The sequence below is a fragment of the Streptomyces sp. NPDC058279 genome (assembly GCF_042881255.1).
Classification (GTDB): Bacteria; Actinomycetota; Actinomycetes; order Streptomycetales; family Streptomycetaceae; genus Streptomyces.
Map to the genome: position 1 here is coordinate 57672 of NZ_JBHVYA010000012.1, position 54767 is coordinate 112438.

At 71.6% G+C, this 54767-nt stretch carries 56 protein-coding genes, 1 pseudogene and 1 riboswitch (2 of these 58 cut by a window edge); of the genes and pseudogenes, 17 read left to right on the forward strand and 40 right to left on the reverse strand.

Annotation, left to right across the window (positions count from 1 at the left end):
• Positions 1 to 772, reverse strand: the start of a protein-coding gene (locus ACFVXJ_RS22210; RefSeq protein ID WP_389663997.1) for an ATP/GTP-binding protein. The gene continues 1574 nt to the left of window position 1, outside the view; 772 of the gene's 2346 nt are visible here — the first part of the coding sequence; the start codon lies at positions 770 to 772; its stop codon lies beyond the left edge, outside the window.
• Positions 773 to 1011: 239 nt separating this feature from the next.
• Between ACFVXJ_RS22210 and gabT the strand changes: the two genes are divergently transcribed.
• Both gabT and ACFVXJ_RS22220 read left to right on the forward strand, forming a co-directional pair.
• The gene (gene gabT, locus ACFVXJ_RS22215; protein WP_136213462.1) at positions 1012 to 2346 is read left to right on the forward strand and encodes a 4-aminobutyrate--2-oxoglutarate transaminase; all 1335 of its coding nucleotides are present in this window, start codon (positions 1012 to 1014) and stop codon (positions 2344 to 2346) included.
• Between the two features lie 400 nt (positions 2347 to 2746).
• Positions 2747 to 3310, forward strand: a complete 564-nt coding sequence (locus ACFVXJ_RS22220) for a phosphatase PAP2 family protein (RefSeq protein ID WP_389663999.1) — start codon at positions 2747 to 2749, stop codon at positions 3308 to 3310.
• 156 nt (positions 3311 to 3466) lie between these two features.
• On the opposite strand, the pseudogene ACFVXJ_RS22225 reads toward ACFVXJ_RS22220, so the two are convergent.
• From ACFVXJ_RS22225 to ACFVXJ_RS22255, 7 genes and pseudogenes are all read right to left on the reverse strand, one after another.
• Positions 3467 to 3944, reverse strand: a pseudogene (locus tag ACFVXJ_RS22225) (hypothetical protein).
• Positions 3945 to 4097: 153 nt separating this feature from the next.
• On the reverse strand, positions 4098 to 5516 hold the full coding sequence (locus tag ACFVXJ_RS22230) for an NAD(P)/FAD-dependent oxidoreductase (protein WP_389664001.1): 1419 nt from the start codon (positions 5514 to 5516) through the stop codon (positions 4098 to 4100).
• A gap of 21 nt (positions 5517 to 5537) precedes the next feature.
• Positions 5538 to 6344: an ABC transporter permease gene (locus tag ACFVXJ_RS22235; protein WP_389664003.1), complete on the reverse strand. Its 807-nt coding sequence runs from the start codon at positions 6342 to 6344 to the stop codon at positions 5538 to 5540.
• On the reverse strand, positions 6344 to 7273 hold the full coding sequence (locus ACFVXJ_RS22240) for an ABC transporter permease (RefSeq protein ID WP_389664005.1): 930 nt from the start codon (positions 7271 to 7273) through the stop codon (positions 6344 to 6346). Before ACFVXJ_RS22240 ends, ACFVXJ_RS22235 begins: the two co-directional genes overlap by 1 nt.
• A complete protein-coding gene (locus ACFVXJ_RS22245; RefSeq protein ID WP_389664007.1) occupies positions 7270 to 8439 on the reverse strand; it encodes an ABC transporter ATP-binding protein in 1170 nt (389 codons plus the stop codon). Before ACFVXJ_RS22245 ends, ACFVXJ_RS22240 begins: the two co-directional genes overlap by 4 nt.
• Positions 8440 to 8510: 71 nt before the next feature.
• Positions 8511 to 9761: a spermidine/putrescine ABC transporter substrate-binding protein gene (locus ACFVXJ_RS22250; protein ID WP_389664009.1), complete on the reverse strand. Its 1251-nt coding sequence runs from the start codon at positions 9759 to 9761 to the stop codon at positions 8511 to 8513.
• A gap of 49 nt (positions 9762 to 9810) precedes the next feature.
• Positions 9811 to 11325: a gamma-aminobutyraldehyde dehydrogenase gene (locus ACFVXJ_RS22255; protein ID WP_389664141.1), complete on the reverse strand. Its 1515-nt coding sequence runs from the start codon at positions 11323 to 11325 to the stop codon at positions 9811 to 9813.
• 193 nt (positions 11326 to 11518) lie between these two features.
• On the opposite strand from ACFVXJ_RS22255, the gene ACFVXJ_RS22260 reads away from it, so the two are divergent.
• Positions 11519 to 12076 carry an NADAR family protein gene (locus ACFVXJ_RS22260; RefSeq protein ID WP_389664011.1) on the forward strand — a complete coding sequence of 186 codons (558 nt, stop codon included), beginning with the start codon at positions 11519 to 11521 and terminating at the stop codon, positions 12074 to 12076.
• An 11-nt stretch (positions 12077 to 12087) separates the two neighbouring features.
• Positions 12088 to 12516 (forward strand): NUDIX hydrolase, encoded by a 429-nt coding sequence (locus ACFVXJ_RS22265; protein WP_389664013.1) that lies wholly within the window; start codon positions 12088 to 12090, stop codon positions 12514 to 12516.
• Between the two features lie 21 nt (positions 12517 to 12537).
• On the opposite strand, the gene ACFVXJ_RS22270 is transcribed toward ACFVXJ_RS22265, so the two are convergent.
• A complete protein-coding gene (locus tag ACFVXJ_RS22270; protein WP_389664014.1) occupies positions 12538 to 13401 on the reverse strand; it encodes a helix-turn-helix transcriptional regulator in 864 nt (287 codons plus the stop codon).
• 314 nt (positions 13402 to 13715) lie between these two features.
• Between ACFVXJ_RS22270 and ACFVXJ_RS22275 the strand changes: the two genes are divergently transcribed.
• Positions 13716 to 14477 carry an SDR family oxidoreductase gene (locus ACFVXJ_RS22275; RefSeq protein ID WP_389664015.1) on the forward strand — a complete coding sequence of 254 codons (762 nt, stop codon included), beginning with the start codon at positions 13716 to 13718 and terminating at the stop codon, positions 14475 to 14477.
• 31 nt (positions 14478 to 14508) lie between these two features.
• Here the strand turns inward: ACFVXJ_RS22275 and ACFVXJ_RS22280 are convergent, their stop codons facing one another.
• Entirely contained in the window at positions 14509 to 15234 is a 726-nt protein-coding gene (locus tag ACFVXJ_RS22280) for a DUF4190 domain-containing protein (protein ID WP_389664017.1), read from the reverse strand.
• Positions 15235 to 15341: 107 nt separating this feature from the next.
• Between ACFVXJ_RS22280 and ACFVXJ_RS22285 the strand changes: the two genes are divergently transcribed.
• The 5 genes from ACFVXJ_RS22285 (at position 15342) to ACFVXJ_RS22305 (ending at position 20291) form a co-directional block, all read left to right on the forward strand.
• Complete coding sequence (locus ACFVXJ_RS22285) at positions 15342 to 16367, forward strand: adenosine deaminase (RefSeq protein ID WP_389664019.1); 1026 nt, start codon at positions 15342 to 15344, stop codon at positions 16365 to 16367.
• A 20-nt stretch (positions 16368 to 16387) separates the two neighbouring features.
• Positions 16388 to 17077, forward strand: a complete 690-nt coding sequence (locus ACFVXJ_RS22290) for a glycerophosphodiester phosphodiesterase (protein ID WP_389664020.1) — start codon at positions 16388 to 16390, stop codon at positions 17075 to 17077.
• On the forward strand, positions 17074 to 18240 hold the full coding sequence (locus ACFVXJ_RS22295; protein WP_389664022.1) for a sensor histidine kinase: 1167 nt from the start codon (positions 17074 to 17076) through the stop codon (positions 18238 to 18240). Before ACFVXJ_RS22290 ends, ACFVXJ_RS22295 begins: the two co-directional genes overlap by 4 nt.
• Complete coding sequence (locus ACFVXJ_RS22300; RefSeq protein WP_389664024.1) at positions 18237 to 18941, forward strand: response regulator; 705 nt, start codon at positions 18237 to 18239, stop codon at positions 18939 to 18941. The genes ACFVXJ_RS22295 and ACFVXJ_RS22300 overlap by 4 nt, the downstream gene beginning before the upstream one ends.
• A gap of 144 nt (positions 18942 to 19085) precedes the next feature.
• Entirely contained in the window at positions 19086 to 20291 is a 1206-nt protein-coding gene (locus tag ACFVXJ_RS22305) for a serine hydrolase domain-containing protein (RefSeq protein WP_389664026.1), read from the forward strand.
• Here the strand turns inward: ACFVXJ_RS22305 and ACFVXJ_RS22310 are convergent.
• The 3 genes from ACFVXJ_RS22310 to ACFVXJ_RS22320 form a co-directional block, all read right to left on the reverse strand.
• Positions 20288 to 20752, reverse strand: coding sequence for a hypothetical protein (locus tag ACFVXJ_RS22310; RefSeq protein ID WP_389664028.1), 465 nt, complete (start codon positions 20750 to 20752; stop codon positions 20288 to 20290). The genes ACFVXJ_RS22305 and ACFVXJ_RS22310 overlap by 4 nt on opposite strands.
• An 82-nt stretch (positions 20753 to 20834) precedes the next feature.
• Positions 20835 to 22013: a spermidine/putrescine ABC transporter substrate-binding protein gene (locus ACFVXJ_RS22315; RefSeq protein WP_389664030.1), complete on the reverse strand. Its 1179-nt coding sequence runs from the start codon at positions 22011 to 22013 to the stop codon at positions 20835 to 20837.
• Positions 22014 to 22128: 115 nt separating this feature from the next.
• Complete coding sequence (locus ACFVXJ_RS22320; protein WP_389664032.1) at positions 22129 to 23568, reverse strand: gamma-aminobutyraldehyde dehydrogenase; 1440 nt, start codon at positions 23566 to 23568, stop codon at positions 22129 to 22131.
• A gap of 168 nt (positions 23569 to 23736) precedes the next feature.
• On the opposite strand from ACFVXJ_RS22320, the gene ACFVXJ_RS22325 reads away from it, so the two are divergent.
• The 6 genes from ACFVXJ_RS22325 (at position 23737) to ACFVXJ_RS22350 (ending at position 29736) form a co-directional block, all read left to right on the forward strand.
• Complete coding sequence (locus ACFVXJ_RS22325) at positions 23737 to 24240, forward strand: Lrp/AsnC family transcriptional regulator (RefSeq protein WP_361308863.1); 504 nt, start codon at positions 23737 to 23739, stop codon at positions 24238 to 24240.
• A gap of 3 nt (positions 24241 to 24243) precedes the next feature.
• Positions 24244 to 25605: an aspartate aminotransferase family protein gene (locus tag ACFVXJ_RS22330; RefSeq protein ID WP_329198717.1), complete on the forward strand. Its 1362-nt coding sequence runs from the start codon at positions 24244 to 24246 to the stop codon at positions 25603 to 25605.
• A 191-nt stretch (positions 25606 to 25796) separates the two neighbouring features.
• Entirely contained in the window at positions 25797 to 26555 is a 759-nt protein-coding gene (locus ACFVXJ_RS22335; RefSeq protein WP_389664034.1) for an ABC transporter ATP-binding protein, read from the forward strand.
• Complete coding sequence (locus ACFVXJ_RS22340; protein WP_389664036.1) at positions 26537 to 27619, forward strand: hypothetical protein; 1083 nt, start codon at positions 26537 to 26539, stop codon at positions 27617 to 27619. Before ACFVXJ_RS22335 ends, ACFVXJ_RS22340 begins: the two co-directional genes overlap by 19 nt.
• Before the next feature lie 26 nt (positions 27620 to 27645).
• A complete protein-coding gene (locus ACFVXJ_RS22345; RefSeq protein ID WP_389664038.1) occupies positions 27646 to 28737 on the forward strand; it encodes an LOG family protein in 1092 nt (363 codons plus the stop codon).
• Between the two features lie 87 nt (positions 28738 to 28824).
• Positions 28825 to 29736: a hypothetical protein gene (locus ACFVXJ_RS22350; RefSeq protein WP_389664040.1), complete on the forward strand. Its 912-nt coding sequence runs from the start codon at positions 28825 to 28827 to the stop codon at positions 29734 to 29736.
• 16 nt (positions 29737 to 29752) lie between these two features.
• Here the strand turns inward: ACFVXJ_RS22350 and ACFVXJ_RS22355 are convergent, their stop codons facing one another.
• From ACFVXJ_RS22355 to rpsB, 9 genes are all read right to left on the reverse strand, one after another.
• Positions 29753 to 30784: an ABC transporter ATP-binding protein gene (locus ACFVXJ_RS22355; protein ID WP_389664041.1), complete on the reverse strand. Its 1032-nt coding sequence runs from the start codon at positions 30782 to 30784 to the stop codon at positions 29753 to 29755.
• On the reverse strand, positions 30784 to 32394 hold the full coding sequence (locus ACFVXJ_RS22360) for an ABC transporter permease (protein ID WP_389664043.1): 1611 nt from the start codon (positions 32392 to 32394) through the stop codon (positions 30784 to 30786). The genes ACFVXJ_RS22355 and ACFVXJ_RS22360 overlap by 1 nt, the downstream gene beginning before the upstream one ends.
• Positions 32395 to 32477: 83 nt before the next feature.
• On the reverse strand, positions 32478 to 33575 hold the full coding sequence (locus tag ACFVXJ_RS22365; protein ID WP_389664045.1) for a thiamine ABC transporter substrate binding subunit: 1098 nt from the start codon (positions 33573 to 33575) through the stop codon (positions 32478 to 32480).
• Positions 33576 to 33661: 86 nt separating this feature from the next.
• A riboswitch (TPP riboswitch) is annotated at positions 33662 to 33771 on the reverse strand.
• A 77-nt stretch (positions 33772 to 33848) separates the two neighbouring features.
• Entirely contained in the window at positions 33849 to 34961 is a 1113-nt protein-coding gene (gene rlmN / locus ACFVXJ_RS22370; RefSeq protein ID WP_389664047.1) for a 23S rRNA (adenine(2503)-C(2))-methyltransferase RlmN, read from the reverse strand.
• A gap of 160 nt (positions 34962 to 35121) precedes the next feature.
• Positions 35122 to 36195, reverse strand: a complete 1074-nt coding sequence (locus ACFVXJ_RS22375; protein ID WP_389664049.1) for a phosphatidate cytidylyltransferase — start codon at positions 36193 to 36195, stop codon at positions 35122 to 35124.
• The gene (gene frr, locus ACFVXJ_RS22380; RefSeq protein ID WP_190186850.1) at positions 36195 to 36752 is read right to left on the reverse strand and encodes a ribosome recycling factor; all 558 of its coding nucleotides are present in this window, start codon (positions 36750 to 36752) and stop codon (positions 36195 to 36197) included. Before frr ends, ACFVXJ_RS22375 begins: the two co-directional genes overlap by 1 nt.
• A gap of 91 nt (positions 36753 to 36843) precedes the next feature.
• Positions 36844 to 37623 carry a UMP kinase gene (gene pyrH / locus ACFVXJ_RS22385; RefSeq protein WP_389664051.1) on the reverse strand — a complete coding sequence of 260 codons (780 nt, stop codon included), beginning with the start codon at positions 37621 to 37623 and terminating at the stop codon, positions 36844 to 36846.
• A 161-nt stretch (positions 37624 to 37784) separates the two neighbouring features.
• Positions 37785 to 38621 (reverse strand): translation elongation factor Ts, encoded by an 837-nt coding sequence (gene tsf, locus ACFVXJ_RS22390; protein ID WP_361308883.1) that lies wholly within the window; start codon positions 38619 to 38621, stop codon positions 37785 to 37787.
• Between the two features lie 133 nt (positions 38622 to 38754).
• Positions 38755 to 39651 (reverse strand): 30S ribosomal protein S2, encoded by an 897-nt coding sequence (gene rpsB, locus ACFVXJ_RS22395; protein WP_389664053.1) that lies wholly within the window; start codon positions 39649 to 39651, stop codon positions 38755 to 38757.
• A 251-nt stretch (positions 39652 to 39902) separates the two neighbouring features.
• Here rpsB and ACFVXJ_RS22400 point away from each other — a divergent pair, with 251 nt between their 5' ends.
• Entirely contained in the window at positions 39903 to 40412 is a 510-nt protein-coding gene (locus ACFVXJ_RS22400; RefSeq protein ID WP_389664055.1) for a murein hydrolase activator EnvC family protein, read from the forward strand.
• A 45-nt stretch (positions 40413 to 40457) separates the two neighbouring features.
• On the opposite strand, the gene ACFVXJ_RS22405 is transcribed toward ACFVXJ_RS22400, so the two are convergent.
• The 18 genes from ACFVXJ_RS22405 to proS all read right to left on the reverse strand — a co-directional run.
• Positions 40458 to 40997, reverse strand: a complete 540-nt coding sequence (locus tag ACFVXJ_RS22405) for a TetR/AcrR family transcriptional regulator (RefSeq protein WP_389664143.1) — start codon at positions 40995 to 40997, stop codon at positions 40458 to 40460.
• Between the two features lie 116 nt (positions 40998 to 41113).
• Complete coding sequence (whiG, locus tag ACFVXJ_RS22410) at positions 41114 to 41953, reverse strand: RNA polymerase sigma factor WhiG (protein WP_361308889.1); 840 nt, start codon at positions 41951 to 41953, stop codon at positions 41114 to 41116.
• Between the two features lie 209 nt (positions 41954 to 42162).
• Positions 42163 to 43563 (reverse strand): DNA-processing protein DprA, encoded by a 1401-nt coding sequence (dprA, locus tag ACFVXJ_RS22415; RefSeq protein ID WP_389664057.1) that lies wholly within the window; start codon positions 43561 to 43563, stop codon positions 42163 to 42165.
• A complete protein-coding gene (locus tag ACFVXJ_RS22420; protein ID WP_389664059.1) occupies positions 43560 to 45194 on the reverse strand; it encodes a YifB family Mg chelatase-like AAA ATPase in 1635 nt (544 codons plus the stop codon). Before ACFVXJ_RS22420 ends, dprA begins: the two co-directional genes overlap by 4 nt.
• Positions 45194 to 45580 (reverse strand): YraN family protein, encoded by a 387-nt coding sequence (locus tag ACFVXJ_RS22425; RefSeq protein ID WP_389664060.1) that lies wholly within the window; start codon positions 45578 to 45580, stop codon positions 45194 to 45196. Before ACFVXJ_RS22425 ends, ACFVXJ_RS22420 begins: the two co-directional genes overlap by 1 nt.
• A gap of 134 nt (positions 45581 to 45714) precedes the next feature.
• A complete protein-coding gene (locus ACFVXJ_RS22430) occupies positions 45715 to 46023 on the reverse strand; it encodes a DUF2469 domain-containing protein (RefSeq protein ID WP_006139554.1) in 309 nt (102 codons plus the stop codon).
• Positions 46024 to 46078: 55 nt separating this feature from the next.
• Positions 46079 to 46591: an NUDIX hydrolase gene (locus ACFVXJ_RS22435; protein WP_389664062.1), complete on the reverse strand. Its 513-nt coding sequence runs from the start codon at positions 46589 to 46591 to the stop codon at positions 46079 to 46081.
• A complete protein-coding gene (gene lepB / locus ACFVXJ_RS22440) occupies positions 46581 to 47381 on the reverse strand; it encodes a signal peptidase I (RefSeq protein ID WP_389664064.1) in 801 nt (266 codons plus the stop codon). The genes ACFVXJ_RS22435 and lepB (ACFVXJ_RS22440) overlap by 11 nt, the downstream gene beginning before the upstream one ends.
• A 43-nt stretch (positions 47382 to 47424) precedes the next feature.
• Entirely contained in the window at positions 47425 to 48321 is an 897-nt protein-coding gene (gene lepB / locus ACFVXJ_RS22445; protein ID WP_389664145.1) for a signal peptidase I, read from the reverse strand.
• Between the two features lie 113 nt (positions 48322 to 48434).
• Positions 48435 to 49322, reverse strand: a complete 888-nt coding sequence (gene lepB, locus ACFVXJ_RS22450; protein ID WP_389664065.1) for a signal peptidase I — start codon at positions 49320 to 49322, stop codon at positions 48435 to 48437.
• On the reverse strand, positions 49315 to 50037 hold the full coding sequence (gene lepB, locus ACFVXJ_RS22455) for a signal peptidase I (protein ID WP_389664067.1): 723 nt from the start codon (positions 50035 to 50037) through the stop codon (positions 49315 to 49317). Before lepB (ACFVXJ_RS22455) ends, lepB (ACFVXJ_RS22450) begins: the two co-directional genes overlap by 8 nt.
• Before the next feature lie 43 nt (positions 50038 to 50080).
• Entirely contained in the window at positions 50081 to 50431 is a 351-nt protein-coding gene (rplS, locus tag ACFVXJ_RS22460; protein ID WP_136213356.1) for a 50S ribosomal protein L19, read from the reverse strand.
• A 133-nt stretch (positions 50432 to 50564) separates the two neighbouring features.
• Positions 50565 to 51386, reverse strand: coding sequence for a tRNA (guanosine(37)-N1)-methyltransferase TrmD (gene trmD, locus ACFVXJ_RS22465; RefSeq protein WP_389664069.1), 822 nt, complete (start codon positions 51384 to 51386; stop codon positions 50565 to 50567).
• On the reverse strand, positions 51386 to 51985 hold the full coding sequence (gene rimM / locus ACFVXJ_RS22470) for a ribosome maturation factor RimM (RefSeq protein ID WP_389664071.1): 600 nt from the start codon (positions 51983 to 51985) through the stop codon (positions 51386 to 51388). Before rimM ends, trmD begins: the two co-directional genes overlap by 1 nt.
• An 81-nt stretch (positions 51986 to 52066) precedes the next feature.
• Positions 52067 to 52306 (reverse strand): RNA-binding protein, encoded by a 240-nt coding sequence (locus ACFVXJ_RS22475; protein ID WP_007266827.1) that lies wholly within the window; start codon positions 52304 to 52306, stop codon positions 52067 to 52069.
• Positions 52307 to 52308: 2 nt separating this feature from the next.
• Positions 52309 to 52749 (reverse strand): 30S ribosomal protein S16, encoded by a 441-nt coding sequence (rpsP, locus tag ACFVXJ_RS22480; RefSeq protein WP_136213353.1) that lies wholly within the window; start codon positions 52747 to 52749, stop codon positions 52309 to 52311.
• Between the two features lie 308 nt (positions 52750 to 53057).
• Positions 53058 to 53657, reverse strand: a complete 600-nt coding sequence (locus tag ACFVXJ_RS22485; RefSeq protein WP_389664074.1) for a hypothetical protein — start codon at positions 53655 to 53657, stop codon at positions 53058 to 53060.
• Between the two features lie 203 nt (positions 53658 to 53860).
• Positions 53861 to 54767 carry the 3' portion of a proline--tRNA ligase gene (gene proS, locus ACFVXJ_RS22490; protein ID WP_389664075.1) on the reverse strand. 506 nt of this gene lie beyond the right edge of the window, so the window shows 907 of its 1413 coding nt (coding positions 507-1413); its start codon lies beyond the right edge, outside the window; it ends in the stop codon at positions 53861 to 53863.

The window sequence follows — 54767 nt, forward strand, 5'->3', positions numbered from 1 at the left end:
CCGGGGGCGCGGAAGCGGGGTCGGGCACCGTCGGCCCGCTTTTCGGCCCGCCCGTGCGCCGGGCCAGCCGGACGAAGAACACCACGACGGGCAGCGTGGTGACCCCGTAGACGAGGTAGGTGACGAGGGTCTGCGTGCCCGTGTTCATGTCCTCGTATGGCAGATGGTCGCCGACGAGCCCGAGCAGCGTCAGCGTCCTCGTCCAGATGAGCATCAGGACGAACAGTGCCCCGACCGTCGCGCCCACCGCCCGCGCCGCGGGACCACGCGCCGCGACGAGCCGGTCGAAGGCGAGGCTCCATGAGCCGAGGCGGCTGAACCACACCACCAGCGCGCCGGTGATCAACAGCGCGTACGCCTGGAGGGCGGCGATGCCCCTGCCGTCGACCGGGTCGTCGCCCAGCCGCCACCAACTCTGGGGCGTGAGCGCCTTCACGGGCACGTCGACCTTCGGGATGTACCCGTTCGTCAGCAGGGACCACAGCAGCACGCAGGCGAGGAACGAGATCACGGCGCCGCTCAGCAACGCCCGGTCCTGGGCGGGCTCCGCCTCCGCCGTGGGGCGCGGCCGGTACCCGAACCGCCAGGTGCCCGGTTCGGCCTTCGGCCGGGGGACGCGCAGCCACTGCGCGAACGCGGAGGCGGGACCCGGCGCGTAGCCCGGCTTCGGCGGGGCGGTCGGAGGGGCGCCGGGCATGGGCGGCGGGCCGGCGGGCTTCGGCACGCGCCCGCCTCCCACCCGCTGCTCCTGGTACGCGCCGTCGGTGTCCATGAACCCTGCCCCCTGCCCGTTCACTGCGCTGCGCTCGCGCTCAATCTAGTGGCCACCGGCGTTCCGCCGCCCGTACCCGGTCATGATCCACAAGACACGCGACCACCGCTTCCTATGGCCGTCGCGGACAAGGACACGCGGGGACCACTCCCGAACGGAGCATGCGGTCCCCCCGCCCTCGGGCCTAGCCTGCGGACAAAGACACAAGTGCGTCCGAAAACACCCCCCAGGAGCCCCCTATGACCGCTGTCCCGCAGGAGCGCCGCATCGTCACCGCGATCCCCGGCCCCAAGTCGCAGGAGCTGCAGGCCCGCCGCCTCGAGACGGTGGCCGGCGGCGTGGGCTCCGTGCTTCCGGTCTTCACCGCCCGCGCGGGCGGCGGCATCATCGAGGACGTCGACGGCAACCGCCTGATCGACTTCGGTTCCGGCATCGCCGTGACCTCCGTCGGCGCCTCCGCCGAGGCCGTCGTGCGCCGCGCCTCCGCGCAGCTCGCCGACTTCACCCACACCTGCTTCATGGTCACCCCCTACGAGGGCTACGTGGAGGTCTGCGAGGCGCTCGCCGAGCTGACCCCGGGCGACCACGCCAAGAAGTCGGCGCTGTTCAACTCCGGCGCCGAGGCCGTCGAGAACGCCGTCAAGATCGCCCGTGCGTACACCAAGCGCCAGGCCGTCGTCGTCTTCGACCACGGCTACCACGGCCGTACCAACCTGACGATGGCGCTGACCTCGAAGAACATGCCGTACAAGAACGGCTTCGGGCCGTTCGCCCCCGAGGTCTACCGCGTCCCGGTCGCCTACGGCTACCGCTGGCCCACCGGCGCCGAGAACTGCGGCCCCGAGGCCGCCGCCCAGGCGATCGACCAGATCACCAAGCAGATCGGCGCCGACAACGTCGCCGCGATCATCATCGAGCCGGTCCTCGGCGAGGGCGGCTTCATCGAGCCGGCCAAGGGCTTCCTGCCGGAGATCGTGAAGTTCGCCAACGACAACGGCATCGTGTTCGTCGCGGACGAGATCCAGTCCGGCTTCTGCCGCACCGGCCAGTGGTTCGCGTGTGAGGACGAGGGCATCGTCCCCGACCTCATCACCACCGCCAAGGGCATCGCGGGCGGTCTGCCGCTCGCCGCCGTGACCGGCCGCGCCGAGATCATGGACGCCGCGCACGCGGGCGGCCTGGGCGGTACCTACGGCGGCAACCCGGTGGCCTGCGCCGGTGCGCTCGGCTCCATCGAGACCATGAAGGAGCTCGACCTCAACGCCGCGGCGAAGAAGATCGAGACCGTCATGAAGGCCCGTCTGACGGCCATGCAGGAGAAGTACGAGATCATCGGCGACATCCGCGGCCGCGGCGCCATGATCGCGATCGAGCTCGTCAAGGACCCGGCGTCCAAGACCCCCTTCCCGGAGGCGGCCGGCGCCCTCGCCAAGGCGTGCCACGCCGAGGGCCTGCTCGTCCTCACCTGCGGCACCTACGGCAACGTGCTCCGCTTCCTGCCGCCGATCGTCATCGGCGAGGACCTCCTGAACGAGGGTCTGGACATCATCGAGGCGGCTTTCGCGGGCATCTGAGCGAACGTCCGAACACAGGGACCCACCGGTACCGCCGGTAACGGTCGGGCGCTGTGAAGAAGATGTGGGGGGCCGATGGCAGGAGCGCGTTCCTGCTGTCGGTCCCCTTTTCGCTGCCGTACGGTTTCTGCAGATGAGTGAGACACCCCGCTCCCGGCCTCACGGGGGCGACACCAGTACCGGGCTTCCCCAGCGCCGCACTGGGCATGCGTTCGCGCACACTCCTCACCGATCGGACGGCCGTACGCCCCAAACCCCCCGGGGCGCACGGCAACCCGATCCGGGCGGCCGTCCCGGAACCACCCCCCCTGTTCCGGGACGGCCGGCCATTTTCCCGGGTGTCCTCCCGGCTGTTCTCCCGGCCGTCGTCCGTGCCGTCCTCCCGGCCGCCTTGTGCGCGTTGTTCTTCGCCCTCCTCACCTGGCAGGTCCTCGTGTCGGGGCCGCTGCTGACCCCGGACGCCGCCCTGAGCCGCGCACTGGTACGTACCGTCCCCGACGCGGTCACCGAACGCCTCGCCGACCTCGGCAACGTCCCCGTGGCCCTGCCCGTCCTGCTCCTCGCCCTCGGCTGCGCCCTGTGGCGCGGCGACCGGCTCGGCCCCGCCGCCGCGGCGGTGGCCATGGCCGTGGTGCCGGCGCTGATCGTCCCGCTCAAGGAGTGGACGGGCCGGCCGGGCCCGCTGGAGCCGTGGGCCGCCGGCTACTACCCCTCGGGGCACACGGCGACGGCCTTCGTCGCGTACACGGGCGCGGCCCTGCTGGTCCGCCCGTACACCCGCGTCCCCTGGCCCACGGCGCTCGCCGCCCTCCTCACCGCACTGACGGCGGCGGGCCTGGTGCTGCGCGGCTTCCACTGGCCGCTGGACGTGCTGGCGAGCCTGCTGCTGTGCGCGCCGCTGCTGATCGGCGTGCGGTGGGCGGTGGGCCGGGCCCCGATCCGCCGGACCCCCGGCATCTCTTAGTGCTGTGGCCGGGAAGGTTTGCCGGGTCGCGGTGGTCGGCGCGGTGCATCGCAAGGCGGAGGGCCGGGCTCGTACTGGACGTACTTCCGTGGTCCGACAACGCAGGGAGGTGCCGTGCCGGGCGCCGCGACCCGGTGGACCTTCCCGGTCACAGCACTAGCACTCGCGCGCCGTCGACCGGGCCGCCGCCTCGTGCAGGGCGAGTTCCAGTACCACCGGGTCGGTGAGGGTGCCCCGGCCGTCCGGCGGCACCAGCCGGCGCACGCCGCCCGTCGCCCGGCCCGGGTACGGGACCGCGATCCACGTTCCGCGCCCTGCTCCGCGTACCCCGGTGGACCCAGCGGGAGGCCGTGCCCGGGGGCACGAAGAAGCCGAGCCGCGCCGTCGCCGGGTGCCCCCGCCGGCCGGCGGGGAAGTCGGCGAGCACCGGACCGGGCCGCTCCACGAGCAGTGTCAGGACGTCGAGGGCGGCCCGGCCCAGCTCGCCGGGCACGATCAGCACGTCCCAGCGGCGGCCGGCCGGCAGCAGGGCGATCCCGAGGGGGTTGCGCTCCCACTCCCACCGGCAGGCGGCGGGATCCGGCGCCGCCGATACCAGCCAGTCCACTGCGCTCTTGTCCCCGGGAACAGTCATCGCACGGCCTCCGTTCGCTCCGGCTCGGTGAAGTGTTCTCCACTGGAGAGAGCGGGGCCGTACCCGGCCATGACGCGGGTTCTGGTACATCGTGGTGGTGAAATCGGGTCGTCCGGCCGGGGGCGGCGCACATCGCGCGCCCCCGGCGGTCGCTCAGCTGTCGAAGCCCAGTCCGAAGCGGTCCAGCGCCTTGAGCCAGAGGTTGCGGCGCCCGCCCCGGGCGTCGGCGCGGGCCAGCGACCACTTGGTGAGGGCGATGCCGGTCCAGGCGAAGGGTTCGGGCGGGAACGGCATCGGCTTGGACTTCACCATCTCCAGTTCGGTCCGCTCGGTGCGCGCGCCGTCCAGCAGGTCGAGCATCACGTCCGCGCCGAAGCGGGTGGCGCCGACGCCGAGGCCGGTGAACCCGGCCGCGTACGCCACCTTGCCGGCGTGCGCGGTACCGAAGAAGGCGGAGAACCGGGAGCAGGTGTCGATGGCGCCGCCCCAGGCGTGGCTGAACCGGATGCCCTCCAGCTGCGGGAACGCGGTGAAGAAGTGCTGCGCGAGCTTGAGGTACGTCTCGGGGCGGTGGTCGTACTCGGAGTCCAGCTTGCCCCGGTAGGGGTAGATGGCGTCGTACCCGCCCCACAGGATGCGGTTCTCCGGGGTGATGCGGAAGTAGTGGAACTGGTTGGCGCTGTCGCCCAGGCCCTGGCGGTTGCCCCAGCCGATGGCCTTGAGCTGCTCGGCGGTGAGCGGCTCGGTCATCAGCGCGTAGTCGTAGACCGGGACGGTGAAGGGGCGGATCCGCTTGACCAGGGAGGGGAAGATGTTGGTCCCCAGCGCGACCCGGCGGGCGAAGATCCGCCCGTACGGGGTGCGGACGGCCATGCCTGCGCCGGAGGCGGCCAGGGAGAGCCCGCGGGTGTTCTCGTAGATCCGCACCCCGAGTCCGAGGCAGGCCCGCTTGAGGCCCCAGGCGAGTTTGGCGGGGTTGAGCATGGCGACGCCGTCGGTGTCCCACAGCCCGGCGAGGAAGGTGGGGGAGTCGACCTCGGCCCGGACCTCGTCGCGGTCCAGCCAGCGCATGCCGTCGGCGAGGCCGAGCCCCCGGGCCTCTTCGTACAGTTCGCGCAGCTCCTCGACCTGGTGGGGTTCGGTCGCCACGTCGATCTCGCCGGTGCGTTCGAAGTCGCAGTCGATGTCGTAGCGGGCGATGGCGGCCTCGATCTCGTCGAGGTTGCGGGCGCCCAGCTCCTCCAGCTTGGCCAGTTCGCCGGGCCAGCGGGCCAGGCCGTTGGAGAAGCCGTGGGTGAGGGAGGCGGCGCAGAATCCGCCGTTGCGGCCGGAGGCGGCCCAGCCCGCCTCCTTGCCCTCGATCAGGACGACGTCCCGGGCGGGGTCGCGCTCCTTGGCGATGAGCGCGGTCCACAGGCCGCTGTAGCCGCCGCCGATGACCAGCAGGTCGCACGCCTCGTCGGAGGTCAGCGCCGGCTCGGCGGCGGGCTTGCCGGGGTCGTCCAGCCAGTACGAGACCGGCAGTGCTTCGGAAAGGGATTGCGCAACGCTTCGCATGGCGACTGGGGCCATGTCTTCCAACTCCCTACAGAGCTACTTGGGCTGTGCCTTCTTGCGGCGGTTGCCGATCGTCTGACCGGCGAGGACCACCAGCACCGCGATGACGAACATCGCCGTGCCGATGACGTTGATCTGGACGGGCGTACCGCGCTGGGCCGATCCCCACACGAACATGGGGAAGGTGACGGTGTTGCCCGAGTTGAAGTTGGTGATGATGAAGTCGTCGAAGGAGAGCGCGAAGGAGAGCAGCGCGCCCGCCGCGATACCGGGGGCCGCGATGGGCAGGGTGACGCGCAGGAAGGTCTGCGCCGGTCCCGCGTAGAGGTCCCGGGCGGCCTCCTCCAGCCGCGGGTCCATGGACAGGACGCGTGCCTTGACCGCGGCGACGACGAAGCTGAGGCAGAACATGACGTGGGCGATCAGGATCGTCCAGAAGCCCAGCCGGATGCCCATGTTGAGGAAGAGGGCCAGCAGCGAGGCGGCCATCACGATCTCGGGCATCGCCATCGGCAGGAAGATCAGCGAGTTGACCGCGCCGCGCCCCCGGAACCGATAGCGCACCATCGCGAAGGCGATCGCGGTGCCGAGGACGGTGGCGCCGATGGTGGCCCACAGGGCGATCTGGAGCGAGAGGGAGAGGGAGCCGCACAGGTCGGCGACCCCGCAGGGGTCCTTCCAGGCGTCGAGCGAGAACTCCTGCCAGGCGTAGTTGAAGCGCCCGGTGGGGTTGTTGAAGGAGAACACCGTCACGACGACGTTCGGCAGGATCAGGTAGGCGAGGGTGCCCAGACCCGCGATCACGACGAGGTTGCGGCGAAGCCAGGTGATCGGCGTGCTCATCAGACCAGGTCCTCCGTCCCCGCTCGGCGGATGTAGATGGTGACCATGATCAGCACGATGGCCATGAGGATGAAGGACAGCGCGGCCGCTGTCGGGTAGTCGAGGATGCGCAGGTACTGCGACTGGATGACGTTGCCGATCATCCGGGTGTCCGTGGAGCCGAGCAGCTCGGCGTTGACGTAGTCGCCGCTCGCCGGGATGAAGGTCAGCAGGGTCCCGGAGACCACGCCGGGCATCGAGAGCGGGAAGGTCACCTTGCGGAAGACCGTGGCGGGACGGGCGTACAGGTCCCCGGCCGCCTCGTGGAGGCGGGTGTCGATGCGCTCCAGCGAGGTGTAGAGCGGAAGGATCATGAACGGGAGGAAGTTGTACGTCAGACCGCATACGACCGCGAGGGGCGTGGCCAGGACCCGGCTGCCCTCGGTGATGCCGAGCCAGCTCGTGACGTCGAGGAAGCCGACCTTGTCGAGGACGCCGACGACGGGGCCGCCGTCGGCCAGGATCGTCTTCCAGGCCAGCGTGCGGATCAGGAAGCTGGTGAAGAAGGGGGCGATGACCAGCACCAGCAGAACGTTCCGCCAACGACCCGCCTTGAAGGCGATGAGATACGCGAGCGGGTAGCCGAGCAGCAGGCACAGCGCGGTGGCGGTGCCGGCGTACGCGAGCGAGCGCAGGAACTGCGGGACGTAGCCGGTGAAGGCGTCCCAGTACGTCTGGAAGTGCCAGGTGACCTTGAAGCCCTCTTCGAGGGAACCGGTCTGCACCGAGGTGGACGCCTGGTAGACCATCGGCAGGACGAAGAACACCAGCAGCCACAGGATGCCGGGCAGCAGCAGCCAGTACGGGACCAGTCGCTTGCGCATCGACGGCTTGTGGACCGGGGGTTCGGCCGGGGGGGCCGCCTGGGGCGGCGCTGCGGTGGCGGTCACGCGGACTCCTCGACCGTCTCGATGCCCGCGTCGCCCATCGTCCCTGCAAGCATGGACTGCGCCGCGTCGAGCCCGAAGGTGTGGTCCGGGTTCCAGTGCAGGACCACCCGGGCGCCGGGGGTCAGGCGGGCGTCGCGCTCGATGTTCTGGACGTACACCTCCAGCTCCGGGCAGACCGGGCTGTCGATGACGAACTGGGTGGAGACGCCGATGAAGGAGGAGTCGGCGATCGTGCCGGTGATCTTGTTCCGGCCGGCCGCGATGGTGTCCTCCTCGTCCGCGTGGACCAGGGATATCTTTTCCGGACGCACCCCGACCAGCAGCTTCCCGCCGGCCCGGGGTGTGGTCGAACATCGCGCGACGGGCAGCCGGAGCTTCGTGCCGGCGCTGGAGACGACGACCTCGGCGGAACCGGCTTCCAGCACCTCGGCCTCGATCAGGTTGGAGGTGCCGAGGAAGTTTGCCACGAAGGTGGTCTTCGGGTTCTCGTACAGCTCGGCGGGGGCGCCCAACTGCTCCACCCGGCCGCCGTTCATCACCGCGACGGTGTCGGCCATGGTCATGGCCTCCTCCTGGTCGTGGGTGACGTGGACGAAGGTGATGCCGACCTCGGTCTGGATGCGCTTGAGCTCCAGCTGCATCTGGCGGCGCAGCTTGAGGTCGAGGGCGCCGAGCGGCTCGTCGAGGAGCAGCACCTGGGGGTGGTTGATCAGGGCGCGGGCAACCGCGACGCGCTGCTGCTGGCCACCGGAGAGCTGGTGCGGCTTGCGCTGGGCGAACTGGCCGAGCTGGACCAGCTCCAGCATGTCGTCGACCTGCTTCTTGACGGACTTGATGCCGCGGCGGCGCAGCCCGAAGGCGACGTTCTCGTAGATGTTCAGGTGCGGGAAGAGCGCGTAGCTCTGGAAGACCGTGTTCACCGGGCGCTTGTACGGCGGCAGCTGGGTGACCTCGCGGTCGCCGAGGCTGACCGTGCCGGTGGAGGGCTCCTCCAGGCCGGCGATCATGCGCAGGGTGGTGGTCTTCCCGCAGCCCGAGGCGCCGAGCAGGGCGAAGAAGGAGCCCTGGGGAATGGTGAGATCGAGCGGATGCACGGCGGTGAAGGAGCCGTAGTGCTTGCTGATCCCGGCGAGGCGGACATCGCCGCCCGCGGTCTTGTCAGTCATGGGCCTGGGCCTTCGGTGGTGTCGTCGAAAGGGGGCGGGGAGGGCGGGGCGCGGGTGCCGGTCGGGCCCGATCAGGCGCCGATGAGCTTGGTGAACTTCTCCTCGTACGCGGTCTCTTCCTCGCTGGTGAGCGACCGGAAGGCGCGCGCCTTGGCGGCCATCTCCTTGTCCGGGACGATCAGGACGTTGTCCGCGAGGGCGGGATCGATCTTCGCGAGGTCGTCCTTGACGCCGTCGACGGGACAGACGTAGCTGATGAAGGCGGCGAGTTGGGCGGCGACCGCGGGCTCGTAGTAGTAGTCGATGAGCTTCTCGGCGTTGGCCTTGTGCCGGGCGTGCGCCGGGACCAGCAGATTGTCGCTGGAGGACAGGTAACCGGCGGCCGGGATGGCGTACTTGATGTCCGGGTTGCCGGCCTGGAGCTGGATGACGTCGCCGGCCCAGGCGAGGCAGGCCGCGAGGTCGCCCTTGTCGAGGTCCGCCGTGTAGTCGTTGCCGGTGAAGCGGCGGATCTGCTTGGTGTCGACGCCCTTCTGGAGCCGGCCGATGGCGCCGTCGAAGTCCGCGGTGGTGAAGTTCGCCGGGTCCTTGCCCTGGTCGAGCAGGGTCATGCCGACGGTGTCGCGCATCTCGGTGAGGAAACCGACCCGGCCCTTGAGGGTGGGGTCGTCGAGCAGTTGCGTGACGGAGTCGACCTTCCTGCCCTCGGTGGCCTTGGCGTTGTAGGCGATGACCGTGTCGATGCCGGTCCACGGGTAGCTGTGGGCGCGGCCGGGGTCCCAGTCGGGATTGCGGAACTGGGGGATCAGGTTCGTGTAGGCGTGCGGGAGGTTGGCGGGATCCAGCTTCTGCGCCCAGCCGAGGCGGATGATGCGGGCCGCGAGCCAGTCGGTGACCACGATCAGGTCCCGACCGGTGTCCTGGCCGGCGGCCAGTTGCGGGCGGATCTTGCCGAAGAACTCGACGTTGTCGTTGATGTCCTCGGTGTACTTGACCTGGATCCCGGTGCGCTTGGTGAACGCCTCCAGCGTGGGCCGGGACTTCTCGTCGTCGCTGGTGTCCATGTACTCGGTCCAGTTGGAGAAGTTGATCTCCTTCTCGGAGGCCGAGTGGTCGTCGGAGGCCGTCGTCGCGTCGCCTTCGCGCTTGGCGGGCGGGATGCCGCAGCCGGTCAGCCCGTACAGGCCGCCGACGGTGAGCGCCCCGATGCCGGAGGCGCGCAGCAGCGACCGCCGGGTGAGGGCGCCGCGGCCGCCGGTGAGGCTGCGGCGTATCGCGGCGAGTTGCGGCGGCGAGAGGCTGCCGGGCTCGAACTGCTCCATGCGCTGTTGCCCTTTCGGGTGGGTGTGCCGCTTGGTCGGGCGGTCTCGGCTATCTGTCCCCGAAGATCGTGCGGTGCCAGTCCTTGGCGGCGACCGCGGTGTTGTCGTACATCACGTGCTTGACCTGCGTGTACTCCTCGAAGGAGTAGGCGCTCATGTCCTTTCCGAAGCCGCTCGCCTTGTAGCCGCCGTGGGGCATCTCGCTGATGATCGGGATGTGGTCGTTGACCCAGACGCAGCCGGCCTTGAGCTCGCGGGTGGCGCGGCCCGCCCGGTAGACGTCCCGGCTCCACGCGGAGGCCGCGAGGCCGTACGGGGTGTCGTTGGCCAGCGCGATGCCCTCGTCGTCGGAGTCGAAGGGCAGGACGACGAGGACCGGGCCGAAGATCTCGGCTTGGACGACCTCGCTGTCCTGCGCGGCCCCGGAGATCAGGGTGGGCCGGTAGTACGCCCCCTCCGCCAGGTCGCCGCCGGGGATCTCACCGCCGGTGACCACAGTGGCGTACGCGCGGGCGCGCTCGACGAAGCCGGCGACGCGGTCGCGCTGGGCGTGGGAGACGAGCGGGCCGAGGTCGGTGTCGGGCGCGAAGGGGTCGCCGAGGCGGACGGTCTCCATCAGCTCGGCGACGCGGGCGACGAAGGCGTCGTGCAGGGGCCGCTGGACGTAGGCGCGGGTGGCGGCGGTGCAGTCCTGGCCGGTGTTGATGAGGGAGGCGGCGACGGCGCCGTGTGCGGCGGCCTCCAGGTCCGCGTCGTCGAAGACCAGGAAGGGGGCCTTGCCGCCGAGCTCCAGGTGGAGGCGCTTGACGGTGGCGGTCGCGATCTCGGCGACGCGCTTGCCGACGGCGGTGGAGCCGGTGAAGGAGGTCATCACCACGTCCGGGTGGCCGACGAGGTGTTCGCCCGCGTCCCGGCCCGCGCCGGTCACGATGTTGATCACGCCGTCGGGCAGGCCCGCGTCCTTGGCCGCCTGGGCGAACATCAGGGAGGTGAGCGGTGTGAGCTCGGCGGGCTTGAGGACGATGGTGTTGCCCGCGGCGATCGCCGGGAGGATCTTCCAGGCCGCCATCTGGAGCGGGTAGTTCCAGGGGGCGATCGAGCCGACCACGCCGATGGCCTCGCGGCGTACGTAGGAGGTGTGGTCCCCGGAGTATTCGGCGGCCGCCTGGCCCTGGAGGTGGCGTGCGGCGCCCGCGAAGAAGGCGGTGTTGTCGATGGTGCCCGGTACGTCGAACTCCGTCGACAGCTTGATCGGCTTGCCGCACTGGAGGGATTCCGCGTACGCGAAGTCCTCGGCCTGCTCGCCCAGTACGGCGGCCAGCCGGTGCAGCGCGTCCGAGCGCTCGCCGGGGGTGGCCGCGGACCAGGCGGGGAAGGCCCGCTTGGCGGCGGCGACGGCCTCGTCCACGTCCGCCGTGCCGGCGAGCTCGTAGGTGAGCACCTCGGCGCCGGTGGCGGGATCCACGACGGTGTGTGACCGTCCCGAGGTACCGGGCCGGAGCCGGCCGTCGATGTACTGCGCGCCCTCTGCGAAGCGGTCCTTGAACTGGAAGCGGTTGCCCATCACGCTCTCACGCTCTCCGTAGCTACAGTTCGGGGTAGACCCGAATTGAGTGCCGATCCTGACAGAGGTACACCTCTCGGCCAAGTGATTCCGTTGTTGCCTTTTGATTACGCGACGGAATCGGTCGACCATGTGTCGAGGCACACCCGAAATCCGGTACGAAGTGTCCGTGGCGACTGCCAGACTCGCGTGCATGGAGAAGATCGACGACTTGATCGGCCTGGTCAGCCGGGGTGAGCGGCTGAAGTACCTGCCGTTCTGGGGGCACCGCCCGAGGCCGGACGGCAGCCTCGGACCGAGCTGTCTCAGCCAATGGTGGCCCGCGCCCTTCACTGTGGGTGAGGTCCGCTACGCCACCGCCGAGCACTGGATGATGGCCGGCAAGGCGCGCCTGTTCGCGGACGCCGAGGCGGAGCGGGCGGCGGTGGAGGCGGGGACTCCGGCGGCGGCGAAGAAGGCCGGGCGGCTGGTGCGCGGCTTCGACGAGGCGGTGTGGGAGCGGGAGCGGTACGCGCTGGTCGTGGCGGGCAGCGTGCACAAGTTCGGGTCCGATCCCGCGCTGCGGGCGTACCTGCTGGGCACCGGCGACCGGGTCCTGGTGGAGGCGAGCCCGCTCGACCGGATCTGGGGCGTCGGACTGGCCCCGGACGACGAGCGGGTTGGCGACCCGGCGCGCTGGCGGGGTCTGAACCTGCTGGGCTTCGCCCTGATGGACGCCCGCGAGCGGCTGCGGGCGGCGGACGCGGCGTGACCGGAGGGATCGTGACCGGAGGGATGCCGGACCGCCGCCGGGTCGCGGCGGTCATCGTCCGGGACGGCAGTGTGCTCATGGTCCGTGAGCGCGGCCGCGGGGCCGCGGGGCGGCACGACGGCCCGGAGTACTGGACCCTGCCGGGCGGCGGCCTGGAACCCGGAGAGGACCCGCGGGACGCGGTCCGGCGGGAGGTGGCGGAGGAGACCGGCCTGGTGGCCCTTTCCGTGCGGTACGCGTACGAGGCGCCGTACCCGTCGGGGTGGACGTCCTGCTACCGGGTGGAGGTGGGGACCGGGGAGCCCCGGCCGGGGGTGGACCCGGACCTGGAGTGCGACTGTCCCCGGATGGTGGGGCTGGTCTGGGTCCCGCTCGCGCGCGCCCTGGTCGGGGAGGACGAGGTCATGGTGCCGACCCTGCTCATGCCGGCGTCGGTCTGAACCCGTTGCGGGCTTACGGGCTTACCCCCGCACGGGCTGCGGGAGGGACTCCTGTGGCTTCGGGAGGGGCGCGTCGGGGGCCGCGGTGGCCAGGCGGGCGAGGCGGCGGGCCGTCTCGGAGCCGGGCTGCGGCGTGTAGACGACCACGAGTTGATCGGGTTCGCCGGGCAGGGCGAGCGTCTCGTAGGGAAGCACCAGCCTCCCCACGACGGGGTGGTCGATCAGCTTGACGCCGTGGGTCTTCTCCTTGACGGCATGGTCGGCCCACAGCCGCCGGAACTCCTCGCTCCGGTCGGCCAACTCCTGCGTCAGCGCGGCCAGCAGCGGGTCCCCCGGGTGCTGTCCGGCGTCGAGGCGCAGATAGCCGACGGTCTCCTCGGCGATCCGCGCCCATTGCGGGTACAACTCCCGCGCCACCGGGTCGAGGAAGACGTGACGGGCGATGTTGCGGGAGCCCGCGGGCATGCGGGAGTGGCCGGCGACGGCGTCCGCGAGGGCGTTCCAGGCCAGGATGTCCATGCGGCGGCCGAGGACGAAGGCGGGCGCTGCCCCGCCGACGGCGTCCAACAGGAGCCGGACTCCGGGGCGGATGTCCTGGACCGCTTCGGGCGTCGGGGCGGGACGGGCCAGGGCGCGCAGGTGCGAGTGTTCGGTGGGGTCGAGCCGCAGCACCCGGGCGATCGCGTCGAGCACGGCGTCCGAGACGCTGGGGCCGCGGCCCTGTTCCAGGCGGATGTAGTAGTCGACGCTGACACCGGCGAGCAGCGCCACCTCCTCGCGCCGCAGTCCCGGTACCCGGCGCCGGCCGTGCGAGGCCAGGCCCGTCTCCTCGGGCCGGATGCGGGCGCGGCGCGAGCGCAGGAAGTCTCCGATGTCCCCGGTCATGCGTTCGATCTTAGCCAGGGGTGGTCGTGGGCGCCGGGAGTCGGGAGTCGGGAGTCGGGCGGTCAGCCTGGTACTGCCAGTCCCAGGAAAAGCACGACCCTGGGTCGGTCCGGGCCGCGCCGCCAGGCTGGGTCGGGGGGGGGGGCCCCCCCCCCCCCCCCCCCCCCCCCCCGGCCCCCCCCCCCCCCCGCCCCCCCCCCCCCCCCCCCCCCCCCCCCCAGCCCCCCCCCCCCCCCCGGGGGGGGGCGCGCCCCGCGGGGGGGGGGGGCGCGCCCCCACCCCCGCCGCCCCCGCGACGCGAAGGAGCCACAGCCATGACGTACGCAACCCTGGACGGCCGCACCGCCCTGATCACCGGGGCCGCGAGCGGGATCGGCGCCGCGACCGCGCTGCTGCTCGCCCGCCACGGCGTGCGGGTGGCCCTGCTCGCCCGCCGGGCCGACCGCCTGGAAGAGGTGGCCGGCAAGATCCGGGCGGAGGGCGGCCGGGCGCTCACCGCCGCCGCCGACATCACCGAGCAGCGCGCGGTCGACGCCGCCGTCGAGCGCGTCCACAGCGGGTTCGGGCCGGTGGACCTGGTGGTCAACGCGGCCGGGGTCATGATGCCCAACCCGATCCGGGACGGCCGCACCGATCAGTGGCAGCGGATGCTCGACACGAACGTCGGCGGGGCACTGCGGGTCATCGGAGCGTTCACACCGGACCTGGTGGCCCGCGCCGCCGAGGGTGGCGCCGCCGACCTGGTCAACATCTCCTCCATCGCCGCGCACCTCCACTTCCCCGACTACGCGGTCTACGGCGCGACGAAGGCGGCACTGACCCATCTCTCCCAGTCCCTGCGCACCGAACTGGGCCCGCGGCGGGTGCGGGTCACGAACATCGAGCCGGGTCTGACCGACACCGAGCTGCCGCAGGGCATCGACAACGCCGCCCTCGCGTCCCAACTGTCGGGCATGTTCGACGCGATCGGCCCCCTCGCGGCGGAGGAGGTCGCGGACCTGGTCGCCTACGCCGCGAGCCGCGCCCGCCACGTCAACCTGCGCCAGTTGGTCATCCAGCCGACCACACAGGCATGACGGTCGGCGACGGACCGGCAGGCCGGTGCGGTCATATCCGCTCCTGCGTCCGGGAGTCCGACGACGGGCCGTGGTAGTCCGTGTCACCGGAGTCGGAGGAGTAGCCCGGGCCGAATACGAGGAACAGGGTGAGGGCGGCGCCGAGCACGATGCCCACCGCTCCGCAGATCAGGCCGGCCAGCGCGAGGCCCCCGTTGGTGGCCTCCCCGCGGGCGGCCTTGCCCCGGGCCAGCGCGCCGAGCACCACCGCGACGATCCCGAACACGAGCGGACCGACGAGGGTGAAACACGCCACCAGGGACAGCAGTCCGAGGACGAACGCGGCGACGCCGAGGCCGTTGCTCGGCTGCGGATGGCCGGGATACCCGGGGCCGTATCCGGGGTACCCGGCCGCGGTGGGATAGCCCGGATACCCGGGCGGTCCCCCGTAGGGCGGCTGCCCCCCGTAACCGGGCGCTCCCCCGTACCCGGGCTGACCGCCGTACCCGGGCGCTCCCCCGTACCCGGGTGGGCCGGCCGGCGTCGGCGCCCCGGGGTAGCCGTAACCGCCGGGGTCCGGCTGCGCCGGGTACCCGTAGACCGGCGGCGCGGCTGCCGCCGGCGGGCCCCCCGCCCCCGGCAGCTCCGCCACCGTCGGGTGCCCGTGGATCGCCGGCCCGCCCGCGGCGTCCCCCGGTCGGACCGGATCGGGCCCCGCCGAAGGACGCTCGGGCGGCGCCCACGGGTCTCTCGGCTCAGGGCTCTGCTGGTCGGTCATACGGCGCCCCCCTCTCGTACGTCCATGCTATGCGCCGGCACCGACACGGCCCGGCCTGCCTACGATGAAGCCGTCCTGCCCGCACCCGCGCCCTCCCGGAGGCATCCATGCCCGACCTGCACCCCTTCATCGCGGGGCTGCCCAAGGCCGAACTGCACGTCCACCACGTGGGCTCCGCTTCGCCGCGCATCGTGGCCGAACTCGCCTCCCGCCACCCCGACTCGAAGGTCCCCACCGACCCCGAGGCCCTCGTCGACTACTTCACCTTCACCGACTTCGCGCACTTCATCGAGGTCTACCTGTCGGTCGTCGACCTGGTCCGCACGCCCGACGACGTACGCACCCTCACCTACGAGGTTGCCCGCGACATGGCCCGGCAGAACATCCGCTACGCCGAGCTGACCATCACCCCCTACTCCTCCACCCGCCGCGGCATCCCCGAGGACGCCTTCATGGCGGCCATCGAGGACGCCCGCAAGGCGGCCGAGGCCGAGCTCGGCGTCGTCCTGCGCTGGTGCTTCGACATCCCCGGCGAGGCCGGTCTGGAAGCCGCCGCCGAGACGGCCCGACTCGCCGTCGACCTGCGCCCCGAGGGGTTGGTCTCCTTCGGTCTCGGCGGTCCGGAGATCGGTGTGCCCCGCCCGCAGTTCAAGCCGTACTTCGACCGCGCCCGGGCGGCCGGCCTGCACAGCGTCCCGCACGCCGGCGAGACCACCGGACCGGAGACGATCTGGGACGCCATCAACGAGCTGGGCGCCCAGCGCATCGGCCACGGCACCAGCGCCACCCGCGACCCGGAGCTGCTCGCCTACCTCGCCGAGCACCGCATCGCGCTGGAGGTGTGCCCCACCTCCAACATCGCCACGCGCGCCGTCACCGACCTCGACCTGCACCCGATCAAGGAGATGGTGCGGGCCGGCGTGCGCGTCACCATCAACAGCGACGACCCGCCGATGTTCGGGACCGACCTCAACAACGAGTACGCGGTCGCCGCCCGCCTCCTCGACCTCGACGAGCGCGGCCTCGCCGCGCTCGCGAAGAACGCCGTCGAGGCGTCCTTCCTGGACCCGGCGGGCAAGGCGAAGCTCAACGCGGAGATCGACACGTACACCGAGGCGTGGTCGGCCTCCTGACGGCCCCGCAGAATGGCGGCATGCGCACCCTTACCGCCGTCGGCCACCGCGGCGATCCCTACCGAGTCCGCGAGAACACCCTCCCCTCGATCCGCTCCGCCTTCGCCCGAGGTGCGGACGCGGTGGAGATCGACGTACGGCTGACCCGCGACGGGACCCCGGTCCTGCTCCACGACGAGACGCTCCGGCGGCTGTGGGGCCACGACGTACGGCTCGACGCCGTCACGGCCGCGCAGCTCGGGGAGATGACGGCGGGCGGGGTGCCGGCCCTGCGCGAAGCGCTGGTGGCGGCGGGCCCCGGCCGGCTGATGCTGGACCTGCCGGGCGCCACGCCGGAGGCCGTCCGGGCGGTCGTCGACGAGGTCCGCGCCTGCGGGGCGCGCGAGCGCACGTACTACTGCGCGGGCCCGGACTCGATGCTGGCCGTCCGCGCCGCCGATCCGCGGGCGGAGATCGCCCTGACCTGGACCACGCTCTCCCCGCCGCGCCGGGTGCTGATCGACGCGGTGAAACCGGCCTGGCTCAATTACCGGTTCGGTCTCGTCAGCCCGGAACTCACCGACGCCGTGCACCGGGACGGGCTGAAGGTGTCGGCCTGGACCGCGGACACGAAGCGGACGATGCGCGCGCTGATCACGGCCGGGGTGGACTCCGTCACCACGAACCGGGTGGACGCGCTGGCGGCGGTACGGGCCGAGCTCGGGCGGTGATACGCACCTGGGGGGAGCGGATCCGGCGGGCCGATCCGCGGTGGCAGGATCTCGGCCTGACGCTGCTCGTGCAGTCGGCGGTCTCGATGCCGTTCGTGGTGCCCCGGGCGGCGGACCTGCCGCCGGCCGACTGGGCCTCGTACGCGATGACCACGCTCGGGGTGCTGCCGCTGGTCTGGCGGCGGCGGGCGCCGGTGGCGGTGCTGGTGGCCGTCCTGTCGGTGGGCGGGCTCTACAAGCTGACGCTGGACGGGCCGGGGCAGCCGCTGCCGTACGCGGGACTGATCGCCTTCTACACCGTGGCGCTGCGGTGCACGGCCCGGGTGCGGCTGGGCGTGGGGCTGTTCACGGTGGTGGCGGTCGCCGTGTCGGTGGGGTGGAACACGGGGACGGCCCGCGAGCTGCTCTTCACCCTGTTCGTGTCGATCGCCGCCTACGCGCTCGGCCGTCTCCAGTACACGCGGCAGGCGTACACCCGGGCCGTCGAGGCGCGGGCGGCGGAGTTGGAGCGGGCGAACCGGATCGAGGCGGAGCAGGCGGCGGCGCGCGAACGGGCCCGGATCGCCAGGGAGATGCACGACATCCTCTCGCACGCCGTCAGCATCATGATCGTGCAGGCGGAGGCGGGTCCGGTGGCGGTGCGCCGGGCCCCCGAGCGGGCCGAGGCCGCGTTCGAGGCGATAGCCGGCACGGGGCGGGAGGCGATGGCGCAGCTGCGGTCGATGCTGGGCGTGTTGCGCACCGAGGAGTCGGCGCCCCGGCGACCGCAGCCGGGGGTGGAGGAGTTGGCGGGGCTGCTGGAGCGGGTGCGGGGCAGCGGCTTGGAGGTGGCGTACGAGCGCGTCGGCGAGGTGCGTGCGCTGCCGGCCGCGCTGGAGGCGACGGTGCACCGCGTCGTGCAGGAGGCGCTGACGAATGTGGTCAAGCACGCCGGGGCGGCGCGGGCCGCGGTGCGGCTGGACTACGGATCGCGGGTCCTGACGGTATCGGTGACGGACGACGGGCGGGGGCCGGGCGTACCGACGGGCGGGCACGGGTTGATCGGCGTCCGGGAGCGGGCGGCCGCGCACGGCGGGACGGCCGAGTGCGGTCCGGGGCCGGGCGGGCGCGGGTTCCGGGTCCGGGTGGCCCTTGTAATCTCGGCGCCGGGGGTGGTGAGTTGACGATCCGTGTGGTGGTGGCCGACGACCAGGAGCTGGTGCGCAGCGGCTTCGCGATGATCCTGGACGCGCAGGACGACATCGAGGTCGTCGCGGAGGTCGGGGACGGTGCGGCGGCGGTCGCGGCGGTGCGGGAGTTGCGGCCGGACGTGGCGCTGTTGGACATCCGGATGCCGGTGACGGACGGGATCGAGGCGTGCCGGACGATCTCGGCCGAGAGCGCCTGCCGGACGGTGATGCTGACGACCTTCGACTCGGACGAGTACGTCTACGAGGCGCTGCACGCGGGGGCGAGCGGGTTCCTGTTGAAGGACGTGCGACGCGACGACCTGGTGCACGCGGTACGGGTGGTGGCGGCGGGCGAGTCGCTGCTGGCGCCCTCGGTGGCCCGGCGGTTGATCGAGGAGTACACGGCGGTGACGGCGGCGCGTCCGGCGGGCGGGGCCGCGTCGGTCGCCGGGCGGTTGGAGGCACTGACGGCGCGGGAGCGGGAGACGTTGCTGCACCTGGGGCGGGGGTTGTCGAACGCGGAGATCGCGGTGGCGCTGACGGTGAGCGAGCACACGGTCAAGTCGCATGTGGGCAACGTGCTGGCGAAGCTGGGTCTGCGGGACCGGATCCAGGCGGTGATCTGCGCGTACGAGACGGGGTTGATCGCGGCGGGGGTGGCGTCCCCCGTGCGGGGTACTCCCTCTGGAGAGTGAGAGGCGGGGTGTCGACTCCCCCGCGCCGGTGAGTTGTCGTACCGCTGAAGACCCCTCTTGTTGGTGATCCGCAACTACCCCTGTGACCTGCAGCATTGAGGTCATCGGGGCGGACGTCGCCCGGATGAGGACGAGGGGGATCCCATGATGAACGCGCGTGCCCGCACTCTGATCGCCGCCACTTTGCTGCTGGGTATCGTGTCCGGCCCGGCCGTCGCCCATGCGACACCGGGGCCGGTCGCCCTGTCGGCGAAGGCCCCGGCGCCGGTGTTCTCGACCGCTCCGGACGCGCAGGCGTTGACGAAGGCGCTGGAAGGGGTCGGTGCCGCTAACGAGGACGCGACGGCGGCCCTGGTACGGGTCGGCGGATCGAGCGGAAGCTGGCAGGGCGTCTCCGGCGTGGCGGATCTCCGTACCGGACGCCCGGCCTTGGAGCAGGGCCGGTTCCGGGCCGGATCGGTGACCAAGACCTTCACGGCCGCGGTGGTCCTGCAACTGGCGGCCGAGGGGAAGGTCGATCTCGACAAGCCGGTACAGGGATACCTGCCCGGGACGTTCCCCGACCGCTTCCCGTCCGTGTCGGTGCGCGAGCTGCTGAACCACACGAGCGGGATCAAGCCGGCCGATGGCCCGGGGGACGCCTTCGAGGCGCAGTGGGACCACCGCTTCGATGTCACCGATCCGCACGACCAGATCGCCAACGCACTGGCACAAGGACCGGAGTTCGACCCGGGTTCGGCGCAGCACTACCTGAACATCAACTACACCGTTCTGGGTGTGCTCATAGAGAAGCTGACGGGCACGGCGTACGAGGAGCAGGTCGACCGGCGGATCCTGCGTCCGCTGGGGCTGCGCCAGACCTCCTTCCCGGGGCGGACGCAGACCCGGATACCGGGCCCGTACAACCACGGCTACCAGGCGGTGCCGCGTCCGGACGGCTCGACCGAGCTGCGGGACGTGTCGGTGTGGAACAGTTCCGACCGCTGGGCGGCGGGCGACATCATCTCGACCACCGCGGACCTGGAGCGGTTCACCGTGGCCCTGTTCAGCGGCCGGGTCGTGCCGCGGGCGCAGCTGGAGGAGATGTTCACCATCCCGGCGGTGAAGGACGTCGAGAGCGGCGCGGACGCCGTCCTGACCGCCGGCCTGTCCCGGATCGTGATGCCGGACGGCACGGAGGTATGGGGCAAGTCGGGCAGCCGCTACGGCTACAGCACCGGGATAGGCGGCACCCGGGACCTCTCCCGGAGCCTGGTCTACTCGGTGAACTCCACCGACGCGAAGAGCGAGGAAATGAACCCGGTGGTCCGCAACCTCCTGATGGCGGCCCTCACCCGGCAGTCGAACTAGGCGGGCATCGCTTCCAGCCGCTTGATGAGACGGCGCAGGGCCAGCAGCGGGACGATCCCGAAGACGCCGAACGACATGTCGATGAGGGTCCAGCCGAAGGGGATGCCCCGGATCGGTCCGCAGATCAGGGCCAGTGGGATCACTCCGGCGCAGGCGATCATGCCGGCTTCCACGATCCAGATGTTGCGCACCGGGTCGCGGTGGACCCCGTAGAAGAAGACGGCGATCACCAGGTGGGCGAAGGCGAGCCAGTCGTTGCCGTAGAGGAGGAAGGGGTACCGCGCGTCGGCTTGGTCCAGCCCCTCGGCCACCCGACGCAGCCAGACGTGGGACAGCACGGAGTTCGCCCAGTGGAGCTCGGTGACCAGGGGGAAGGCCGTGAGCCCACTGAGGACGAGGCAGACGATGAACAGGACCAGCCAGACACGGATACGCCGCCGGAGGGCGCTTCTCTCGCTCATGGGACAAGCGTACGCAGTTTTCTGAACACGTTCAGCCAGATCTTTGAACATGTTCAACCCTGTGGCCGGACCGTGACGGAGGTCAGAGCCCGACGATCGCGTTCCAGCGCTTGGCGAAGGACTGGCGCTCGGCCGAGGAGATGTCCCGCGCCACGACGAGGCGCCGTCGCATCTCGTCGTCCGGGAAGATCAGCGGGTTCGCCGCGAGTTCGGCGGTCTCCTTGTCCTTGGAGGCGGCCAGGACCTCGCGGGCGGCCGGGACCGGGCAGACGTAGTTGACGGCGGCGGCGAGCTTCGCGGCCACCGCCGGGTCGTAGTAATGGTCCACCAGCGCCTCGGCGTTGGACTTGTGCAGGGCCAGGTTCGGGACCAGCAGGCTCTCCGCCCAGAGTTCGGCACCCTCCTCCGGGACCACGAACTCGATGTCGGGGTTGTCGGCCCGCAGTTGGACGACGTCACCGGAGTACGCCTGGCAGGCCAGCACGTCGCCCTTGCTCAGGTCGGAGGTGTAGTCGTTGCCGGTGAAGCGGCGGATGTGCTTCTTCTTCACCATGCTCTCGACCCGGTCGCACATCCGGTGGAAGTCGCTCTCCGTCCATCGGGTGACGTCCACGCCGTCGCCCTGCATCAACAGGGCGAAGGACTCGTCGAGTCCGGAGAAGAGCGTCACCTTGCCCGCCAGGTCGGGCTGCCACAGGTCCTTGACGGACTTGATCTCCCGCCCCAGCGCCTTGCGGTTGTAGGCGATGCCGGTGATCCCGGACTGCCACGGCACGGTGTGCAGTCGGCCCTCGTCGAAGGCGGGGGAACGCAACTGCGGGTCCAGGTGCCGTGCCACGTTGGACTGCTTCGAGCGGTCCATCTTCTGGGCCCAGCCCAGCCGGACGAAGCGGGCGGCCATCCAGTCGCTGACCACCACCAGGTCGTGACCGGTCTGCTGGTGGTTCATCAGGGCCGGGCTGACCTTGCCGAAGAACTCGTCGTTGTCGTTGATCTCCTCGGTGTACCGGACCTCGATGCCGGTCTTCCGGGAGAAGGCGTCCAGCGTTGGACGGCGCTGTTCGTCCTCGTCGTCGGTGTCGATGTACAGCGGCCAGTTGGAGAAGGCGAGGCTGCGTTCTCCGGCGGAGTGGTCCGGGCCCTCTCGGCGGTCCTCGGGGACGTAGGCGGCGGGCACCCCGCAACCGCTGAGGGCGGCCAGCAGGCCCGCGGCACCGAGTCCGCGCAGCGCGGCGCGGCGGGAGAAGGGGAGTTCAGGCATGCCCAAAGCCTCGGACAAGCCGAAGGGGCGGGCAATAGACAACGTGTCTACTGCCCGCCCCCTCAGCGTTCTGCGCTGATCAGTGCGGGACGGCCGCCGGGGCCGCCGGCGCGGTTCAGCCGTCGAGCGAGGTCATCACGTGCTTGATCCGGGTGTAGTCCTCGAAGCCGTAGGCGGAGAGGTCCTTGCCGTAGCCGGACTTCTTGAAGCCGCCGTGCGGCATCTCGGCGACGAGCGGGATGTGGGTGTTGATCCACACGCAGCCGAAGTCGAGGTTCTTGGACATCCGCATCGCACGGCCGTGGTCCTTGGTCCACACGGAGGAGGCGAGGGCGAACTCGACGCCGTTCGCGTACTCCAGGGCCTGGGCCTCGTCCGTGAAGGACTGGACGGTGATGACGGGGCCGAAGACCTCGTTCTGGATGATCTCGTCGTCCTGCTTGAGGCCCGAGACCACGGTCGGGGCGTAGAAGTAGCCCTTCTCGCCGACCTGGTGGCCGCCCGCCTCGACCTTGGCGTGGGCGGGGAGGCGCTCGATGAAGCCCGCGACCTGCTTGAGCTGGTTCGGGTTGTTCAGCGGACCGTAGAGCACGTCCTCGTCGTCCGGCTGACCCGTCTTGGTGTCGGCGGCGGCCTTGGCGAGCGCGGAGACGAACTCGTCGTGGATGGACTCGTGCACGAGCACGCGGGTGGCGGCGGTACAGTCCTGGCCCGCGTTGAAGTAGCCGGCGACGGCGATGTCCTCGACGGCCTTGGCGAGGTCGGCGTCCTCGAAGACCACGACCGGGGCCTTGCCGCCGAGCTCCAGGTGGACGCGCTTGACGTCCTTCGAGGCGCTCTCGGCGACCTGCATGCCCGCGCGCACCGAGCCGGTGATGGAGGCCATCGCGGGGGTGGGGTGCTCGACCATGGCCTTGCCGGTCTCACGGTCGCCACAGACGACGTTGAAGACGCCCTTGGGCAGGATCGAGTCGATGATCTCGGCCATCAGGACGGTGGAGGCGGGGGTGGTGTCCGAGGGCTTGAGCACCACGGTGTTGCCCGCGGCGATGGCCGGGGCGAACTTCCACACGGCCATCATCATCGGGTAGTTCCACGGCGCGACCTGCGCGCAGACACCGACCGGCTCACGGCGGATGATCGAGGTCATCCCGTCCATGTACTCGCCGGCCGAGCGGCCCTCCAGCAGGCGCGCGGCGCCCGCGAAGAAGCGGATCTGGTCCACCATCGGCGGCAGCTCCTCGCTGGCCGTCAGGCCCAGCGGCTTGCCGGTGTTCTCCGACTCGGCGGCCACCAGCTCCTCCGCGCGCGCCTCGAAGGCGTCCGCGATCTTGAGCAGCGCCTTCTGCCGCTCGGCGGGAGTGGTGTCGCGCCAGCCCGGGAAGGCGGCGGCGGCCGCCGCCATGGCCGCCTCCACATCGGCCTGGCCGGAGAGCGGGGCGGTGGCGTACACCTCGCCCGTGGCGGGGTTGACCACATCGGTGGTCCGGCCGTCGGCGGCGTCCTTGAACTCTCCGCCGATGTAGTTGCGCAGACGACGCAGTTCGGTGGTCACTACAGCCACTCTCCTGATCAATGTCCAACGATTGAGACGAATCCCCAGCCTAGCGCGTCTGCTGACGCTTTCGACAGAGCCGGATGCCACGAACTGCGAAATCCGTGCAATCGGAGAGTCAAGACAACGAATTACATCGGTTACGGGTTGCGGAACCGACGACTCCTCGTGCACAGTGAGGTCGTGGTCAGTCGAAGCGCAGATTCCAGGAACAGACAACCGTCCCCGTCGGTCGATGCTGTGTCCCTGGCGATCATCGAGCAACTGCAAGAGGACGGTCGCCGTCCGTACGCAGCGATCGGCAAGGCCGTCGGCCTGTCGGAGGCAGCCGTACGCCAACGCGTACAGAAGCTGCTCGACCAGGGCGTCATGCAGATCGTCGCCGTCACCGACCCGCTCACCGTGGGCCTGCGACGCCAGGCCATGGTCGGCATCAACGTCGAGGGAGACCTCGACCCGGTGGCCGACGCACTGACCTCGATGGCCGAATGCGAGTACGTGGTAATGACCGCGGGCTCCTTCGACCTGATGGTGGAGATCGTCTGCGAGGACGACGACCACCTTCTGGAGACGATCAACAAGAAGATCCGCGCGCTCCCCGGCGTGCGCACCACCGAAAGCTTCGTTTACCTGAAGCTGAAGAAGCAGACCTACATGTGGGGAACCCGATAGCCCGTGAGCCAAGACCTCTCCAAGACCGCGTACGACCACCTGTGGATGCACTTCACCCGCATGTCGTCGTACGAGAACTCCCCCGTCCCCACCATCGTGCGGGGTGAGGGCACCTACATCTTCGACGACAAGGGCAAGCGCTACCTGGACGGTCTCGCCGGACTGTTCGTGGTCAACGCCGGTCACGGCCGCAAGGAACTGGCCGAGGTCGCCTACAAGCAGGCGCAGAAGCTCGCGTTCTTCCCCATCTGGTCGTACGCGCACCCGCAGGCCGTCGAGCTCGCCGAGCGTCTCGCCGGCTACGCCCCCGGCGACCTGAACAAGGTCTTCTTCACCACCGGTGGCGGCGAGGCCGTGGAGACCGCGTGGAAGCTGGCCAAGCAGTACTTCAAGCTGCAGGGCAAGCACACCAAGTACAAGGTCATCTCGCGTGCGGTCGCCTACCACGGCACCCCGCAGGGCGCCCTGTCCATCACCGGCCTGCCGGCCCTCAAGGCCCCCTTCGAGCCGCTGGTCCCCGGCGCGCACAAGGTGCCGAACACCAACATCTACCGCGCCCCGATCTACGGTGACGACCCGGAGGCCTTCGGCCGCTGGTGCGCCGACCAGATCGAGCAGGAGATCCTGTTCGAGGGCGCCGACACCGTCGCCGCCGTCTTCCTGGAGCCGGTGCAGAACGCCGGTGGCTGCTTCCCGCCGCCGCCCGGGTACTTCCAGCGGGTCCGCGAGATCTGCGACGAGTACGACGTGCTGCTCGTCTCCGACGAGACGATCTGCGCCTTCGGTCGCCTCGGCACGATGTTCGCCTGTGACAAGTTCGACTACGTGCCGGACATGATCACCTGCGCCAAGGGCATGACCTCGGGCTACTCCCCGATCGGTGCCTGCATCGTCTCGGACCGCATCGCCGAGCCGTTCTACAAGGGTGACAACACCTTCCTGCACGGCTACACCTTCGGCGGCCACCCGGTCTCCTCGGCGGTCGCGCTGGCCAACCTCGACATCTTCGACAAGGAGGGCCTCAACCAGCACGTGCTGGACAACGAGGGCGCCTTCCTGTCGACGCTGCAGAAGCTGCACGACCTGCCGATCGTCGGTGACGTCCGCGGCAACGGCTACTTCTACGGCATCGAGCTCGTCAAGGACAAGGTCACCAAGGAGTCCTTCACGGACGAGGAGACCGAGCGCGTGCTCTACGGCTTCCTCTCCAAGGCGCTCTTCGACAACGGCCTGTACTGCCGTGCCGACGACCGTGGCGACCCGGTCATCCAGCTCGCCCCGCCGCTGATCGCGGACCAGGGCACCTTCGACGAGATCGAGGGCATCCTGCGCTCGGTGCTCACCGAGGCGTGGACGAAGCTGTAGGCAGCGCTGCCACCGGCCCCGGCCGGGCAGTAAATAGTCCGAACCACACGGCCCGGATCACCCGTTCGAGTGAGAACGCGGGGGTCCGGGCCGTGTGCTGTCACCATCCGGGACGTTCGTCTCTTTACATCTCCTTGCGGCGCCAGTGACCGATGGGGCTCCGCTTCGTTCCCTCGGACGGAGGTGTACCCATGGTGGCTCCCACAGACGATGCCCCGCCTGACGATGACGTCCTCTGGGCACGGTCCCTGCACTACTCCCACGACGGCTCGCCCGGCCTCATCGGCGTCTCCGTCGGCGTCCGGCAGGGCGAGATCCTGGCCCTGACCGGCCCGCGCGGCAGCGGCAAGACCACGCTGCTGCGCTGTCTGGCCGGCTCGCTCACGCCGGAGCAGGGCGAGGTCTGGTTCAACGGCGTGCCCGTCCACACCATGGGAACCCTGGCCCGGGAACGGCTGCGCCGCGACCGGTTCGGCTGGATCGGCCCGGAGCCGCACCTGGTGCCCGAGCTCAAGGTGTGGGAGAACGTCGCGCTGCCCCTGCTGATCGCGGGCGCCTCGCACCGCGCCGCCAAGCACGCCGCCCGCGAATGGCTGGACCGGCTCGACATCGGCGCCTTCGCCCGTAAGCGACCGGGTGCGCTGACCCGCGCCGAGTCGCAGCGGGTCTCCCTCGCCCGGGCCCTGGTCCACGAGCCCGCGGTGATCTTCGCCGACGAGCCGACCGCCCCGCTGCACCGCGCCGAACGGGCGCTGCTGCTGCGGACGCTGACCACCGCGGCCCGCTCACACGACGTCACCGTCCTGCTCGCCACCCACGACGAGGAGAGCGCGGCCGTCGCCGACCGCCGTTTCGCCCTGCTCGACGGCCGCCCGGCCGGGGCCGCCGCCGCCGGGTCCGGTCCCACCGAGACCACGGAGGACCAGGCCGCGTGCTCGCTCTCCGCCTAGTCCGGGGCTCCCGGCCGCTGGTCCAGCTCCGTCGCCTCCTCGTCGCCGCCGCCTCGGCCGGCGCCGGATTCCTGCTCCTCTACGTCCTCGCGGAGGCGACCGCCCGGCCCGCCGGATCGTTCCCTCGGCTGCTGTGGGCGCTGGTCCCGCTCGCCGCCACCGTCCAGTTCGCGGTGGCCGTCGCCCGGACCGACCCGGCGACCCGCCCCCGGGAAGGGATGGACGCCGCCGGGCTGGGCCCCGTACGGCTCACCCTGGCCGCGGCCATGTCCACCGCCGTCGCCTGCACCCTGGGCAGCGCGCTGGCCCTGGCCGTCTTCCTCCACCTGCGGGGCGAACTCGCCGGGCTGCCGTTCGACGGGGCCGGCTCCGGGTTCCTGCACGCGGAACAGCCGCTGCCCGTGGCGGCCGCGCTGACCCTGCTGGCGCTCGTCCCGCTGGCCGCCTCCGCCGCGACGGCCCTCGCCCTGCGTCCGCGCCCGCCGCTGGCCGGGCTGCCACCGCAGACGGGGGTGCCGTGGGGGGTCGCGCTGTGCGCGTGCGGGCTCGCCCTCCAGGCGTACGCCGGCCAGGGCAGCCCGGCGCTGCCGGCCGGGTGGGCGCTGATCGCGCTCGGGCTCGCCCTCGCCGGCCCGGGTCTGGCCTACGGCTGCGGGACCCTGGTGCTGGCCTTCCGCCCGGGCGCGCTGCGCCTGCTCGCGGGGCGCGCGCTCCAGGAGGAAGCCCCCCGGCTGGGCCGCCCCCTCGGGGTGCTCTGCGCGGTCGGCGCGGCGGCCCTCACGGCGCTGGCCCTGCGCGAGCGGGGCACCGTCTTCGCTCCGCTCGGCCCGCTGACCGGGCCCGCCGCGGCGCTGGTGGCGCTGTGCGCGGTCGCGACACTTCTCACATCGGCGGTGGAGTCCCGGCAGGCCCGGGCCGCCACCCGGGCCACCCTGACCGGCCTCGGCGCACCGGGCGTGGTCCTGCGCACGGCCGCCACGGTGCGGGCTTCCGCGCTGGTGGTGGTGTGCGTACCACTGAGCTGGGGTGTGGCACAGCTGACGTCGCTCGCGCTGACCCGCTGACCCGTCCAACCCTTAGGGTGGGCCGAATGGTCAACGCAGACATCGAGATCGAGACGCTCGCCGAATTCGACCAGGTCGTCGCCCGGGGGTCACTGAGCGGCTACCGGGTCCAGTCGGTCAACCTGCTGGAGCGGACCTTCGCGCTGCTGTCCGCCGACACCTCGGCCGCCGTCTTCCTGGGCTGCGCGATGGAACCCGACGCCGCGGCGAAGGTGCGTGCCGACGGCGCGCTGGTCTTCCCGCCGGTTCCCGACCTGCCGTTCCACCCGTACCGGAGCCTGCTGTACTCGGCCGACGAGTTGTTCGCCGGCCTGTCGGCGGGCTACGAGGCCACCCTGGACGCGCAGGCGTACGCCTGGTTCCAGGAGACGAAGTCGGACGGCGACGTCTTCTCCTCGATGCTCCGCTCCATCCACGACGACGCCGTCTCCGACGCGCTCGACGAGCACCTGCGTGGTGCCCGCGTGGTCGGCGTGATGGGCGGCCACGCCATGATCCGCGGCGCCGTCGACTACCGGGGCGCGGCCGAACTCGGCCGCACGCTGGCCCGGTCCGGGCTGACCGTGGCCACCGGCGGCGGACCGGGCGCGATGGAAGCGGCCAACCTCGGCGCCTACCTGGCCCCCGCCCCCGACGAGGCGCTCGACGAGGCGCTGGAACTGCTGGCCAAGGCCCCGTCCTTCGTCCCGTCGGTGTCCGACTGGGCGCGGGTCGCCTTCGCCGTGCGGGAGCGTTGGCCCGCGGGCGGCGACTCGGTGGGCATCCCGACCTGGTTCTACGGGCACGAGCCGCCGAACGCGTTCGCCGGCCACATCGCCAAGTACTTCGCGAACGCCACCCGGGAGGACGGGCTGCTCGCGCGGTGCAACGCGGGCGTGGTGTTCCTGCCGGGAGCGGCCGGCACCGTGCAGGAGATCTTCGACAACGCGACGCCGAACTACTACGCCTCGCGGGGCGAGCCGACGCCGATGGTCCTGGTCGACCGGACGCACTGGACGGAGCGGCTGCCCGCCTGGCCCCTGCTCCGGGCGCTGGCGCGCGACCGCGGCATGGAGTCGCGGATCGCGCTGGTCGAGTCGGTGACCGAGGTGCCGGCGGCGCTCGCCGCGATGGGCTGAGCGGCGTGAGGCAACTTCGCGGGCGCTCCGCACGTCTGCCTTAGGTCATCTCACCGCACAATCCGCCAGACGTGAACGGAGCCCTCGGTGCTCATAGGACTGTTGACCGCGATCGCGGCGTCCCTCTGCTACGGCACGGGCTCCGTCCTGCAAGCCGTCGGCTCCCGGCGGGCGGCCCGGTTGTCCCCGGCCGACGCGGGGGTGACCGCGCACGGCGGCCCCAACCTGTCCTCGACCGCGAAAGCGGCGATGACCTGGGAGTTCATCGTCGGCACGATCCTGGACTTCGTGGGCTTCGGGCTGGGCGCGCTGGCGGCGCGGCTGCTCCCGCTGTTCCTGTCCCAGACGGTGATCAGCGCCAACCTGGTGATCACGGCCGTGTTGAGCGTGAAGCTGTTGGGCATCCGGCTCTCGCGCAAGGAGTGGACCTCCATCGGGGTCGTCTGCGCGGCGCTGGTCCTGCTGGCGACGGCCGCCGGCCACGAGGGCGGCCACCACGCGCCGATGGCCACGCATTGGTGGCTGTTGGCCGTCACCCTGTTGATCATCGTGGGCGGCACGGTGGCCGTACGGCTGCTCGGCGCGCGGGCCGCGATCCTGGCGGGCCTGCTGTCGGGTCTGGCCTTCGGCGCGCTGGGCATCGGCGTACGGATCCTCGACGGGATCGAGCCGTTCTCGCTCGGCGGGCTTCTCTGCGACCCGGCCCTCTACGCGATCGTCCTCGCGGGCGTCGGCGGCATGTACCTGCACACGGTCGCGCTGCAGATCGGGTCGGTGAACGGGGCCACGGCGGCGCTGGTGGTCGGCGAGACGGTGCTGCCCGGGGCGATCGGCGTGCTCTGGCTGGGCGACGCGTCCCGCCCGGGTCTCGCCTGGTTGGCGGTCCTGGGCTTCGTCCTGGCGGTGACGGGCGCGGTGGCGGTGGCCTGGTACGGGAACGACGACGCCCCCGAACCCGAGTCGGCCGCCGCCCCCGACCCGGTCCCGGCGTCCCGCTGACCGGCGCCGCCTCGGTCTACCCCGGCGGCAGGACCACCACTTCCGACGGGGCGAAGGTCACCGCCACCCGGTCCCCCACCTCCGGGGCCGCTGCCGGCCCGCACTCGGACTCCAGCACCGGTCCCGCCTCGGGCCGCAGCAGCAGCGCGACGTGCGTCCCGCGGAAGGTGCGGGACAGCACCTCGCAGCGCAGCCCGTCCGCGCCCGGCGTCACCCCGGCCGGGCGGATCAGCAGGTGCTGCGGCCCCTCCGGAGCCCCCGCCGGCACCGGGACCTTGCCCCATTCGGTGGCCGCGACGCCACCCGACACCACCGCCGGGGTCACGTTCTGGAAGCCCAGGAACCGCGCGACGAACTCCGACGCGGGGCGCTGCCACACCTCCAGCGGGGTGCCGGCCTGCGCGATCCGCCCGTCCCGCATCACCACCACCCGGTCGGCCAGCGCGAACGCCTCCCCCTGGTCGTGGGTCACGGCCAGCACGGTCGTGCCCAGCCGGGCGAACAGCGCCCGCAGCTCGACCACCAGCCGTTCCCGCAGTCCGCGGTCCAACTGCCCGAGCGGCTCGTCCAGCATCAGCAGCCGCGGGGACGGCGCCAGCGCCCGGGCCAACGCCACCCGCTGCTGCTCGCCCCCGGACAGCGAGGCCACCGCCCGGCCCTGCGCCCCGGGCAGCCCGACCAGGTCCAGCAGCTCCGCGACCCGGGCCCCGTAGGAGCCCCGGCCGCCGCCGCGCATCCGCAGCCCGAACGCGACGTTCCCGCCCACGTCCCGGTGCGGGAACAGTTGGTGGTCCTGGAACATCAGGCCCACGCCGCGCCGGTGCACCGGCACCCCGGCCTGGTCCGCGCCGCCCAGCAGCACCCGCCCCGCCGAAACCGGTTGGAGCCCGGCCACCACCCGCAGCAGCGTGGACTTCCCGCTGCCGCTGGGCCCCAGCACGCACACGGTCTCGTGCTCGGCGACCGTGAGGTCCACGGAGTCCAAGGCGTTCACGGCGGCCCGCCCGCCGAAGCGGACCGACACCCCCTCCAGCCGAAGCAACGTCATCAGAACTCTCCCGAGGTCTTGTCGGGCCGCAGTCGCTCCAGCACCAGCAGGGACACCGCGCACACCAGCATCAAGATCGTGCTCAGGGCCATCGCCTGCCCGTAGTTCATCTCGCCCGCCCGCCCCAACAGCCGCGCCACGGCCACCGGCAGCGTCGGACGGTCCGGCCGCGCGATGAAGACCGTCGCCCCGAACTCGCCCAGGGACACCGCGAAGGCGAAGCCGGCCGCGATCAGCAGTGCCCGCCGCACCAGCGGCAGGTCCACCTCCCGCCACGCCCGCCACGGCGACGCCCCGAGCACCGCGGCCGCCTCCCGCAGCCGCCCGTCCACCGCGCGCAGCACCGGCAGCATGGTCCGTACCACGAACGGCACCCCCACCAGCGCCTGCGCGAGCGGCACCAGGATCCACGAGGTCCGCAGGTCCAGCGGCGGCTCGTCCAACGTGATCAGGAACCCGAAGCCGACGGTCACCGCCGACACCCCCAGCGGCAGCATCAGCAGCGCGTCGAAGCCGCGCACGAACCGCCCGCCGCGCCGGGACAGCGCGGCCGCCGCGAGCCCCCCGACGAACAGCGCGATGGCCGTCGCGGCCAGCGCGTACTCCAGGGAGTTCCCGATCGACTCCAGGGGCGGGACCAGGAACGTCCCCGATCCGACCTCCGCCAGCGCCCGGTAGAAACCGAGCCCGTAGCCGCCGGGGGCGTCGAACGAGCGCTCCACCAGCACACCGAGCGGCAGCACGATCAGCAGCGCCACGACCAGCAGCACCCCGGCCAGCAGCGCGCGCTGCGCGGGCCCCTGCGGCCGGTGCGCGGTCCCCGCGGCGTCCACCAGTCGCAGGGCGGTCTCCCGTCGGCGCACGGTCCGGGCGTGCACGGCCAGGACGAGGCCCATCGCGACGAACTGGACCATGGTGAGCACGGCGGCCGTCGGCAGGTCCAGCAGTTGCGCGGTCTGCCGGTAGACCTCCACCTCCAGGGTGGAGTAGGAGGGGCCGCCCAGGATCTGCACGACGCCGAAGGAGGAGAAGGTGAACAGGAACACCATCAGCGCGGCGGCGGCCACCGCCGGGGCCAGGGCGGGCAGTGTCACCCGCCGCCACGCCGCGATCCGCCCGGCGCCCAGCACCCGCGCGGCCTCCTCCTGGCGTGGGTCGAGCTGTGCCCAGAGCCCGCCCACCGTCCGTACGACGACGGCGTAGTTGAAGAAGACGTGGGCGAGGAGGATGGCCCAGACGGTGGTGTCGAGCCGGACCCCCCACAGTTCGTCCAGCAGCCCGCCCCGGCCGACCAGAGCCAGGAAGGCCGTGCCGACCACCACGGTCGGCAGCACGAACGGAACCGTGACCACCGCCCGCACCAGCCCCTTGCCCGGGAAGTCGAAGCGGGCGAAGACGTACGCGCCGGGGAGCGCGATCAGCAGCGTGAGCCCGGTCGAGGCGAGTGCCTGCCAAGTGGTGAACCACAGCACGTCGGCGATGTCGGGCCGGGCGAGCACCTCGGCGATCCGGCCGAACTGCCAACCCTCGTCGGTCTTGAGCCCGCGCCCGACGATCGCGGCGACGGGATAGGCGAAGAACAGCCCGAAGAAGACGAGCGGGACGGCCATCAGGGCGAGCCTGACGGCCGTGGCCCGCCCGCGCTCCCGCCCCGCGGGGACGGGAGCGGGGGCCGCGGGAGCGCTCCGGCGTGCTACTTCACGACGAGCGAGGACCATGCCTTGACCCACTGCTCACGGTTCTTGGCGATGACGTCCGGCGCGACGTTCTCCGGCTTGTCGATCACCACTCCGTGCTTCGTGAACACCTCCGGCAGCTTGGCGTCCTTGACCACCGGGTCCACGAACATCTGGAGCGGCATGTCCTCCTGGAACTTCTTGCTCACCAGGAAATCGAGGAGCGCCTTGCCGCCCGCCTCGTTCTTCGCGCCCTTGAGCAGGCCGGCGAACTCGATCTGGCGGAAGCAGGTGCCGGTGGCGACGCCCGTCGGCGCCTCGGCCGGCTGCGGGTCGGCGTAGAGAACCTCGGCCGGCGGGCTGGAGGCGTAGGAGACGACCAGCGGCCGGTCGCCCTTGGCCTTCTTGCCGCCGGCGGAGCCGGAGAACCGCTCGTTGTACGCCTGTTCCCAGCCGTCGACGACCTCGACGCCGTTGGCCTTGAGCTTGCTCCAGTAGTCCTTCCAGCCTTCGTCGCCGTACTTGCCGACGGAGGCGAGGAGGAAGCCGAGGCCGGGCGAGGAGGTCGCGGCGTTCTCGGTGACCAGCAGGTTCTTGTACTCGGGCTTGATCAGGTCGTCCAGCGTCTGCGGCGGGGCGAGCTTCTTGTCCGCGAAATACTGCTTGTCGTAGTTGACGCAGATGTCGCCGGAGTCCACCGGGGTGACCCGGTGCTGCCGGTCGAGCACGTACTCGGGCTTGACGTCGCCGAGGCCCTTGGCCTCGTAGGGCGTGAAGATGCCGTTGTCGAGGGCGCGGGAGAGCAGCGTGTTGTCCACGCCGAAGAAGACGTCGCCGCGCGGCGAGCCCTTGGTGAGGATCTCCTGGTTGAGCGCGGCGCCGGCGTCCCCGGACTTCAGCACCTTGACGGTGTAGCCGCTCTGCTGCTCGAACTCCTTGAGGACCGGCTCGCTCACGGCGAAGGAGTCGTGGGAGACGAGGGTGACGGTCTTGGACTTCGGCGCGTCGCTCGCGCCCGCGGCCTTGTCCTTGGCATCGCCGCCGCAGGCGCTGAGCGTCGTGACGCCCAGCGCGGTCGCGAGCAGCGCGCCCGCGAACTTCTTGGTGGTGCTCACTGGTGAATTCCTCCTGGGATGTCCAGGAGAAGACGCGGCCCTGCCCGGCGCTCCATGCGAGCGGTCGCCGGGCAGGGCGCAACAGCTTGAGTGAATGACCGAACTTCCTACCCCGAATGACCGGGGCGAGGTTCAGAGGGTCTGCGGATGACGGTTACCGCACTCTCAGCGCTGTGGCGCTCCCCTGTCGGAATATGCAATTGGTTCGGCCACAGGGTACCCCGTGGCCGATCCGGCCCCCAGGAGAGTCCGCCCGGGGCGGGCGGGGCGGGGTCAGCGCTCGGACGCGGCCAGCTGACCGCAGGCGCCGTCGATCTCCTGGCCGCGGGTGTCTCGTACGGTCACCGGGACGCCGTGCCGGGCGATCGCCTCGACGAACGCCTTCTCGTCCTCGGGCCGCGAGGCGGTCCACTTCGAGCCGGGCGTCGGGTTCAGCGGGATCAGGTTGACGTGGACCCGCTTGCCCTTGAGCAGCCTGCCGAGCAGGTCACCGCGCCACGCCTGGTCGTTGATGTCCCGGATCAGGGCGTACTCGATCGAGACGCGGCGGCCGGACTTCTCGGCGTACTCCCAGGCCGCGTCCAGCACCTCGCGCACCTTCCAGCGGGTGTTCACCGGCACCAAGGTGTCGCGCAGCTCGTCGTCGGGCGCGTGCAGCGAGACGGCGAGACGGCACTTGAAGCCCTCGTCGGCGAAGCGCAACATGGCCGGGACCAGGCCGACGGTGGAGACGGTGATGCCGCGCTGCGACAGGCCGAGGCCGTCGGGCTCCGGGTCGGTCAGCCGGCGGATCGAGCCGACGACGCGGTTGTAGTTGGCGAGCGGCTCGCCCATCCCCATGAAGACGATGTTCGACAGTCGGGCCGGTCCTCCGGGGACCTCGCCGTCGCGCAGGGCGCGCATGCCGTCGACGATCTGGTGCACGATCTCGGCGGTCGACAGGTTGCGGTCCAGCCCGGCCTGGCCGGTGGCGCAGAACGGGCAGTTCATGCCGCAGCCGGCCTGGGAGGAGATGCACATGGTGACCCGGTCGGGGTAGCGCATCAGCACGGACTCCACCAGGGTGCCGTCGTGCAGCTTCCACAGGGTCTTGCGGGTGGTGTCCTCGTCGCAGGAGATGTGCCGCACGACGCTCATCAGGTCGGGCAGCAGCTCCTGGCGGAGCCGCTCCCGCGAGGCCGCCGGGATGTCGGTCCACTCGGCGGGGTCGTGCGCGTACCGCGCGAAGTAGTGCTGTGAGAGCTGCTTGGCCCGGAACGGCTTCTCGCCGATCGCGGCGACCGCCTCGCGGCGTTCGGCCGGGGTCATGTCGGCGAGGTGCCGGGGCGGCTTCTTCGCTCCGCGAGGGGCGACGAAAGTGAGCTCTCCCGGAACGGGGCGGGCCATGGCGGGTACTCCTTGTAAGACGAAAGGCGCGCCGCAGAAGCAGCGCGCCTTTCAAGAGTAACCGCCCGGACCCACCCGAAGCCTTCGCGTGTACGTCGCCGCAGCTCAGCGGGGCCGCACTGGTGAAAAACCCGCGGGTCGGAGCCCCCGGGGGCGGGTATCAGCCGGTGCCGACGAACGCGGCGAGCAGCAGCCACACCACCGGGGCGGTCGGCAGCAGCGAGTCGAGCCGGTCCATGATGCCGCCGTGACCGGGGAGCAGGGTGCCCATGTCCTTGATGCCCAGGTCCCGCTTGATCATCGACTCGCCGAGGTCGCCCAGGGTGGCGCTGACCGCGACGGCCAGCCCCAGCAGCAGGCCCTGCCACCATTCGCCGTCGTGGATGAGGAACTCCATGCACAGCGCGCCCGCCGCCATCGCGAACGCCACCGCGCCGGCCAGGCCCTCCCGGGTCTTGCCGGGGCTGATGCGCGGGGCGAGCTTGGTCTTGCCGAAGCGCCAGCCCACCGCGTAGGCCCCGGTGTCGCTGACGACGGTCAGCACCAGGAAGGTGACGACCCGCTGGGGCCCGTCGTCGGCGGTGAGCAGCATCGCCACGAAGGTCGCGAGGAAGGGCACGTAGAAGGCGGCGAAGACACCCGCCGTGACGTCCTTGAGGTAGTCCTCGGGCGGCTCGGTCATCCGCCAGACCAGCACCGCCAGGGCGGTCAGCGCCATCGCCACCCAGGCGCCCTCGGCGCCGCGGACGTATCCGGCGATGACCATGGCGGCGCCACCGACCGCGAGCGGTACCAGCGGCGCCTTGATGCCCTTCTTCTCCTGGAGCCGGGAGGTGAGCTCCCACAGGCCGACGACGACCGCGACGACGATGACACCGACGAACACGGCCTTGACGATGAAGAGCGAGGCGAAGATCACCGCTCCGAGGCCGACGCCGACCCCTATGGCGGCCCGCAGGTCCCGCCCCGCGCGCTTCTTCGGCGGCGGGGAGGCGTCCTGGGGTGCCGGCGAGGGCGGAGGCGGGGGGCTGGGCATGGGCTCCTGCGGCGGCGTCTCGGCGCGGAAGAGGGGGCCGCTGTCGGCGGCGACCCCCCGATCGCGTGCTTCCCGGTCGTCGAAGTCACGGCCGGCGGCATCGGGCACGATGGGCATGGGCCGAGTCTGCGGGCCCACCCGAGCATCGTATGCGGGACCCGCCGGGACGGGCTCCGGCTGCCAGGAAGAGTCGTTCATCAGACTTCGAGGAGCTCGGCTTCCTTGTGCTTGAGCAGCTCGTCCACCTGCGTGACGTACTTCGCGGTGGTGTCGTCGAGCTCCTTCTCGGCGCGGCGGACCTCGTCCTCGCCGGACTCCTTGTCCTTGACGAGCTTGTCGAGGGCGTCCTTCGCCTTGCGGCGGATGGAGCGGATCGAGACCTTGGAGTCCTCGGCCTTGGTGCGCGCGACCTTGACGTACTCCTTGCGACGCTCCTGCGTCAGCTCGGGGAAGGTCACCCGGATGATGCGGCCGTCGTTGCTCGGGTTGACGCCGAGGTCGGAGTCGCGGATGGCCTGCTCGATGTTGCGCAGCGCGGAGGCGTCGAACGGCGTCACGACGGCCATGCGCGGCTCGGGCACCGCGAAGGAGGCGAGCTGGTTGATGGGCGTGATGGCACCGTAGTAGTCCGCCACGATCTTGTTGAACATCGCCGGGTGCGCACGGCCCGTGCGAATCGCGGCGAAGTCTTCCTTGGCGACGACGACGGCCTTCTCCATCTTCTCCTCGGCCTCGAGGAGGATTTCTTCGATCACCACGTGCTCCTGCATGTCAGATATGGATGGTTCAGGCGGGGCGGGCCGGCCGGGCCGGTCCGCTGCGGGCGCGGGCCCGGCGGCCGGGCGGTCAGACCCTGGTGCCCTGGTCGCTCACGAGCGTGCCGATCTTCTCACCCTTGACGGCCCGGGCGATATTGCCCTCGGCGAGGAGCTCGAAGACCAGGATCGGGAGCCGGTTGTCGCGGCACAGCGTGATGGCGGTGGCGTCGGCGACCTTGAGGTCCCGCGACAGCACCTCGCTGTACTCCAGCGCGTCGAACTTCACCGCGTCCGGATTGGTCTTCGGGTCGGAGTCGTAGACCCCGTCGACGCCGTTCTTGCCCATGAGCAGGGCTTCCGCGTCGATCTCCAGGGCGCGCTGGGCCGCCGTGGTGTCGGTGGAGAAGTACGGCATGCCCATGCCGGCGCCGAAGATGACGACGCGCCCCTTCTCCAGGTGCCGCACGGCACGCAGCGGGATGTAGGGCTCCGCGACCTGGCCCATGGTGATGGCGGTCTGGACGCGGCTGTCGATGCCCTCCTTCTCCAGGAAGTCCTGGAGGGCGAGGCAGTTCATCACCGTGCCGAGCATGCCCATGTAGTCGGAACGGGCACGGTCCATGCCGCGCTGCTGGAGCTCGGCGCCGCGGAAGAAGTTGCCGCCGCCGATGACGATCGCGATCTCCGCGCCGTCACGGACCACGGCGGCGATCTCACGCGCGATGGCGTGCACGACGTCAGGGTCGACGCCCAGCCCGCCGCCGCCGGAGAAGGCTTCACCCGACAGCTTCAGCATGAAGCGGCGGCCCTTCTTGTCGTGGTGGCTCTTGTCGTCGGAAGCGGTGTGGGGGTCCACGCCCTGATTCATGGGATCTCCTCGTGCACATACGAAGAAGGCCATTGCCGGTGGGTCCTCGCGGTTCCCTCTACGGCAATGGCCTCCTCGTCAGATCTGCGGTCGCCCTGCGCGAGCGCGGACGACTGCTTCAGACCCTACCGGGGTCCGGTGTCCGTCGCGTACGGACGGACTCAGATGCCGACCTTGATGCGGCTGAAGCGCACCAGCGTGACACCGGCCTCGTCCAGAACCTTCTGGACGGACTTCTTGTTGTCCAGCGCGTACGGCTGGCCGAGCAGCGTGGCTTCCTTGAAGAAGCCGTTGACGCGACCCTCGACGATCTTGGGAAGGGCGGCCTCGGGCTTGCCCTCCGCGCGGGTGGTCTCCTCGGCGACGCGACGCTCGCTCTCGACGACCTCGGCCGGGACGTCCTCCTTGGAGAGGTACTTCGGCGCGAAGGCGGCGATGTGCTGGGCGATGCCCTTGGCCAGGTCGGCGTCGGCCTTGTCCAGCTCGACCAGGACACCGATCTGCGGGGGCAGGTCGGGCATGGTGCGGTGCATGTACGCGGAGACGAAGGCACCCTCGTACTGCGCGAAGCGGTCCAGGACGATCTTCTCGCCGAGGTTGGCGTTGGCCTCGTCCACGAACGCCTGGACGGTCTGGCCGGGCTTGATCTCGGAGGCGAGCAGCGCCTCGATGTCCGCCGGCTTGGTGGCGGCCACGTGCTGGGCCAGCTCGTCGGCCACGGCGAGGAACTTCGGGCTCTTGGCCACGAAGTCGGTCTCGCACTTGAGCTCGACCAGGACGCCGGAGGCGTTGTCGGCGGCGATCAGGGAGGCGACGGCGCCGTTCTCCGCGGAGCGGCCCTCACGCTTGGCAACGCCCTTGAGGCCCTTGACGCGCAGGATCTCGTTGGCCTTCTCGACGTCGCCGTCGGCCTCGACGAGCGCGTTCTTGCAGTCCAGCATGCCGGCGCCGGTGAGCTCGCGGAGCTTCTTGACGTCAGCGGCGGTGTAGTTCGCCATGAGTCTTGGATTCTCTCTCGAAGTCGTAGATCCAGGGTGAGCGGCGGAGGAGTCGCGCTCAGGCGCGACTCCCCCGCCGTCATCGTCCGTGCTGCGAGTGCCCGGCGCGTGAACGCCGGGCGCCCTCAGTGGGTCAGGCCTGCTCGGCGTCGGCGGCCGGGGCCTCGACGACGGTCTCGGTCTCGGCCTCGGCGGCCGGGGCCTCGACAGCGGCCTCGGCCGGAGCGGCCTCGGCGGGCTCGTCGGCCTTCTTCTCGCCCTCGAGCAGGTCGCGCTCCCACTCGGCGAGCGGCTCGGCGGCGGCCTTCTCGCCCGGCTTCGAGTCACCGGTCGCGGCACCGGAGCGGGCGATGAGGCCCTCGGCGACGGCGTCGGCGATCACGCGGGTGAGCAGGGTGACGGAGCGGATCGCGTCGTCGTTGCCCGGGATCTTGTAGTCGACCTCGTCGGGGTCGCAGTTGGTGTCGAGGATCGCGACGACCGGGATGTGGAGCTTGCGCGCCTCACCGACGGCGATGTGCTCCTTCTTGGTGTCGACGATCCAGACGGCGCTGGGGACCTTCGACATCTCGCGGATACCACCGAGGGTCTTCTCCAGCTTGATCTTCTCGCGGGAGAGGACCAGGAGCTCCTTCTTGGTGAGACCCGAGGCGGCGACGTCCTCGAAGTCGATCGCCTCAAGCTCCTTCAGACGCTGGAGGCGCTTGTAGACGGTGGAGAAGTTGGTGAGCATGCCACCGAGCCAACGCTGGTTGACGTACGGCATGCCGACGCGCGTCGCCTGCTCGGCGATGGCCTCCTGGGCCTGCTTCTTGGTACCGACGAACATGATGGAGCCACCGTGCGCGACGGTCTCCTTCACGAACTCGTAGGCGCGGTCGATGTACGACAGCGACTGGAGCAGGTCGATGATGTAGATGCCGTTGCGCTCGGTGAAGATGAAGCGCTTCATCTTCGGGTTCCAGCGACGGGTCTGGTGACCGAAGTGGACGCCGCTTTCCAGCAGCTCCCGCATCGTTACGACGGCCATGGCCATCTCCTTGTTTTCTCGGTTTGGTTCCTGACGCCCCGCCGCGTCCTGCCCCCGAGGAGGGGACCGAGAGACGCTCTCACCTGGTCTGACGAGCCGGTGCTGGGGCGTGCGAAGTCGACCCGGTGACCCGGATCGCCACAAGAAGTGTACGGGACCCGGCGGTATGCCGGGTGACGCGCTTGTCCACACCGTCCGGGTTGTCCACAGGCCCGGGCGGCGCGCACGGGCCGCGCGGGACGCTCTCCCGTATGACGACTCTGCTGCTCAGCCTGCTCGTGGCGCTGTCCCAGGCGCTCGCCTCCCCTGCCGCCGTGGCCCCCGCCGGTACCCCCACGGCCCCCGCCGGGGTGCGTCCGCTGCCGGCGCCCCTGGTGGTGACGCGATGGTGGGACCCGCCGCCGACGCCGTACGCGGCCGGTCACCGCGGGGTGGACCTGGCGGCGCCGGTGGGGGCGGAGCTGCGCGCCGTGGGGCCCGGTCGGGTGTTCTACGCCGGGCAGGTCGCGGGCCGCGGGGTGCTCTCCCTCACCCTCCCGGGCGGCCTGCGGACCACGTACGAGCCGGTCCGGCCGCTCGTGGCCGAGGGCGAGGAGGTCACGGCGGGCCAGGTGGTGGCGGTGCTGACGGAGGGCGCCCACTGTACGGAGCCCTGCCTGCACTGGGGTCTGCTGGCGGGCGAGACCTACCTCAACCCCTTGACCCTGGTCCCGCGCACCACCCCGAGACTGCTGCCCACCGCACGGCCGGACGGCGCCTGACGCAGGCGCGGCCTCTCTCCGGGTCTACGGTGCGAGGCCACCCGCTCAGCCCCGGACACCCCGCAGGGCCATCGCGACGGCCGCCTCCGTCACCACGCCCGGGTCCTCGGCGGCGCCGAGCTCGATCCGCCGGACCGCCGCGTCCACGACCCCCTGCAACAGCATCGCGGCCAGCTTCGGCTCCGCCTGGCCGAGGGCCGCCAGCGCCTCCACGATCATCGCGACCAGTCCGCCGTGCGCCGCGCGGATCTTCTCCCGCGCGGCGGCGTCCAGCTCCCCGGCGGAGATCGCCACCACCGCCCGGTGGCGCCGGTCCCCGACCAGCCCGAGCTGGCTGCGGACATACGCCTCGATCTTCGCCTCGGGCGTCGGGGCCGCCTCCATCGCCGCCTCGATCTCGGCCGCCCAGACGGGGAAGTCCACCGCGCACAGCTCCTCGACGACCGCCGCGCGGGAGCGGAAGTACTCGTACACCGAGGACCGGGCGAGCCCGGTGCGCTGCGCCAGGGCGGGGAAGGTCAGCGCCTCCGTACCGCCTTCGGACAGCAGGGAACGGGCGGCGTCCAACAGGGCGCGGCGCTGCATCGACCGGTGCTCGGCCACGGAGGCCGCTCGAATCCTTGGCACCCGACCACTCTACGGAGCAACGGCCGTCCGGACACGGGTCTTCGACGGGGCGGCGGCGTCGAGCCGCCGCGCCTTCACCGGCCGACGTCCGCGAGCTTGGCGCGCAGTTGGAGTACGGACTTGGTGTGGATCTGGCTGACCCGGCTCTCGGTGACGCCCAGCACGTTGCCGATCTCGGCGAGGGTGAGGCCCTCGTAGTAGTAGAGGGTGACGACCGTCTTCTCCCGATCCGGCAGCGTGTTGATCGCGCGGGCCAGCAGCCTGCGCAACTCGCGGTCCTCGGCCACCTCCACCGGGTCGTCGGCGGCGTGGTCCTCCAGGGTGTCCATCAGCGAGAGCCGGTCGCCGCCCTCGCCACCGACGTGCAGCAGCTCCTCCAGGGCCACGACGTTCGCCAGCGACAACTGACTGAAGACGGTGTGGAGCTCCTCCACCCCGATCCCCATCTCCCCGGCCACCTCGTGCTCGGTCGGGGTGCGCCGCAACTGGGCCTCCAGCGTGGCGTAGGCCCGCTCCACGGCGCGCGCCTTCTGCCGGACCGAGCGGGGGATCCAGTCCAGCGCCCGCAGCTCGTCGATCATGGCGCCGCGGATCCGGGTGATGGCGTACGTCTCGAACTTGATGGACCGCTCGATGTCGAACTTCTCGATGGCGTCGATGAGGCCGAAGACACCGGAGGAGACGAAGTCGGCCTGCTCGACGTTGGGCGGCAGGCCCACGCTGACCCGGCCGGCCACGTACTTCACCAGCGGCGAGTAGTGCAGGATCAGTTGCTCCCGCAGCCGCTCGTCCCCCGAGTCCTTGTACGAGCGCCACAGCACCTCCAGGGACGAGGGCGCGGTGGACCGCACACTGCCGCCGCGGGCAGCGGGGGGCACCGCAGCGCGGTCAGACCCTGAGGTGTGCTGGGGCATGCTTCGCCTTTGCCGGAGCCGGATTCCTTGGGAGCGTAGCGTGACGGAAGTGTCGCGGTGCGCGAAGAGTACGGGATGGCGCGGGGCCGCATGGGCGCCCCGACCGGCACGGGCGGGCCGGGACCGGCGCCTCGCGCACGGTCCCGACAACCGCCCTCGGGAAGACCGCGTCTCTCATCGGCGTCACTCTTTCACCGGAACGCCCCAGGTCAATGACCGCCTCGCCGGGCGCCACCGGTTCGAGTGCCTCCTCGGGGTCCGTGTGCGGTCAACTGCCAGTCGTCGCCCTGCCGTTCGACGAACCCCAGAGAGTGAAGTTCGTACAGTCTGCCGATGACTTCATCGGTGCCGGCGCCGGCGGCGAGGGACACCTCCTCCACGCCTGCCGGGCGGCCCGCCGGGAGTGCTTCGAGGACCCGGGCGGCGGCCGGGTCCAGCAGGTCCCGGGGCAGCACCGGGCCGCGCCGCTCGGGAGCCAGCTCGCCCATGCCGCCGACCAGCTCGATCACCTCCGCCGCGTCCGTGACCAGCACGGCCTCGCCGCGCAGCAGTTCGTGCACCCCGGCCGAGAGTCCGCTGGTCGCGGGCCCGGGGACGCCCATAGTGAGGCGTCCCAGCTCCCGGGCCCGGCGGGCGGTGACCAGGGAGCCGCTGCGTACGGCCGCCTCCACGACCACCGTGCCCCTGGTGAGGGCGGCGATGACCCGGTTGCGCAGCACGAACCGGCTCGGGGTCGGGTGGCTGCCGGGCGGCAGCTCGCCCAGGACGAGGCCCTGGCCGGCGATCCGGCCGAGCAGTCCGGCGTGCCCGCGCGGATAGGCCACGTCCGCCCCGCAGGCCAGGACCGCGACCGTGGCGCCGCCGGCGGCGAGGGCTCCCCGGTGGGCCGCTCCGTCGATCCCGTATGCCGCCCCGGAGACCACCACCCAGCCGCGCTCGGCCAGACCCGCCGCCAGGGTCTGCGCCATGTGCGCCCCGTACGGGGTGCAGGCCCGGGCCCCGACCACGGCGACCGAGCGCAGCGCCCAGGTCCGCAGGTCCGCCCCGCCGCGCAGCCACAGTCCGACGGGTCGGGCGTCGCCCAGGTCGTCGAGCTGGGTCGGCCACCGCGCCGACCCGGGGCAGAGGAACCGCACCCCGGCCTCGGCGGCCTCCGCCAGATCCCGCCGGGGGTCGGCGAGGGCGGCCCGTCTGCGGTATCCGGCGAGCCGCTCCGGGCCCACCCCGACCAGGCGTTCCGCCCCCGGGCCGGTGTCGGTGGTCCCGGTCAGCAGCCGTATCAGCCCGACGGCGCCGAACTCCCGCAGCCACCGCCCGCCGTGCTCGTCGCCGGGTTCGAGCACCCGGGTCAGCGCCGCCCGGGCCAACAACTCGGGCCCCGGCTCGGCACCGCCCACCTCGGCGGCGTCCGGCTCGCCCCGGTCCCTCCCGGCCGGGTCCGGGTGAGCCGCGTCCGGATGAGCCGGATCGGGGTGAGCCGCGTCCGGATGAGCCGGATCGGGGCGAGCCGGATCCGGGTGAGCCGGATCCGGGTGAGCCGGATCCGGGTGAGCGGCGTCCGGTTCGGCGGCGTCCGGTCCGGCGGCGTCCGGTTCCCGCACGGCGCTCATGACCCGGCTCCCATGGCCGCCGTCGCCCCGCGTGCGATCCCGGTGCGCAACTCCAGCGCGACGGCCACGTCCAACGCGTCGGGACGGTCGTTGCCGCGCAGGTCGGCCACGGTCCAGGCGACCCGCAGCACCCGGTCCAGCCCCCGCGCCGTGAGCAGCCCCCGCTCCAGGTCCCGCTCGGCCTGGGCCAGCGCCCCCGGGCCGGCCTGCCAGCGGGTGCGCAGCTCGTGCCCTGGGATCTCGGAGTTGAGCCGCCACGGGGTGCCGTCGAGCCGGGCGGCGGCCCGGTCCCGGGCTTCGCGGACCCGGTCGGCCACCACCGCGGTGGCCTCACCCCGACCGCCCTGCCCCAGCAGGTCGGAGCGGGTCACGGGCTCCACCTCGACACGGAGGTCGACCCGGTCGAGCAGCGGCCCGGACAGTCTCGCCTGGTAGCGCCGGACCACCGAGGCCGGGCATTCGCAGCCGGCCCCCTGGAGCGTGTGCCGCCCGCACGGACAGGGGTTGGCCGCGAGCACCATCAGGAACCGGGCCGGCAGCCTTACCACCCCGGCGGCCCGGGCGATGACCACGTGCCCCGCTTCGAGGGGCTGGCGCAGGGCGTCCAACGCCTTCGAGCCGAACTCGGGGGCCTCGTCCAGGAACAACACGCCGCGGTGGGCCAAGGAGACCGCCCCCGGCCGGGGCACCCCGGCCCCACCACCGACCAGCGACTGCATGGTCGCGGAGTGGTGCGGGGCGCAGTACGGCGGCCTCGCGAGCAGGGGTTCGCCGGGCGGCAGGATTCCCGCGACCGAGTGGACGGCCGTCACCTCCAGGGAATCCTGACGGGTGAGCGGCGGCAGGATCCAGGGCAGCCGCTCGGCGAGCATCGTCTTGCCCGCGCCCGGCGGACCGCTGAGGAAGAGGTGGTGTCCGCCCGAGGCGGCCACCTCCAAGGCCCGGCGGGCCGCGTACTGCCCCGCGACGTCGGCGAGGTCCGGGATGTCCGGCCCGTCGCCCACCGCCCCGCCGCCGCGGGCGATGCCGGTACCCAGCCCCGCGCCGGGGACGAGCAGCCCGGCCAGTATCGGATCGGGCCGCCCGACGCCCGGACGGTCCTCCTCCTCGGGAACCTCCCCGTCGGTCAGGACGGCGATCAGCTGCCGCAGGCTGCGAACGCCGAGCACGCTGACGTCCGGGACGAGCATCGCCTCGGCGGCGCACTGCTGTGGCACCACCACCTGCCGGTAGCCCGCCTCGGCGGCGGCCAGGACGGCGGGCAGGATGCCCCGCACGGGCCGCACCCCGCCGTCGAGACCGAGTTCCCCGATCAGGACGAGATCGGCGATGGCACCCGGTTCGACCACCTCGGCCGCCCCCAGGACAGCGGCGGCCATGGCGAGATCGAACCCGGAACCCCCCTTGGGTACGGAGGCCGGGCTGAGTCCGACCGTGAGTTTCTTCTGCGGCCAGGCGGCGCCGGAGTTGACCACGGCGGCCCGCACCCGGTCCCGGCTCTCGACCAGCGTCTTGTCGGGCAGCCCCACCAGGGTGAAGGCCGCGACGCCCGGCTCCAGGTCGGCCTGCACCTCGACGACCACGCCCTCGACCCCCACCAGGGCCACCGAGCAGGCCCGCGCGAACCCCATCAGGCCGCCCCCCTGACGTGCTCCACCACGGGCGCGCCGCGCCGCGGCAGCAGGATTCCGACGAGGTCGATCCGCACTCCGCCCGGTGGCGGCCCCCCGTGGTCGGCGAGCCAGCGCCCGGCGAGCCGGCGCAACCGCTCGGCCTTGCCGGCCCGGACGGCGGCCATCGGATGCTCGAACACCGTCTGCCGGGCCGCCCCCGAGCTGCGCGTCTTCACCTCGCACACGACGAGGCAGTCCCCGTCCCGCGCGACGATGTCGATCTCCCCGCTCCGACATCGCCAGTTCCGGGCGATCACCGTCATCCCGGACTCGGTGAGCCGCCGTACCGCGAGTTCCTCGCCGTACCGGCCCAATGCCTGTTGCGCCGCGCTCTTCGCGTTCATCCGGCACCACCTCCGGCACCGACGATCCCGCGCTCCCGCCCCCTGTGTGGATCTTGGTGGACAACCGCGGCGTTGTGGAAAACCCGGTCACCCCCGTGGGTGACACAAGGGCTCGCACACGGCCCTCGGACGGATCAGCTCCCGGGAAGTTCGAGGTCGCTCTTGTTGAGCTCCTCGATGTTCACGTCCTTGAAGGTCAGCACCCGCACCTGCTTCACGAACCGGGCCGGACGGTACATGTCCCAGACCCACGCGTCGGCCATGGTGACCTCGAAGAAGACCTCCCCCTGGACCGAGTGCACCTGCATCTCGTAGTCGTTGGTGAGGTAGAAACGGCGTTCCGTCTCGATCACGTACTTGAACAGACCGACGACGTCGCGGTACTCCCGATAGAGCTTCAGCTCCATCTCGGTCTCGTACTTCTCGAGGTCCTCGGCACTCATGGCATGTTCCCCTTCAGCCGTGCGTCCCCCTATTGTGCGCCAGACCCCCGTGCCCCTAAACGATTTCCGGGGCCAGGACCACCGGCGCACCCGGAGGACCGTCGTCGAGCAGCGTACGGAGCAGCCCGGCGAGTCTGGTCGGGTACACCGTCTCACGTGCCGACAGAAGTTCCTCGGAGGTCCACCACCTCGCTCCCGTGACGGTGCGCCGCTCCAGCTCGGTGAAGCCGGTCGTCACCGTCGCGGTCCGGGCCGTGCGGGCGAGGAAATACCACTCGTCCTGCTCCCAGCGGCGCCCGTCGAAGGGGAAGGCGCAGTACCGCTGCCACAGCACCGGCCCCAGCTCCACTTCGGTGATGCCGGTCTCCTCCGCGAGTTCCCGCAGCGCGGCCTGCTCACGCGTCTCGTCGCCCTCGACCCCGCCGCCCGGGGTGAACCACCAGTCGTTCGACGGGTCGCCCGGTTCGAAGCCGTGCAGCAGCAGGATGCGGTCGCGCGGGTCGAGGAGGACGACCCGGGACACCTTGCGGACCGGGTCGGTGCGCATCGTGGCCGGGTCAGCGGACATCGCCGCGCTCCCGCCGGCGCCCGCGCCCCAGCACCCGGGTCAGGGGCCCGTAGGCGGCCCCCAGCAGCACGAGGGCGGCCCCGGCCACGACCGCGGCGAGCTGGAGGCGCAGCGGGCCGGGCCGGGAGGTCCCGCCGGGGAGCGCGGCGTACGCGCGGGGGCGCTCCACCATCGACATCGACGGCCACGCCAGCGCGTCCACCCGGGCGCTGACCGCCGAGCGGGCCACGGTGCCCTGTCCGCTCTCCTGGAGGTGCGCCCGGGAGTCCAGCGAGGCCGCGCGGTGGTCGCCGAGCAGGAAGAGGTTGCCCTGCGGAACCTTGACCTCGAAGTTGGTGTCGGAAGCGCCGCCCGGGACCGGGACGGTCGCCGGGTCCAGTGGCGTGACGTGGGAGTCGTCGAGGTAGGGCTCGTCCAGCTCCTTGCCGTTCACGGTGAGCTTTCCGCCCGCGCCGCAGCACTTCACGGTGTCGCCGCCGACCGCGACCACCCGCTTGACCATGGGCGAGTTGCTCCACACGGAATCGGTGAAGATGACGACGTCACCTCGGCGCACCTGGTCGCCGTCGATGCGCTGGGCGAGGACCCGGTCGCCGGGCCGCACGGTCGGCACCATCGAGTCGGTCGGCACCGTGTAGGGCTGATACGTCAGCGCGCCCCAGACGAAACCGCCGAGGAAGAGCACGAAGCCGACGGCCACGGCGATTCCCGACAAGACGTTGCCGAGACCGCCGCGGCCGGTGCCGCCACCTCGTATGACCTGTGTACCGCTCGTTCGTGTTCCGCCCATTGCAGCGCCCCCACACTCCGGGATCGTCGACCTGGGCGGCACCCTACCCGGCGGTACGGCTGCCGGCCGGCTTCCGCCTGCGCCACAGGACGACCGGAACCGCGCCCGTGAGGCCCAGGGCCGCCGGCGCGAGGCCGACCGGCGCCAGTCCCGAGGCGTCCAGACCCAGCGCCGCGGCCTTGGCCTGGTTGCCGATGCCGGGCTGGTCGAAGGTGTCCGGGATCGGGAGGGTCGCCCAGCGGGTCACCGGCCACGCGACGACCACGGCCCGGCCGACGACGTCCTTGACCGGCACGAAGCCCTGGGTCGAGTCCTGCATGTGGTAGCGGGAGTCCTGCGAGTTCTGGCGGTGGTCGCCCATCACCCAGATCTTGCCCTTGGGCACGGTGATCGGGCCGAACGGGGCGTCGTCACAGGCGGTGTTGCCCGGGAAGATGTACGGCTCGTCCAGCGGCTTGCCGTTGACGACGACCGGTCCGCCGCGCTTGCACTCGACCGTGTCCCCGCCGATGGCGATCGTCCGCTTGATCAGGTCCTTCTCCTCGGCGGACGGCATCAGACCGATCCAGCTGAGGGCCTTCTGCGCGAAGTTCGGTTCCGGGGTGGCCTCGCCCGCGAGCCAGTTGGCGGGGTCGTGGAAGACCACCACCTCACCGCGCTCGGGCTCCGAGCCGAACCACGGGGTCAGCTTGTCCACCAGTACCCGGTCGCCGCGCTGGAGGGTGTTCTGCATCGACTCCGACGGGATCGAGAACGCCTGCACCAGGAAGGTCTTGATCAGCAGGGCCAGCAGCAGGGCGATGCCGATCAGGAGCGGCAGCTCCTTCCAGAACGACCGCTGGGGGCGCGCGCCCTCACCGCCGTTCTCGGTCTCGCCCTCGACGCCGTCCTCCGGCCGCTCGTCACCCTCGTCGCGTCCGGACCGCGCGCCTACCGCCACATCCCCCACATCCACTCCCTCACTCGGATTCGCCGCCCGTGCCGGTACGGACACGGGCCCTCCCCTCCCTTAACGAGCGGGAGTTCCCTAAGGCGCGGGAGACCGAGGACACACTATGCGAACCGCGCACCCCGACGCCGTCCCGCGCGTCCGCGCCGCCCGCGCCGCGCCTCGTCGGGCACCGTGAGGAAGGTCGCGGGCTGTTCCAGCTCGCGCCAGTGGCCGTAGGGCCAGGCGATCACCACGGCCCGTCCCACCACTCCGTTCTCGTCGATCGTGCCCTGGAACCCCTCGTCGAGGTGGTAACGGGAGTCGGCCGAGTTGGCCCGGTGGTCCCCCATCACGAACAGCCGTCCCCGCGGCACCTTGACATCGAACCGGATCTCCGACGGGGAGTTGCCCGGGTTCACGTACGGCTCATCCAGCGGCGTCCCGTTGACGGTGATCCGCCCCCGGGCGTCGCAGCAGGCGACCTCGTCCCCGCCGACGCCGATGACCCGCTTGATGAGGTCCTGTTCGTCCGCCGAGGGCAGCAACCCGATGAAGGTCATGGTCTGCTTGATCTGTTTGACGACGATCGGGTCCTTGGCCGGCCGGGCCGCCTCGCCCCTGAGCCAACCGCCCGGGTCCTTGAACACGACGACATCGCCCCGCTCGACCTTGGAGCCGAACCAGGGCGTGAGCTTGTCGACCAGGACCCGGTCACCGATCCGGATCGTCTGCTCCATCGAACCCGACGGAATGAAGAACGCCTGCACCAGGAAGGTCTTCAGCAGCAGGGCGATGCACAGCGCGACCACCACCAGCAGGGGCAGCTCCCCCGCCCTGCGGGTCCGTCTGCGCCGCCGGACCCGACGCGCCAGCCGGCGCCGCTCGGCCCGGCCTCCCTCGGGCTGGGGCTCGGGCCGGGGCGGCGCCGCCGCACTCGTCTCGGGCTCCGGCTCCGGCTCGGGGTCCCGCTCGGGACCCCGCCGGCCTCTCGGCCTCCCCCGGCTACCCATGTCCGCCCCCCGCGCTCCCCGTCGCGCCCCAGCGCGAGACGGGCCAGCCGATCCAGTCGGCCCGCCCGATCACCTTGTCCACCGGCACCATCCCCCCGCCGGGCTCGCCCAGGTGGTCCCGGGAGTCCCGCGACTGAGACCGGTGATCGCCCATGACCCACAGGGTCCCAAGCGGTACGACGATGCGGAAGGGCACCTTCGAGGAGGTGTCGCCGGGGTAGAGGTACGGCTCGTCCACCGGGACCCCGTTGACCTTCAGCCGGCCGTTCTCGTCGCACACCACGTCATCGCCGCCGACGCCCACGACCCGCTTCACGAAGTCGGTGTCGGAGGGCTCCGCGAGCCCGAGCACCGAGGCCGCGCCGTGCAGGGCTGCGCCGACCGGGTTGCCCTGCGGTCCCTCCGGGACGAAGGAGCCCGTGCCGTCGAAGACGACCACGTCGCCGCGCTTCGGCCGGTCGCCGAAACGGTACGCCAGCTTGTTGACCAGCACCCGGTCCCCGACCCGCAGCGTCGGTTCCATCGACCGGCTCGGGATCAGGAACGGCTGCACGACGAAGTTGCCGAGCAGCAGCACGAAGACCGTGCAGATCAGCCCCAGCAGCCCGGCCCGCCGCCAGGTCAGCCCGCTCGGGGCCAACGCACGGCGCGGCCGCCCCTCCCCCTCGTCGGGGGAAGAGCGGCCGCGCTGTGTGAGCTCTGCTTCGGTGTCCATCGGGGGGAGCCTATCCGGCCGCCCCCGGGACCCGGAGAGGAGATCAGCGGTCGCGCTTCTCCTTGATCTTCGCGGCCTTGCCGCGGAGCTCACGGAGGAAGTACAGCTTGGCGCGACGCACGTCACCGCGGGTGACGACCTCGATCTTCTCGAAGATCGGGGAGTTCACCGGGAAGGTGCGCTCGACACCGACGCTGAAGGAGACCTTGCGAACGGTGAAGGTCTCGGAGACGCCAGAGCCCTGGCGACGGATGACAACACCCTTGAACTGCTGGATACGGGAGCGGTTGCCCTCGATGACGCGGACGTGCACGTTGATCGTGTCACCCGGGCGGAAGGCCGGGACGTCGGAGCGGATCGAGGCGGCGTTGACGCCATCGAGCAGGTGAGACATGTTCTTCGTCTGCTTTCTTCGCACGACGCCACAGGCCGCCGGTGCGGATTTCCGTAGAGAATTCGGGAGCTGCGCCCTCTCGCGGACGACGGTCCCCCTGTGGCAGGGGCGTACGCGAGCACACAACAGCCGCCTATTCTTCCACGGTCCGCGGCCTACGCCAAAATCGGCCGTCGGGGGTGGGCTGCCAGCCCAGCAGACTCAGGATCTCCCGGTCCTTCTTGTCGAAGGCGGAGGCGTCGCAGCGCTCGATGAGGTCGGGCCGGTTGCGGGCCGTCCTGCGGAACGCCTCGTCCCGCCGCCACCGGGCGATCTTCCCGTGGTGCCCGCTCAGCAGGACGTCGGGGATGCCCCGGCCGCGCCACTGCGGGGGCTTGGTGTAGACGGGCCCCTCCAGCAGGTTGGCCATCTCGCCCGGGGCGAACGAGTCGTCCCGGTGCGATTCGGCGTTGCCGAGCACCCCGGGCAGCAGCCGGGCGACGGCCTCCGTGACGACCAGGACGGCCGCCTCGCCGCCGGCCAGGACGTAGTCGCCGATGGAGACCTCGTACACCGGCATCCGCGTGGCGTACTCGTCCATCACCCGGCGGTCGATGCCCTCGTACCGGGCCGGGGTGAAGATCAGCCACGGCCGCTCGGAGAGTTCGACGGCCAGTTCCTGGGTGAAGGGGCGCCCGCTGGGCGTGGGGACGACCAGGACCGGGCCGTGGGCGCCGGTCTCGTACCCGTCGGCGAGCGCCGCGTCCAGCGCCTCGCCCCACGGCTCGGTCTTCATGACCATGCCGGGACCGCCGCCGTAGGGGGTGTCGTCGACCGTGTTGTGGCGGTCGTACGTCCAGTCACGCAGGTCGTGCACGTGTACGTCGAGCTGTCCGCGCGCCCGCGCCTTGCCGACGAGGGAGACGTTCAGCGGTTCCAGGTACTCGGGGAAGATCGTGACGACGTCCAGACGCATCAGGCGTCGTCCCCGGCCGCTTCGTCACCCGCGGCCCCGGTGCCCGCGGCTTCGGCCTCGTCGGCGTCACGGCCGGACACGACCTCCGCGCGGTCGTCGATCAGGCCGGGCGGCGGCGTGATGACGCAGCGCTGCTCCTCCAGGTCGATCTCCGCGACGATCTCCTCGACGAAGGGGATCATCACCTCGCTGCCGTCGGGCCGCTCGACGATGAACAGGTCCTGCGAGGGCAGGTGGGAGATCTCGGTGATCCGGCCGATCTCCGTCCCGTCCTCCAGCACCACGTCCAGGTCCATCAGCTGGTGGTCGTAGTACTCGTCGGGCTCCTCCGGCAGTTCCGCCGGGTCCACTTCGGCGATCAGCAGGGTGTTGCGCAGCGCCTCGGCACCGGTGCGGTCCTTCACGCCCTCGAAGCGCAGCAGCAGCCGTCCGCTGTGCACCCGGCCCGTCTCGATGGTCAGCGGGCCCGCCGACGCCGGCTCCGTGCGGAGCACCAAGCCGGGCGCGAGCCGCAGTTCGGGCTCGTCGGTCCGCACCTCGACGGTGACCTCACCCTTGATCCCGTGGGCGCGGCCGATCCGCGCGACTACCAGCTCCACTGTCTATGTCTCCTGTTCAGACGACGACGGGCCGGGGCGGGCGCATTCGCCCTCCCCGGCCCGTGCCGGTGGTTCAACTCTTCAGCGGACCTGGTCCACGTCGACGAGGTCGACGCGGATCCCCCGACCGCCGATGGCGCCCACGACGGTGCGCAGCGCACGTGCGGTGCGGCCGTTGCGGCCGATCACCTTCCCGAGGTCGTCCGGGTGGACCCGGACCTCGAGCACCTGACCGCGGCGCAGGTTGCGCGAGGCGACCTGCACGTCGTCGGGGTTGTCCACGATGCCCTTCACGAGGTGCTCAAGAGCCTCCTCGAGCATGATCAGGCCTCGGTCGACTCGGCGGCGGCCTCAGCCTCGTCCGCCTTCTTGTCGGCCTTCTTCGCCTTCTGGGTGATGGCCTCGCCCTTGCCCTCGCCGATGCCCTCGAGGGCCTTGGCGAACTCGTCGAAGGAGCGACGCTTGCTCTCCTTCGTCTCCGGCTGCAGCAGCGGCGCGGGGGCGGGGAGACCCTTGTGGGCCTGCCAGTCACCGGTCAGCTTCAGGATGGCGAGCACAGCCTCGGTGGGCTGGGCACCGACGGACAGCCAGTACTGCGCACGCTCGGCGTTGACCTCGATGCGCGACGGGTTGTAGGTCGGCTGGTAGATACCGATCTCCTCGATCGCGCGACCGTCCCGGCGGGTGCGGGCGTCGGCGACGATGATGCGGTAGTGCGGCTGGCGAATCTTGCCGAGACGCTTGAGCTTGATCTTGACTGCCACTGGAGTGGTGTCTCCTGAACTTGACGTGGTTGGGCACATGAGATGCCACGTGGGGTTGCGGTACTCGGGTGCCCGATGGACGCGTCAGCCGGAGGAGAGAGGGGTCCTGTGCGACTGTCGAGTACAGCTAGCCATTGTGCCACATGCCCGCGGCGCGCTCGGCCGTAGGGGCGGCGGAGCGGGCGGCCGGACACCACGGAGCCCGCCCGGGACCCACGGCGGCCGGTCGACCGCCCGCCGGGCCGGGCGGCGGAGCACCGGGCCGGGCGGCACGACAGGCCGCCCGCCCGCTCGCCCGCGCGGCCGGGTCAGGAGGCGGCGACCGAGACGGCCACCTCGGGGATGCGGAACGGCTTCATGCAGCCACCGCAGACGATGGGCGCCTGGGCCAGCACCGACGGGACGACCCGCACGTTGCGCCCGCAGTCGCAGACCGCCTTGACCCGCACGCCGCCGCCGGAGGAGCCGTGCCGGGCGGCCGGCCCGCGGAAGCTGCGCTTGGTGTCGGCGGCCGTGGCGACCGTGTGCGCCTTGAGGGCCCGGTGCAGCCGCTCCATGGTGGGGCGGTAGCGCTTCTTCGCCTCGGGGCTGAGCGAGACCAGGGAGAAACCGCTGCTGGCGTGCGGCTCTTCGGAATGGTCCAGCCCCATCTCCTCGGCGATCGCCAGGAATCTGCGGTTGTGGTAGCGGCCGGCCCGCGAGGTGTCGCGGACTCCACGGGCGGCTGCGATGCCGTGGACTGCCTCGTGCAGCAGTCGCTCGAAGGAGAGCTCGGCGCCACAGGCGGACGACGACTCTCCGATCAGGGACTCGGGCGCGGCAAGGTCAGGCAGCTCGGGGTGGTACCGCTGAATATCGGCCCACGCCTGCGCCAGCTCTGCGGCGAGAACAGGTGGTGTCGTGCTCACGTCGTGACAACGAGCCGGGGTGCCCCGGTGTTCCGATTCCGGGCCATTGCAAATTTTTTGCACGTACCAGTCAGTTCACTCTGATGCGTCGCGACGAGGACGGGTGCGCATATCCCCGGAGGAGTCGGTACGTAAGGACGACTACGCCCCCGGCGCGCGGGGGAAACCGCACGCCGGGGGCGTAGGAGCCGATCAAGGGGCGATCAGTACGAGCGCGCCACGATGGCGAGGGTGCCGGGGGCGTCGTCCGCCTCCGGGACCGAGCCGTCCTCGGCGATCAGGCAGCGCACCGAGACGGCCTGCTCGGCCAGCTTCGCCTCGCCCTCCGGGCCCAGGTCCGCCCACGGGATGCGCGCCCAGCCACCGGCGACGGCGGCCTCGGCGGCCTCCTCGATCGTGGCGACGTCCGAGGTACGGGCCTCGCGGCGCTCGCGGGACTCGCGCAGCAACTGCGCCTGGTCCTCCTCCAGCACCTTGGGGAGCAGGTCGGCCAGCGCGGAGATCTGCACGGCCTCCTTGCCGCCCGGGATCCGGCGGGCCAGCATCGCGGTGCCGTTCTCCAGGTCGCGCGGGCCGATCTCGACGCGCACGGGTACGCCCTTGAGCTCCCAGTCGACGGCGCGGCGCCCGAAGGGGGTGTCCACGCGGTCGTCGACCTGGACCCGGATGCCGGCCGCCTTCAGCTGCGCCCCGAGCTCGCGGACCTTGGCCACGGCCTCGTCGCCCTTGATCGCCATGACGACGACCTGGACGTGCGCGAGCCGCGGCGGCACCCGCAGGCCGTTGTCGTCGCCGTGGGACATGATCAGGCCGCCGACCATGCGGGTCGAGACGCCCCACGAGGTCTGCCAGACGAGCTCCTGCTTGCCTTCCTTCGACAGGTACTGCGTGTTGAACGCCTTGGCGAAGTTGGTGCCCAGCTCGTGGCTGGTGCCGAGCTGCAGGGCCTTGCCGTCGCCCATCATCCCCTCCAGCGTGAGGGTGTTGATGGCGCCGGCGAAGCGCTCCTTGGCCGTCTTGCGGCCGAGCACGACGTCGATGCCGAGCACGTTGGTCATGAAGTCGCCGTACACGTCGCGGTGGATGCGCGCCGCGTAGTCGCGGGCGTCC

Bases quoted from the DNA above. Each gene is read 5' to 3' on its own strand.
- gabT (WP_136213462.1), top strand. From the start codon at position 1,012: ATGACCGCTGTCCCGCAGGAGCGCCGCATCGTCACCGCGATCCCCGGC.
- ACFVXJ_RS22230 (WP_389664001.1), bottom strand. From the start codon at position 5,516: ATGGCCCCAGTCGCCATGCGAAGCGTTGCGCAATCCCTTTCCGAAGCA.
- ACFVXJ_RS22235 (WP_389664003.1), bottom strand. From the start codon at position 6,344: ATGAGCACGCCGATCACCTGGCTTCGCCGCAACCTCGTCGTGATCGCG.
- ACFVXJ_RS22245 (WP_389664007.1), bottom strand. From the start codon at position 8,439: ATGACTGACAAGACCGCGGGCGGCGATGTCCGCCTCGCCGGGATCAGC.
- ACFVXJ_RS22250 (WP_389664009.1), bottom strand. From the start codon at position 9,761: ATGGAGCAGTTCGAGCCCGGCAGCCTCTCGCCGCCGCAACTCGCCGCG.
- ACFVXJ_RS22255 (WP_389664141.1), bottom strand. From the start codon at position 11,325: ATGGGCAACCGCTTCCAGTTCAAGGACCGCTTCGCAGAGGGCGCGCAG.
- ACFVXJ_RS22260 (WP_389664011.1), top strand. From the start codon at position 11,519: ATGGAGAAGATCGACGACTTGATCGGCCTGGTCAGCCGGGGTGAGCGG.
- ACFVXJ_RS22270 (WP_389664014.1), bottom strand. From the start codon at position 13,401: ATGACCGGGGACATCGGAGACTTCCTGCGCTCGCGCCGCGCCCGCATC.
- ACFVXJ_RS22275 (WP_389664015.1), top strand. From the start codon at position 13,716: ATGACGTACGCAACCCTGGACGGCCGCACCGCCCTGATCACCGGGGCC.
- ACFVXJ_RS22280 (WP_389664017.1), bottom strand. From the start codon at position 15,234: ATGACCGACCAGCAGAGCCCTGAGCCGAGAGACCCGTGGGCGCCGCCC.
- ACFVXJ_RS22285 (WP_389664019.1), top strand. From the start codon at position 15,342: ATGCCCGACCTGCACCCCTTCATCGCGGGGCTGCCCAAGGCCGAACTG.
- ACFVXJ_RS22290 (WP_389664020.1), top strand. From the start codon at position 16,388: ATGCGCACCCTTACCGCCGTCGGCCACCGCGGCGATCCCTACCGAGTC.
- ACFVXJ_RS22305 (WP_389664026.1), top strand. From the start codon at position 19,086: ATGATGAACGCGCGTGCCCGCACTCTGATCGCCGCCACTTTGCTGCTG.
- ACFVXJ_RS22310 (WP_389664028.1), bottom strand. From the start codon at position 20,752: ATGAGCGAGAGAAGCGCCCTCCGGCGGCGTATCCGTGTCTGGCTGGTC.
- ACFVXJ_RS22315 (WP_389664030.1), bottom strand. From the start codon at position 22,013: ATGCCTGAACTCCCCTTCTCCCGCCGCGCCGCGCTGCGCGGACTCGGT.
- ACFVXJ_RS22335 (WP_389664034.1), top strand. From the start codon at position 25,797: ATGGTGGCTCCCACAGACGATGCCCCGCCTGACGATGACGTCCTCTGG.
- ACFVXJ_RS22345 (WP_389664038.1), top strand. From the start codon at position 27,646: ATGGTCAACGCAGACATCGAGATCGAGACGCTCGCCGAATTCGACCAG.
- ACFVXJ_RS22355 (WP_389664041.1), bottom strand. From the start codon at position 30,784: ATGACGTTGCTTCGGCTGGAGGGGGTGTCGGTCCGCTTCGGCGGGCGG.
- ACFVXJ_RS22360 (WP_389664043.1), bottom strand. From the start codon at position 32,394: ATGGCCGTCCCGCTCGTCTTCTTCGGGCTGTTCTTCGCCTATCCCGTC.
- rlmN (WP_389664047.1), bottom strand. From the start codon at position 34,961: ATGGCCCGCCCCGTTCCGGGAGAGCTCACTTTCGTCGCCCCTCGCGGA.
- ACFVXJ_RS22375 (WP_389664049.1), bottom strand. From the start codon at position 36,195: ATGAACGACTCTTCCTGGCAGCCGGAGCCCGTCCCGGCGGGTCCCGCA.
- pyrH (WP_389664051.1), bottom strand. From the start codon at position 37,623: ATGAATCAGGGCGTGGACCCCCACACCGCTTCCGACGACAAGAGCCAC.
- tsf (WP_361308883.1), bottom strand. From the start codon at position 38,621: ATGGCGAACTACACCGCCGCTGACGTCAAGAAGCTCCGCGAGCTCACC.
- rpsB (WP_389664053.1), bottom strand. From the start codon at position 39,651: ATGGCCGTCGTAACGATGCGGGAGCTGCTGGAAAGCGGCGTCCACTTC.
- ACFVXJ_RS22400 (WP_389664055.1), top strand. From the start codon at position 39,903: ATGACGACTCTGCTGCTCAGCCTGCTCGTGGCGCTGTCCCAGGCGCTC.
- ACFVXJ_RS22405 (WP_389664143.1), bottom strand. From the start codon at position 40,997: ATGCAGCGCCGCGCCCTGTTGGACGCCGCCCGTTCCCTGCTGTCCGAA.
- whiG (WP_361308889.1), bottom strand. From the start codon at position 41,953: ATGCCCCAGCACACCTCAGGGTCTGACCGCGCTGCGGTGCCCCCCGCT.
- dprA (WP_389664057.1), bottom strand. From the start codon at position 43,563: ATGAGCGCCGTGCGGGAACCGGACGCCGCCGGACCGGACGCCGCCGAA.
- ACFVXJ_RS22420 (WP_389664059.1), bottom strand. From the start codon at position 45,194: ATGGGGTTCGCGCGGGCCTGCTCGGTGGCCCTGGTGGGGGTCGAGGGC.
- ACFVXJ_RS22425 (WP_389664060.1), bottom strand. From the start codon at position 45,580: ATGAACGCGAAGAGCGCGGCGCAACAGGCATTGGGCCGGTACGGCGAG.
- ACFVXJ_RS22430 (WP_006139554.1), bottom strand. From the start codon at position 46,023: ATGAGTGCCGAGGACCTCGAGAAGTACGAGACCGAGATGGAGCTGAAG.
- ACFVXJ_RS22435 (WP_389664062.1), bottom strand. From the start codon at position 46,591: ATGTCCGCTGACCCGGCCACGATGCGCACCGACCCGGTCCGCAAGGTG.
- lepB (WP_389664064.1), bottom strand. From the start codon at position 47,381: ATGGGCGGAACACGAACGAGCGGTACACAGGTCATACGAGGTGGCGGC.
- lepB (WP_389664065.1), bottom strand. From the start codon at position 49,322: ATGGGTAGCCGGGGGAGGCCGAGAGGCCGGCGGGGTCCCGAGCGGGAC.
- lepB (WP_389664067.1), bottom strand. From the start codon at position 50,037: ATGGACACCGAAGCAGAGCTCACACAGCGCGGCCGCTCTTCCCCCGAC.
- rplS (WP_136213356.1), bottom strand. From the start codon at position 50,431: ATGTCTCACCTGCTCGATGGCGTCAACGCCGCCTCGATCCGCTCCGAC.
- trmD (WP_389664069.1), bottom strand. From the start codon at position 51,386: ATGCGTCTGGACGTCGTCACGATCTTCCCCGAGTACCTGGAACCGCTG.
- ACFVXJ_RS22475 (WP_007266827.1), bottom strand. From the start codon at position 52,306: ATGCTCGAGGAGGCTCTTGAGCACCTCGTGAAGGGCATCGTGGACAAC.